The sequence below is a fragment of the Vibrio sp. 99-70-13A1 genome (assembly GCF_013114625.1).
In the GTDB taxonomy this organism is placed as follows: domain Bacteria; phylum Pseudomonadota; class Gammaproteobacteria; order Enterobacterales; family Vibrionaceae; genus Vibrio.
On record NZ_VTXD01000006.1, the window covers coordinates 1 to 57,671 of the forward strand.

Sequence of the window (57,671 nt, forward strand, 5' to 3'; positions counted from 1 at the left end):
ATATTATCTTTTGATTTATCGCTGTGTGAGGAAGTATGAAATTAAAAACGCAAGCTTATCTATTATCCACCGTAATACTCGCGGCACTACTTGTCTTAACCGCTACAGGCCTTTGGACCTTAAGAGTTGCAAGTGACATGGACAATAAAGCCCGTGTAACAGAACTTTTTAAAAGTGCGTATAGCATCTTAACTGAAGTTGAGAAAATGGCTATTGATGGCACGCTAGAAGAAGACCAAGCAAAACAACTGGCGACTCGCCTACTTCGCAACAACATCTACAAAGATAATGAATATGTTTATGTTGCAGATGAAAACATGACATTTGTAGCAACACCACTAGATCCACAGTTACACGGCACAAGCTTTAATGATTTTAAAGATGGCGACGGAAACAGTGTTGGTCAGCTAATCGAAAGAGTACTAGGTAATAGAACGGGTCAAATAGTTGAATACACATGGACTCAAAAGCTACCAGACGGAACCATCGAAGAAAAATTATCAATAGCTGAAAAGACCCCACACTGGGGCTGGGTTGTTGGTACTGGTATTGGCTTTAATGAAGTGAATGCACGTTTTTGGTCTACCGCACAATGGCAGTTGTTTCTCTGCTTAGTGATTGCAGCCGTTATCCTAACCAGCTTAATTGTTTCAATTAAGCGCATGCTTGCTTTATTGGGTGGTGAACCTAAAGATGTACGCGAAGCAGTACAAGCGGTGGCTCAAGGTAAAATACAAACTTCTTTTGATACAGAGGCAGTACCTGGAAGTATCTACCAAGCGGTACAGCAAATGAGTTTGTCACTGGCAGATCTCGTTTCAAACCTAAACACTTCAATGCTTGCACTACGCTCTGAATTACACAGTGTTGAGTCACGTGCCGGTTCTATTGCACAACTGACAGATACTCAGCAGCAATCCACTGAAATGATCGCTACTGCAATGACTGAGATGGCATCTTCTGCCAATAATGTTGCAGACTCTGCTGGTGATACAGCAAGAAACACAGATGAAGCAGATAAGCAAAGCCAACATACTCAGCAGCTAATTCATAACACCGTGGATAATATTCAAGGATTGGCAAGCCAACTCAACACAGCAAGTGATGCAGTTGCTGATTTAGGCAATGATGTAAATAACATCGTGAAAGTGCTTGATGTGATTGGTGACATTGCCGAGCAAACTAACCTACTCGCGCTAAATGCAGCAATTGAAGCAGCCAGAGCGGGTGAGCAAGGCAGAGGCTTTGCTGTTGTAGCTGATGAAGTTCGAAACCTAGCGGGTAGGACTCAAGCAAGCACTAAAGAAATTCAATTGATGATCAATAACCTTCAAGAAGGCTCACGAAACGCAATTCAAACTATGGGTGTATGTGCTGAAACCAGTCAAAGCACAGTGACGGAATCTCAAAACGCTTCAGAAGCTCTCCAACAGATTGTTGTCGCTCTTGAGTCCATTTCTTCAATGAGTCATCAAATCGCGACAGCAGCAGCAGAACAGACGCAAGTAAGTGATGATATTTCGAAACGTATTAATATGATTGAAGAAAGTGGTAACCAATTAAGTGATGTGGTGACAGAAAGCCATAACAGTACTCAAACTCTAGCCTCACTTTCGAATGAGCTTGAAAACTGGGTTAATCGATTTGAAGTGAAGCATTAATGCTCTTGTGATTTAAAATTACATCAATACTGGATTATGCCGACTTAAGTGACCAAGGTCGGCTAACCTACTCCCAACAATCCACCATAAACTAAAAAAGACCTCACCATTTCTGGCGAGGTCTTTTTGTTTATATTCATTTTAGAGCAGGCTCTAATCCATTTGAGGAGAAGACTTTCTTACTAAAAACTAATTATTGAGTACTAATCAAAAAGGCGAATAAACCAATACCAAGTAGTAATCGGTAGATCACAAATGGTGTCATGCCCATACGCGAGATAAGCTTCAAGAAGAAATGGATACAAATATACGCACTAATAAATGAAACGACGATACCCGCCAGAAGCACACCAGCATCTATCACCTCACCACTAGTAACAAGCTTTAAGCCTAAATAGCCACCAGCAAGTGTAATGATTGGAATTGACATCAGGAACGAGAAACGAGCAGCCGCTTCACGAGTAAAGCCAAGGTAAAGAGCCGCAGTAATTGTCGCGCCTGAACGAGACGTACCCGGGATAATCGCCATAGCCTGAGCTAGACCAATAAACAAAGCTTTCTTCCAACCGGCTTGGTATTCATCATCACGTAGTGAAGCGTTCTTATCTACCCACCACAACAACAAACCAAAGACGATGGTCGTCGTTGCAATGACCCATGCACTACGTAAGTAGATCTCAATGATATCTTTCATCAGAAGACCGAAGATACAAGCAGGAATCGTAGCCAGAATAATAAGCCAGGCTAGCTTCGCTTCTTTACTTCTATCGCCTTTAAATATTGAGGCGAAAAACGCACTAAGTAGCGATACCACTTCTTTTCGGAAGTAAATAACAACTGCAGTTAGCGTACCCACATGAACGGCCACATCAAATGCTAAGCCTTGATCTTCCCAACCCAATACCGCAGAAGGCAAGATCAAATGTGCCGAACTCGAGATCGGCAAAAATTCGGTAAAGCCTTGTACCAAAGCCAAAATAAACGCTTCAAAATAACTCATTACTTACCTTTAAATTATAATTTTATGTCTACTACAGATAAGGAATCTAAATGTTCCATTTTCTGCCATATTTCACTGACGGTTCGTCCGTCTTGCGGGATCACTCTCGCAGGACAGAGATCATAAAGTGGTTGTGTTACAAAAGGATATTTAAAAATATCACTTCGAGGTAATTCTGGAGAATGTTTGGAAACCACATCACCAAAGAGCACAATATCAAGATCAAGGGTACGATCTTGTAGCTTATGCGCATTCTCCGACCGACCCCATTTAAACTCTATTTTACGCAGTTCGTGTGAAAATTCAGTCAATGATAGTGAAGTTTCAAGTTCTATAACGAAGTTATAAAACGCATGGCTGTCAAAACCAACTGGCTCGCAGTGGTAAATCACCGAACAGCGAAGGTTTCTTCCAAGGGAGTTTAATTCAGCCCACGCCGCTTTTGCATGCTTATCTCGATCTATGTTGGTTCCGACACCAACATAGGCAAGTGTCACGCCTGACCTCGTTCGATAACCACACCAACGGATTTAGCTTGAGGTACGGCTCCCGGTTTCGCTAAGCGAATTTTGATCCAAGGAACTGAAAATTGCTCCATGATTAATTCAGCAATTTCTTCCGCTACACGCTCAACCAACAGGAATCGTCCATTTTCAATATGATCCAATACCAAAGTACTGACTTTCGAGTAATCAAGGGCATCAACCACGTCATCGCTTTTGCCTGCTGGTCGGTTGTCATGCGCCATTTCAATATCAAGAACAAGCTTTTGCTTAATTTCTTGTTCCCAATCGTAGACACCAATTGTCGTAATTACTTCTAGCTGTTCAATGAAAACTTTATCCAGAGCCATGACTTGTCCTTTTAGAGGTCGGATACCCAAATGAGGGAAAAAAACGTATTATTTACAGGATTAGAGATATGATATCAATTACTCTTGGATAAAGCATTGACTCTTAAATAAAGCGTTACTTTCCAAGTGTTAAAACTTATTACCCTGTTTAAGGACAAACATGACCCCTTTAGCACTCATTATGATTATTGCAGCCTACTTACTGGGTTCAATCTCTAGTGCTGTCTTAATTTGCCGTGTCGTCCGTTTGCCAGACCCTAGAACGGTTGGATCAAATAACCCAGGCGCGACCAATGTGTTACGTATGGGTGGGAAATATGCGGCCGCATCAGTGCTTCTTTGTGACATGCTGAAAGGAACGATCCCAGTTTGGCTAGGGTACTTCCTGAATATTGATGCCGTTATTCTTGGTGTCATTGCCATCGCTTCCTGCTTAGGTCATATGTATCCCCTTTTCTTCCACTTTAAAGGTGGAAAAGGTGTCGCAACGGCCTTGGGTGCCATCGCTCCGATAGGTTTAGATCTAACAGGAATGATCATGGCGACATGGTTAATCATTGCTTTTATATTTCGATATTCTTCTCTCGCTGCAATTGTAACCGTATTACTTGCTCCGTTTTATGCGTGGTTAGTTAAACCACAGTACACCTTGCCAGTCGCTATGCTTTGCTGCTTGATTGTCTTGCGACATCATCAAAACATTCGCCGCTTAATTGATGGAAGCGAACCAAAAATTGGACAAAAAAAATCAGCTTAGTACATGATCATTAGCCTATTAACTTGTTAGAAAAGGTATTTCTACATGAGTTAAATATTGGAGCTAATGAAACAACAGATACTAAACTGATTTTTATTACGCTCAACCACACTAAAATAATCAAGATGATTGGTTGATGCTCTTAATGGTTAACAGTTAATGGCTAGTAGCTAGGTAACCATTCTAACCGTAAACTTTCGCTAAAAAGGTTTCGAGCATATCTGTTACAAATTCTGGTTGTTCTAAGTTGCTGATATGTCCTGCCTTTGGAATTTGCACAAGTTCACTTCCAGTGATGCAATCATGCATTAAGTAAGACTCTAAAACTGGTCTTGGCTTATCTTCTTGTCCAACAGCCACTAAAACAGGTAAAGCAAACTGCTCAACCGTATCAATTAGATCTCGTCGCCCAAAGACCATACGCCCAATTCGTGCAACTTGCTCTGCATGCTCACCCTGTATTTTAGATAGAGTTTGTGCAAAATCATCAACCAGACCAGGGTTACCTGTTTGTGCATCATTAGCAAAAAATAATGGAACAACAGCATCAACAATAGGTTGAGGAACCGATTTAAGTTGTTCAATACCAGCTAACATTTCAAAATATTTAGCATGGGCAACTTCTGGCTCTAGGCCTACAAATGTATCCATCAGCACTAAAGATTTGACGCGAGAAGGCGCTAACGCCGTTAACTCGGTTCCCCACATGCCACCAACAGATAGACCTATAATAGAAAAATCTTGGATCTCTAAATGATCTAATAAAGACAGAATATGCTGGGCATAGTCTTTTAAGTTACGCATAGCTGTAGGGGCTGATTCAGAAGAGCCATGAGACCATAAGTCAGGCACGATACAGCGATAGGATTGACTAAGAGCTTCAATCTGAGGTAGCCACATTTTGCTATCCCAAAGGTAACTATGACCTAAAACTAAAACAGGTCCTTCACCTTGGTCGACATAGGTCATTGTCTGATTGTCTATCGTAAACTTTTCCATTTCTCTTCCTACTTTCTTTACCTAACAAAACGGTCGCTATAAGAGCGACCGTTTAGAAATACATGGACATTAGTGCATCAGTAAATAATGCATCAGCAAATAAAACACCAGTAAAAATTCAAACTGTTATGCCACTGGCTCTAGCTGGTCAATAGGCCAACGAGGTGTAGCGTGGACAGATAAATCTGCCACTTCGCCATTTTTAAGGCGTTGCATTCCTGCATAAGCGATCATCGCACCATTATCGGTACAAAACTCAGTGCGCGGGTAATACACCTCACCACCAATTTTGTTGGCAAGCGCTTCAAGCTCTACACGTAACTGCTTATTTGCACTTACGCCGCCTGCAATCACTATACGTTTCATGCCTGTCTGTGCCAATGCGCGCTTACACTTGATTACCAAGGTGCCACACACAGCTTCTTGGAACGCATAAGCAATGTCAGCACGAGTTTGCTCATCGTCATCATTTGCTCGAATAGTATTTGCAGCGAATGTTTTAAGACCAGAAAAGCTCATGTCTAAACCAGGGCGATCTGTCATTGGACGTGGGAATTTAAAACGACCAGGAGTGCCTTTTTCAGCCAATCGAGACAGCAATGGTCCACCTGGGTAATCTAGCCCCATCAACTTAGCTGTTTTATCAAAGGCTTCACCAGCGGCATCATCAATAGACTCACCTAAAATTTTATACTCACCAATCCCCTTCACTTCTACCATCATGGTGTGACCACCAGAAACCAGCAGAGCAACAAATGGGAATGGTGGTGGGTTATCTTCTAACATCGGAGCAAGCAAGTGACCTTCCATGTGGTGAACAGGCACTGCAGGCACACCCCAAGCGTAAGCAATACTGCGCCCAATCGTTGCACCAACAAGCAATGCACCGACTAAACCAGGTCCAGCAGTGTAAGCCACACCATCAATATCTTTTGACGTCAGATTAGCTTCAGCCAATGCCGCTTTAATCAGTGGGATGGTCTTTTTTACGTGATCACGCGATGCAAGCTCTGGAACCACACCACCATAGTCAGCGTGCAGCTTAACTTGACTGTATAATTGATGAGAAAGCAGCCCCTGCTCATCATCATAAATTGCGATTCCTGTTTCATCACAAGAGGTTTCAATACCAATAATGCGCATAATTTTCTCGGCACGCTTTCGTCTAAAATGGGAAATTAGCGCAATATTACCCTGCCTAAGCTCTTCAAACAAATATTGTACAGACTATAATCGACAAAGTGCTTTACAAAGCCACTGTGATCGGATTAAAATTCCGCACCATTTTTGATCAAGCTGGTTAATGGCCAAACGCGAATAGAGAGTTAGCTCGATGGGTAACTTCTCTGATTTGGTACTGAGTAACCAGCGATAATGAATAACCCCTGAGGTGAAAGGCATATGCCAATAGTTAAAGTACGTGAAAACGAACCGTTCGACGTTGCACTACGTCGTTTCAAGCGCTCTTGTGAAAAAGCAGGTATCCTTTCTGAAGTGCGTCGTCGTGAGCATTACGAAAAGCCAACTACAGTTCGCAAACGCGCTAAAGCAGCAGCTCAAAAGCGTCACGCTAAGAAGCTAGCTCGCGAAAACGCACGTCGCGTTCGTCTGTACTAATAACTTAATCCATAAGGACTGAGTTATGGCTCTTATTGAACAACTCAAAGAAGAGCAAAAATTAGCGATGAAAGCCAAGGACAAACCGCGCCTTGGCACTATCCGCTTAGCTCTTTCAGCAATTAAGCAACGTGAAGTTGACGAACGGATCACTCTGAACGACGACGACATCATTGCTATATTAGTTAAAATGGTTAAGCAACGTCGCGATTCTGTTGCTCAATATGAATCAGCAAATCGTCAAGATCTTGCTGACGTGGAAAAAGCAGAAATTACTGTACTTGAAGGCTTTATGCCTCAACCGTTAACAGAAGAAGAAGTTATTGCACTACTTGATAGCGCAATCGCGGAAGCTCAACCTACGGGCATGCAAGACATGGGTAAAGTAATGGCTATCTTGAAACCACAAATTCAAGGGCGTGCAGATATGGGTAAAGTTAGTGGTTTAGTTCGTTCTAAACTCGCTTAATCCCAAATCAAATTGCAACAAGCCGTGCAATCCTTTGGAAAGCACGGCTTGTTTGTATCTATAGCCTATTCAATTATCACTAATACCTAACTATTATCTACTCCTCTAGTTAGTGCTTTTTTCTAAGGTTTTATGGCAGGACACATCCCGCGTAGTTTCATCGATGATCTCCTAGCGCGTCTCGACATTGTCGATATTGTGGACGCACGCGTGAAACTTAAGAAAAAAGGCAAAAACTATGGTGCTTGTTGTCCATTCCACAACGAGAAGACCCCTTCTTTCAGCGTAAGCCAAGAAAAACAGTTTTATCACTGCTTTGGTTGTGGCGTGCATGGCAATGCTATCGACTTCATTATGGAGTTCGAACGTCTCGACTTTGTTGAAGCTATAGAAGAACTAGCGTCATATCTCGGATTAGAAGTCCCTCGCGAACAGCGTAGCGGCGCTATCACAACAGCACCCCGAGCTAATTCAGAACAAAAGCGTAACCTCTATGATTTAATGGAGGGGATTAGCCAATTTTATCGTTCTCAACTAAAATTATCGGCTAACAAACCAGCAATTGAGTATCTCAAGAACCGAGGTTTATCAGGCGAGATTGTCCAGAAGTTTGGTATAGGCTATGTCGCTGATGAATGGGACTTAGTTCGAAAGAACTTTGGTCAGCAGAAAGATGCTCAAGACATGCTCGTCACTGGCGGCATGTTAATTGAAAACGATAAAGGCAACCGATACGACCGCTTTCGTGGTCGGGTTATGTTTCCAATTCGAGACCGACGTGGCCGCGCTATTGGCTTTGGTGGGCGAGTATTGGGTGATGGTACACCTAAATACCTTAACTCACCTGAAACTCCGATCTTTCATAAAGGTAAAGAGCTATACGGGCTTTATGAAGTCCTACAAGCATATCGTGAACCGCCTCAAATATTAGTCGTTGAAGGCTATATGGATGTAGTCGCTCTGGCTCAATATGGTGTAGATTACTCGGTCGCATCATTAGGTACATCAACTACTGGCGACCATGTTCAAATGCTATTTCGCCAAACAAATACCGTAGTGAGTTGCTACGATGGTGACCGAGCAGGTAAAGAAGCCGCATGGCGCGCATTAGAAAATTCATTGGAATACCTGAAGACAGGTAATACTTTGAAATTTTTGTTCTTACCTGATGGCGAAGACCCAGATAGTTATATCAGAGAAAATGGGAAAGAAGCGTTTGAGCATTTAGTTCAGAATGCAACTCCTCTTTCTACCTACTTATTTGATAACTTGATTGAACTGCATCAGCTTAATCTAGGGACAAATGAAGGGAAGTCTGCACTGCGCGCTCATGCCAGTGCCATGATAAATAAAATTCCAGACAGTTATTTCCAAGAATTATTAGAGAAATTACTGGATGAAAGAACTGGTTTTGATAACCAATTAAGAAGAACAAGAAACCACAACCAAGGTAATAAACCTCAACCTCATAAAGAGTTGAAGCGAACACCAATGCGAGAGGTTATTGCTTTGCTTATTCAAAATCCGAGCTATGCTGATATGGTACCGGATTTATCAAGTGTGAAAGAGCTTGCTCTCCCAGGGTTAAGTTTATTAACAGAAGTACTTGATAAGTGCCGTTCGAATCCCCATATCAACACGGGTCAATTATTAGAACATTGGCGCGATAGTAAAAATGAGACACTTCTGTCTCGTCTTGCGAGTTGGGAGATCCCCCTCGATGAAGACAATCAAGAAGATATATTTTTAGACTCATTGGACAATATACTTGCCCAGTGCGTGGAAAAACAAATTGAAAATCTACAAGCTAAAGCAAGAAGCATCGGTTTATCAGCCGAAGAAAAAAGGGAGCTGCTAGCACTTATGCTAGATTTAAAAGCGTAACCCTACTTGGCTAGTCAGAAATCAATCAATTTGTTAGAATTTACGGTTTGCATCAAAAATGCAACGTCCTTCACCAGACCTGAAGTTGGATATCATCTATGGATCAAAATCCGCAGTCACAGCTAAAATTACTTGTTATTAAAGGCAAGGAACAAGGCTATCTGACCTACGCCGAAGTAAACGACCACCTACCTGCAGAAATTGTTGATTCTGAGCAGGTAGAAGACATTATTCAGATGATCAACGACATGGGTATTAAGGTAGTTGAAACTGCTCCTGATGCTGATGATCTTGCTCTAAATGATGACGATACCAATATAGATGAAGATGCAGCTGAAGCTGCTGCTGCCGCTCTATCAAGCGTAGAAAGCGAAATTGGTCGTACAACAGATCCCGTCCGCATGTACATGCGTGAAATGGGTACTGTTGAGCTACTAACTCGTGAAGGCGAAATCGATATCGCTAAGCGTATCGAAGATGGTATTAACCAAGTTCAACTTTCAGTTGCTGAATACCCTGGCACTATTCCATATATCTTGGAACAGTTCGACAAGGTTCAAGCTGAAGAGCTACGCTTAACGGATCTAATCAATGGCTTCGTTGACCCTGATGATGACGGCACAGCCGCGCCAACAGCGACTCACATCGGTTCTGAACTTGCTGAAACTGATCTAAAAGATGAAGACGGCGAAAATAAAGAAGGCGAAGACGACGAAGACGAGGAAGAAGAAGACACAGGCATCGACCCTGAGCTTGCTCTTGAGAAGTTTACTGCTTTACGCACTAGCTACCAAAATCGTCAACTTGCAATCAATGAATATGGTCTTGACAGTCCGAAGGCAGTACTTGCAACAACAATGATGCAAGATGTTTTCAAAGAGTTCCGTCTAACGCCGAAGCAATTTGATTACCTGGTAAAACAACTTCGAACTTCAATGGATCGTGTACGTACTCAAGAACGCCTAATCATGCGTCAAACTGTTGAGTACGGCAAAATGCCGAAGAAATCTTTCATTGCACTATTTACTGGTAACGAATCTAGTGAAGCATGGTTAGATGAAGTATTAGCTTCTGACAAACCATACGCAGAAAAAATCAGACGCAATGAGCATGACATCCGTCGCTCTATTCAAAAACTAGACATTATTGAACGTGAAACATCTTTAACAGTTCAAAGCATTAAAGATATCAGCCGTCGTATGTCTATCGGTGAAGCGAAAGCTCGCCGTGCGAAAAAAGAGATGGTTGAAGCAAACTTACGTCTAGTAATCTCGATTGCTAAGAAGTACACAAACCGTGGTCTACAATTCCTGGATCTAATCCAAGAAGGTAACATCGGTCTGATGAAAGCCGTAGATAAGTTTGAATACCGTCGTGGTTACAAGTTCTCTACTTACGCTACTTGGTGGATCCGTCAAGCTATCACTCGTTCAATTGCCGACCAAGCTCGTACTATCCGTATTCCGGTTCATATGATCGAAACGATCAACAAACTAAACCGTATCTCTCGTCAAATGCTACAAGAGATGGGTCGTGAGCCTCTTCCGGAAGAGCTTGCAGAACGCATGCAAATGCCTGAAGACAAGATTCGTAAAGTACTGAAAATCGCTAAAGAGCCAATCTCAATGGAAACACCTATCGGTGACGACGAAGATTCGCACCTAGGTGACTTCATTGAAGATACAACTCTAGAGCTTCCACTAGACTCTGCGACAGCAACAAGTCTACGTGGCGCGACTAAAGATGTACTAGCAGGTCTAACACCTCGTGAAGCAAAAGTACTGCGTATGCGTTTTGGTATCGATATGAACACAGACCACACTCTAGAAGAGGTTGGTAAACAGTTCGACGTTACTCGTGAACGTATCCGTCAGATTGAAGCAAAAGCACTTCGTAAGCTTCGTCACCCAAGCCGTTCAGAAACTCTGCGCAGCTTCTTAGACGAGTAATTACAGATTAAAGTGTGATTAACTTTTAATCAGAAAATATAAAAGGTGAGCACTAGCTCACCTTTTTTGTATCCCACTGATTTAAGTGGTTAATATATAATCGCAATCCGTACAATTTGTCTCTATAACCGCTATATCGAAGCTAGACACAGTAAAAAGCATCCCCTATAATCTATCCCCTATCGGCCCCTTAGCTCAGTGGTTAGAGCGCACGACTCATAATCGTTCGGTCCCCAGTTCAAATCTGGGAGGGGCCACCAAATTAAAAAAGCCAGAACAGTTTACGCTGCTCTGGCTTTTTGCTTTCTAGGCACTTTATATCTTCCAGCCGACATTTACGTACTGGTCGCTGCATAACTAGACTATAAATAAAAAACGAGAGCACTAGGCTCTCGTTTATTCCAGTCAGCAACAAAGCAAAGATGGTATCGACTTTATTAGTAGTTGATTACCCGCATCTATAAAGTTAGCAGCTTTAGGCTTTATTCAAATTGAATCTTCCATAAGCTGCGACCAATAAATTATTTAACACCACAAATAAATGTAATATTACATTGCCAAATCAATAGCCAACCTCTCATTACTACTGAATATTATTCGACTGTAACGGCCTTCGCTAAGTTACGAGGCTGATCGACATCAGTACCTTTAATCAAAGCAACATGGTAAGACAATAATTGCATTGGTACTGTGTAGTAGATTGGCGCTGTAATTTCGCTTACATGTGGCATTTTGATGATTTTCATATTTTCATCACCTTCAAAGCCTGCATCTGCATCTGCAAATACATACAGTAAACCACCACGAGCACGAACTTCTTCTACGTTCGATTTCAGCTTCTCTAAAAGATCATTGCTAGGAGCAACGACGACTACAGGCATATCAGCATCAATAAGTGCTAATGGGCCGTGCTTCAGCTCGCCAGCAGCGTATGCTTCAGCATGAATGTATGAGATCTCTTTAAGTTTTAGAGATGCTTCCATTGCAATTGGGTAGAACTCGCCACGACCTAAGAATAGTGTGTGATGCTTGTCTGCAAAGTCAGGTGCTAATGCTTCAATCTCTTTGTCTAGAGTAAGCGCTTGTTCAATATGAGCAGGAAGTTCATGCAGTGCTTTTACGATCTCAGCTTCTTTCTCTTCATTGATACGACCTTGTAGACGGCCAATTGAAGTTACCATCATTAGCATCGCAGCTAATTGAGTCGTAAATGCTTTCGTTGATGCCACACCAATTTCAGTTCCAGCACGAGTCATGAAAGCAAAATCAGATTCGCGAACAAGAGAAGAGCCCGCAACATTACAGATTGTCATTGCTGACATGTAGCCTTTCTCTTTTGCAAGACGAAGTGCAGCCAATGTATCAGCAGTTTCACCAGACTGTGAAAGAGTAACAAGCAAGCTATTTGGACGTACAACGAAATCACGGTAGCGGAACTCAGATGCGATTTCCACATCACAACTCACACCTGCTAGTGACTCAAACCAGTAGCGCGCAGCCATACCAGAGTTGTAAGAAGTACCACAAGCAATAATCTGAACATGTTCAACTTTACTTAAGATCTCTTCAGCTCTAACGCCAATAGCACTTGTGATAACAGAGGTATCTGAAATACGACCTTCCATTGTGTTAATCAAAGCTGTTGGTTGCTCAAAAATTTCTTTTTGCATGAAGTGACGGTACTCACCTTTGTCACCAGCGTCATGCTCTGCATTAGATTCAGTAATTTCACGCTCAACCTGCTCACCACTTTCATCAAAAACAGTGACTTCACGACGAGTAATTTCAGCTACATCACCTTCTTCAAGGTACATGAAACGACGAGTCACGCTTAATAGTGCAAGTTGATCTGATGCAAGGAAGTTTTCACCCACACCAAAACCAATAACAATTGGGCTACCAGAGCGAGCTACAACAATGCGGCTTGGATCTTTACGATCAACCGCAACTGTGCCGTATGCACCTTCTAGCTGTTTAGCTGTCTTTTGAAGTGCTTCAATAAGAGAAGCTGAAGTACGCAATTCCCACTCAACTAGGTGAGCAATCACTTCAGTATCAGTTTGAGAAGTAAACTCGTAACCACGACCTTGTAATAAAGTACGCAGCTCTTCATGGTTTTCAATGATGCCATTATGAACGACAGCTACATCACCAGACGTGTGTGGGTGAGCATTCGCTTCAGATGGCTCACCATGAGTAGCCCAACGAGTGTGAGCGATACCAGTACCACCAACAACATCTTGAGAATTTACTGCATCAGCAAGTTCTTGAACTTTACCTAAACGGCGAACTCGAGTCAGGTTACTTTCAGAATCAACAACTGCTACGCCTGCCGAATCATACCCGCGGTATTCTAAACGGCGTAAGCCTTCTACTAAAATTTCAGCGACATCACGTTGTGCTACAGCACCTACTATTCCACACATGGTTATACTCCATTAATTTTGGTTATTCCTACAGCAGCAAGCAAAAGCCAATCTATAAAGATTAAATGTAGGACGTTAAATTGATATTTTTATTAAATTTGATTTAAACCGGCTTGGTTAAGATCACTCGAACTTGATGCGACTCAATGGTCGCTTTAGCTTCTTGGGCTAATTCTGCGTCTGTAATCAATACATCTATGTGTTGCCAAGCCAATTCTAGATTAGGTATTTTTCTTCCAACTTTCTCGGACTCCACCATGACGATAACTTCACGAGAAACTTCAGCCATAACTTTACTAAGACCAACTAATTCATTGAACGTGGTTGTTCCTCGTTCCAAATCAATACCGTCAGCACCGATAAAAAGTTGATCAAAATCGTAAGCCCGTAACACAGACTCAGCGACTTGGCCCTGAAATGATTCAGAATGGGTATCCCATGTTCCACCTGTCATTAATAAAGTGGGTTCACTTTCCAATTCATTTAAAGCGCTAGCGACATGTAATGAGTTAGTCATGACAACTAAGCCACGCTTACCATTTAATTGCTGAATTAGTGCTCCTGTCGTACTACCACTATCAATAACAATACGATTATGGTCACGAATCAGCTCAGCAGCGGCACTTGCAAGAGAAATCTTTCGATTCGAAACCTTGTGACTCATTTCATCACTTGCGACTTCCTTTGGTAATGCAATCGCTCCGCCATAACGGCGTAAAAGCTGACCATTTTTCTCAAGAGACGCGAGATCCTTTCTAATTGTGACTTCAGAGGTTTCAAACTTAGCGGATAATTCATCAACACTAACCTCGCCTTTTTCATTTACGAGGCTAGAAATCGTATGTCTTCTAAGCTGAGTGTTTCGTTTCGACATTTAAAAAAGACCAAATTGTTTCGATTTGAAACTTATTATAGTTACATCGAAACTATTTAGTCTATTTATTTCGATCTAAAAAATTAATCTTTTGACATAAAACCTTGTCCTAAGACAATTGTTAAGCAGTGATATTGAGTTGATTCGGTGGTAGAATCCGCACCCGAAAAGAAAAAAAATTACAGAACTGACCGTTATTTTTCTGCAACTTTCACCTGTTATGTTGGTGTAAGTCACAGAAACCCGATGCTGAATCAAAACAGTTTGGTCATAAAATGACTAAACTTGATGAAAGACTTACAACTCTGAAGGGTAATTGCGACACTCATAATCTTATCAACAGGCACAAAATGTTGGAGTTATTTAGTGAGCACCTTTAGACAATAGATAAATTTCAAATTGTAACAATACTTACCGGAGAGTACCTTCCATGAAAAAGACCAAAATCGTATGTACGATTGGCCCTAAAACTGAATCTGTAGAGAAGCTAACTGAACTAGTTGATGCTGGCATGAACGTTATGCGTCTAAACTTCTCTCACGGTGATTTCGCAGAGCACGGCACACGTATCGCGAACTTCCGTAAAGTAATGGAAAACAAAGGTGAGCAACTTGCTATCCTTCTAGATACTAAAGGTCCAGAAATTCGTACTATCAAATTAGAAGATGGTAACGACGTAGATCTAGTAGCTGGTCAAGAGTTCACTTTCACAACTGACTCAACAGTTGTTGGTAACAAAGACGTAGTAGCAGTAACTTACCTAGGTTTTGCAAAAGACCTTACAGCAGGTAACACAATTCTTGTTGATGACGGCCTAATCGAAATGGAAGTTATCGCAACAACAGAAACTGAAGTTAAGTGTAAAGTTCTTAACAACGGTGCTCTAGGCGAAAACAAAGGTGTTAACCTTCCTGGCGTTTCTGTTCAACTTCCTGCTCTTTCTGAGAAAGACAAAGCTGACCTTAAGTTTGGTTGTGAGCAAGGCGTAGATTTCGTTGCAGCTTCTTTCATCCGTAAAGAAGACGATGTTAAAGAAATCCGTGAGCTTCTAAACGCTAACGGCGGCGAAAACATCCACATCATTTCTAAGATTGAAAACCAAGAAGGTGTTGATAACTTCGATTCAATCCTTGAAGCTTCTGACGGCATCATGGTTGCTCGTGGTGACCTAGGTGTTGAAATCCCAGCTGAAGAAGTAATCTTCGCTCAGAAAATGATGATCGAGAAGTGTAACCGTGCACGTAAGATGGTTATCACTGCAACTCAAATGCTTGACTCTATGATCAGCAACCCACGTCCAACTCGCGCAGAAGCGGGTGACGTTGCGAACGCAATCATGGATGGTACTGATGCAGTAATGCTTTCTGGCGAAACTGCTAAAGGTAAGTACCCAGTTGAAGCTGTTACTATCATGGCTCAAATTGCTAACCGTACTGATGGCGCTCTTAAAGCAGAACTTGGTTCTCGCCTAGACAGCCCTCGCCTACGTATCACTGAAGCAGTATGTAAAGGTGCTGTAGACACAGCAGAGAAGCTAGCTGCTCCTCTAATCGTTGTTGCTACTGAAGGCGGTAAGTCTGCACGTTCAGTACGTAAGTACTTCCCAACTGCAAACATTCTGGCTCTTACTACAAACCAGAAGACAGCTGCTCAGCTAGTTCTAACTAAAGGTGTTACACCAGTAGTTGTTGAATCTATCGCAAGCACTGATGCTTTCTACATTGATGGTAAAGAAATTGCTCTACAATCTGGTCTTGGTAAAAAAGGCGATATCGTAGTAATGGTTTCTGGTGCTCTAGTTGCTTCTTGCACTAACACTGCATCTGTACAAGTTCTATAAAAAGTAAATAACTTTACATAGAATATAAAAAGAGGGCTTATGCCCTCTTTTTTTATGAATCAAATCTTGCCTAATTTTTCAGTACGCTGTATTATCACACCAGAATCACGTACTGTTATTTTCCTATTCTACTCATGACAAATCAGAAAATTGACAGACAAAAATCCAAGAAAGATTGAGAGTGTGTAATGTCTAGTCCAACTCTAACTGACAAAGTAGCAAAGATGATTCGCCAAGATATTTTGAACGGCGATCTACGTCCCGGTCAAAAGCTTGTTGTTGCAGAATTAAAAGAAAAATATTGCGTTGGTGCTTCACCAATACGTGAAGCTTTAGTTCAATTGTCTTGGAGCAAGTACGTTAAGCTAGAGCCACAAAAAGGTTGCTGGGTTGCTCCTGTATCAAAGGAAGAATTGAACGACTTGTACGAAAGCCTACGTGTTGTATCTTCCGTTTTATTGAAAAAAGCTATTGCTGCTGGCGATGAAAGCTGGGAATTGGAAGTACTAACGTCTTACCACAAGCTTTCACGTATTCAGAACGTTGTTGAAGAATTCGATAGTGCGGAATGGGAAGAGCGTCATCAACAGTTCCATGTTGCGCTTCTTGAGGGTGCTGACTCTAAGAACATGTTTGAGTTCTTTAGCGACTTAATTAATCAGGTTAAGCGATACCGCTTCCTAGCATTAACTGAAAACTCAGTCTCCGATGACTTGTTTAACATCGATGAGCATGAAATGATCATGAAACTAGTACTAGCAAAAAACTCAGAACAAGCTGCGGAGTTACTGGATAGCCACCTTCATGGCTCAATGAAGCGTATTGAGCAAGTGATTGAAGCTGCTTAACAAATAAATTGATATAAAAACGGAGCTATTCAGCTCCGTTTTTTTACCACCCAAAAAACTCTTTGTGGTGAGTATTGAGCAGTAATACCATCAATAAAAAGTACAATGCACTTAACTTAAAGCCAAGTATCGCCAGTGTACCTATTGTGATTCTCACTAAGCAATCGACATACATACCAAGCCTCTCAAAACCAGATAGTATGATCCCCAAATCTATTCACCTTAAACAATCCCAATAAGCAATAAGCAATAAGCAATAATTCAAATTATCTAATGTTACTCATGGCTTATTAGAATTGATTAATCATGTACTGATTAACGCTATTCCGTACAAGTAAAACTATCCATCAACGACAACAACAGAATAAAAGCTCAGGATCTTTCCCATAATTCAGTTTAGTGAAGCATTAGACTTTAGTCTAATGCTCATAAATTAATGACGGGAGGAATTACAGAGTGAAGCTGTTATCAGAGGTCATTACGGAAAGCTTGAGGGCAAACAATCAACAATCATAGGGAGGTTTAAATAGAACTGGAGGAAATGATAACTGTGTAGCGTAAAACTAAGCGATATCGTCTTGGCTGCCACACAAAGAAACTTGGTTTCGACCTGAAGATTTGGATTCATACAAAGCAATATCCGCACACTTATACGAACGAGTACTGTTATTCGTTAAATCAGTAAAGCCAATACTGATTGTCACTTTCGTTCCATCGGTTTGCTCAACTTGTTCTCTCAAACGATTAAGTACCAACTGTGCCTCAGCTAACGATGTATGAGGCATGAGCAAAGCAAACTCCTCACCTCCAACTCGAGCAACAAAGTCAGTAGTGCGCAGGCTTGTCACTAACAATTGTGCGACGGCTTGAATCACTCTATCGCCTTCATCGTGCCCTAGCTCATCATTAATACGCTTAAAGTGGTCGATATCAACAAGAGCTAAGCAAGTGGTTGCTTCATTTGGGTAGCGTTCACATAAACGAGCGTGGTATTCAAGTTGCTCTTCGAACTTTCTCCTGTTCCACAACTGGCTAAGAGAATCACGTTCACTTAGGACTCGTAGCCTATCTTCTAGCTCTTTACGGTCTGATATATCGACTAACGAGGTGATAAAATAGCTTGCCTTATTTGACGCATTTTTGATGACATGTACACGCATAATCGCAGTAAAAGGAAAGCGTAATTTTGTTTTACACGTCACCTCACCTTCCCAAACGTCATCTTCAGCTAAATGCGTCCAAATACGTTTGACGGCTCCGATATCGTCGGTATTTTCGAATAAAATCTTCAGAGCATTCTTACCTTCAAGAGAGGCACTACCGTACCCAGTCATACTCTCAAATTCATTATTCACCATGAGCGTTCGATGGGATTTATCTGAAATCATCACAGCAGACATACCATTCAATGCTGCTCTCGCCAGCTTACTTTCAATATTTCTGCGGCGATAGTGAACAACGAGAAAAGCCACAGGTATAGCAAAAATCAACATTGCAAAAAGTACAATAACTTGCTCTTTAGCTAAGTCATCCAAATCTCTTTCTGCTTTTTGCAAAAGTTGTGTTTCATTTAGTTGAACTACTAAAAATAGCTTTTGCTTTGCCGCTAAACTCACCTTATTGAAAGCAAACAAATTATTATCTTCAAAGACATAACCGGTTTGTTCTTCTGAAATATGTTCCCATAATTTAGGCGCAATATTTTTAAGGTTGAATGCTTTTCGCTCTGGGATAGAGTCACCAAATAGCTTACTACTATTGTGGCTGGCAATGTAATAGCCCGATTCATTAACCACTTCGGCTCTTACATCATGATCTGGAGAGAAATTTAGTCTTGAAGCTAGATTCCAAACATCGATATTAATCACAAGGTAACCCACGACCTGACCTTTAGCGGATACGGGGGTAATAATTCTTAAAACGGGTTTATAAGGATAAACAAGTTCACCATGGTCGGTTTCAAGCTCAATCCCCCAAGCGCTAATTTCTTCATCGCGTAAGGTTTTCGCATAACTGAAGTAGCTTTTTTGAGACTTATCTTGCAGACGCTCAGACACCGTTACAATTCCATCAGAGAAGGAATAATTCATTCGTACCTGTTCAATACCGTTCAAATCCAGCAAGTGAATTTGGGTATACCACTTTTGGTTACTTAAAACCGATTCCCATACTTCCTCTAATACTTTCTTATTTTGAATAGACGGAGAAGTAGAAAACTCGATCAAACGCTGGCTATGGCTAAGCAATTCCATGACTGAAATAAGTTGATCTCGCCAAACGCTATATTCACGCTCGGTATACACTAATTGATGTAGGGCTTGTTTTGCGGTGTTGTTGAAGCTTTGATGTTTAACATTCTGATAGCGTTGTAAGTAATACAAGCCAGCAGCAGAGCAAAAAGTGATGCTGATGATAAGAAGTGTAAACACTAATTTTTTGTTTCTCATCTTTTCTCACTGCTCTATGAATTGGGGAAAGGAGTATACCACCGTAAAGTTTGAACAAAATAAAAGCCGCTAGAAAAAAGCGGCTTTATTATCAATTTTATAAATAGTTAATACTAATTAGGTATTTAACCTTTCAGTGATCTTTCGCCTCGAGCAATACCCACTACACCACTTCTAGCAACTTCTATTACATCGGTCACTTCAGAAAGCGCTTGAATGAATGCATCCAACTTTTCACTCGTACCAGCCATTTGCACCGTATATTGAGAAGCAGTGACATCTACGATCTGCCCTCGGAAAATGTCAGCGGTACGCTTAACTTCAGCACGAGCAAAACCACTGGCTTTGACTTTTACCATCATAAGCTCACGTTCGATATGCTCAAATTCCGAGACTTCTTGTACTTTGAGTACATCAATTAACTTGTGCAGTTGCTTTTGAATCTGCTCTAGCTGCATCTCATTTGAATTCGTCGTTACGTTCAAACGTGACAATGTTGGATCATCCGTTGGCGATACGTTCAAAGATTCAATGTTATAGCCACGCTGAGAAAACAAGCCAACCACGCGAGAAAGTGCACCAGGTTGGTTTTCCATTAGTAGTGAAATAATGTGTCTCATATTATGTTCTCTCCGTCTTGCTTAACCACATATTGTCCATACCCTCGCCTTTGATTTGCATTGGGTAAACGTGCTCGGTGTCATCCACGCTAATATCGACAAACACTAAACGATCTTTCATTGATAGTGCTTTTTCTAAACCTGCCTCTAACTCATCAGGAGAAGAAATACGCATACCGACATGACCATACGCTTCTGCGATTGCAGCAAAATCTGGAACTGAGTCCATATATGAATTTGAGTGGCGACCTTGATAAACAATGTCTTGCCACTGCTTCACCATTCCTAAGAATCGATTGTTTAGGTTGATGATCTTAACTGGAATATTGTATTGAAGAGCCGTTGAAAGCTCTTGGATATTCATTTGAATACTGCCATCACCCGTTACAACCACTACTTCTTCTTCTGGTTTAGCGAACTTAACGCCCATACCAGCAGGCAGACCAAAGCCCATAGTGCCAAGACCACCCGAGTTGATCCAACGGCGTGGTTTATTAAATGGATAGTACAGAGCAGCAAACATTTGATGCTGACCTACGTCAGAAGCAACATATGCATCGCCATTGGTTACTTTATGGAGTGTCTCAATAACTTGTTGTGGCTTAATACGTTCTGATGATTTCTCGTATGCAAGGCAATCACGATCTTGCCACTGCTTAATTTCACTCCACCAGCTTTCGATTGCTTGTTCGTCGTTCGTTCCACCTTGCTCAATCAACAAGTTGACCATGCTCTCTAGCACTTTCTCTGCTGAACCTACAATTGGTAGATCGACTTTTACATTTTTAGAGATCGATGAAGGATCGATATCAATATGCATGATTTTCGCATCAGGGCAGTACTTTTCTAGATTATTGGTCGTACGGTCATCAAAACGAACCCCAATACCAAAAATTAAGTCTGCGTTGTGCATTGCCATATTGGCTTCATACAAGCCATGCATCCCCAACATACCCAGAGAGTTCTTATGAGTACCCGGAAATGCTCCAAGCCCCATAAGGGTGCTCACAACAGGTAAGTTCAACGTTTCTGCTAGTTTAAGCAATTGCTTATCAGCTTCAGAGATAACAGCTCCACCACCCACATAAAGCACTGGCTTTTTCGCTTCTAAAAGCGCTTTTAGTGCTTTTTTAATCTGACCTTTATGACCAGTCAGTGTTGGGTTATACGAACGCATTTTGATGGTTTCTGGGTATTCATATGGAAGTTTAATCTGCGGATTTAGAATATCTTTAGGCAGATCAATAACCACAGGGCCAGGGCGTCCGGTAGTGGATATATAAAAAGCTTTTTTAACGACTTCAGGAATGTCTTCTGCTTTCTTAACTAGGAAGCTGTGTTTAACAATCGGGCGGGATACACCTACGATGTCACACTCTTGGAAAGCATCATTACCAATCAAGTTATTTGGTACGTTACCAGAAATAACAATCATTGGAATTGAGTCCATATAAGCGGTCGCAATACCAGTTACGGTATTCGTCGCGCCAGGACCAGAACATACCAATACGACACCAGGCTTACCCGTTGAACGGGTGTAACCATCCGCCATATGGGTTGCAGCTTGCTCGTGTCGTACTAATACGTGTTTAATTTCGGCCGTTTTGGCGTGCAGGGCATCATAGATATCAAGCACAGAGCCACCTGGGTAACCAAAGATTTGTTCTACACCCTCTTCAATAAGAGACTGCACAACCATCTCTGCGCCAGATAACATTTCAGGTTTTGTTGTCATATTGCTCTCCTTACCAGTTTCCATTATTGCCTGTTGAGCAGATTGGGCTGGTTTTGCATAGTCTAGGTCTTATTCGTAGCCTAATTCGAAATACTTCCACTTTTTCGGCTATGGCTGCTCTTTGTGGTAACAAAAGTCAGCGGTACGAAACAACTGTAACTTTTTATTATCATGTGGTCTAACCCTGATTAATCTTTTATCTCACCAATCGGCTACCAAAACCCACAAACCCGCAATATAAGGCTAACCTTAACCACCTAACTGACATTAAAATCCAGAACCATCTAGTAAAAAAGAATAAAATATCCAACACAGTGACCTGTTTTTATTTTTTACCCCTATTTTATCTGTGCGCTTTCGCACATTTACTTAACGTCCAGATACAAAAAATCCCCCGATAAACGCACTCACGTTCACTGGAGGATTTTTATACATCTCAAAAATTAACTTAAGAGAAATTACTTCTCTTTCGACTTTTCAGTGTACATTTCTTCGATTTCGTCCTGATACTTGTCATGAATGACCTTACGACGCAATTTCTGGGTTGGCGTTAATTCACCATCATCCATAGAGAACGCTTTAGGTAACAGCTTGAATCTTTTGACTTGTTCAAACTTAGCTAACTCATTTTGTAAGCCATTCACACGCTTTTCTAGCATCTCAACAATTTGGTGATGCTTGATAAGCTCAACGCGGTCGTGATACTTAATATTCAGTTCTTTGGCATACTCTTCTAGCGAGTCATAACAAGGCACAATCAATGCTGAAACAAACTTGCGAGTGTCAGCAATCACCGCGATCTGTTCAATAAAGTGATCTTTACCAATCGCACCTTCAATAACTTGAGGTGCAATGTATTTACCACCAGACGTCTTCATCAATTCTTTAATACGGTCTGTAATGAATAGATTACCATTTTCATCAAATTGCCCGGCATCGCCCGTTTTTAAGAAGCCTTGTTCATCAAATGTTTTTTCTGTTTCTTCTGGCATTTTGTAATAGCCACGCATCACCATTGGACCGCGAACTAAAATCTCGTTTTTGTCACCAATTTTCACTTCAGCGCCAGGCATTGCCATGCCGATAGAGTCAGGGTTAAAGCAGCGATCATCCCAGCATGAAACCGTTGCCGTGGTTTCTGTCATACCGTAACCAAGCTTTACATTGATTCCAATTGCATGGAAAAAACGTCCGATCGTCTCATCAAGCTTTGCACCACCACATGGCATAAAGTTGATGTTGCCACCAAGTAATGCACGCAGTTTAGACAGAACAAGTTTATCCGCTAGTGCATGACTCTTACTAAGCATGAACGACGGTGTACGACCTTCTTGGTGACAAACTGACAGCTTTGCCCCCATGTTTACCGCCCAAGTGAACATCACTTTACGGATGAAAGGCGCTTTAGATACTTTTTCGTGAATAGCTGAGAAGATTTTCTCGTAGAAGCGAGGAACTGCGCTCATCACAGTAGGCTTAACATCGCTCAATGCATCACGTACTTGCATGGTGTCTTGCAGGTAGCAATTTGTTGCACCTTTATATAAGACATAAAACGTCCATGCGCGTTCGAATACGTGAGAAAGCGGAAGGAAACATAGAGAGACATCATCTTGGCTTAAGCTCAGGCGCTCATCATGACCTGCGAGCTGAGAACCAATATTCGTGTAGTCCAGCATGACGCCTTTTGGTTGACCTGTGGTACCTGATGTATAAATCAGCGTCAGTAAATCATCCATTTGTGCATCGGCTAAACGAGAATCTAATTCAGCTTGCTGTGCTTCAACACCGCGTGCCATGAATTCAGCCCAAGACAGAGCAAAATCATGCCCTTGAGTGTCGATTCCTTCTGACATAACAACGACAGTTTCAAGCTGCTCACATTCTTCAAAAATATCCACGGCGGCATCAAATTGAGCTTGCTCGCCAACGAACAGAACCTTTACGTCTGCATTTTGAATGATGTAAGACGACTGAGCAGCCGTATTAGTTGGATAGATCGGTACGGTAACAAGACGAGCTTGTAATGATGCAAAGTCAGCGATTGTCCACTGAGGCATGTTATTTGAAAAGATACCGATCTTATCTTGGATTCTCAGTCCTTGAGCCAGTAACGCTAATGATAGCGTATCGATTTGTTCACCAAACTGCTGCCAGCTAATGCCTTCCCACACGTTGTTTACTTTATGTTTTAAAGCAGTGCGGCTGCCACCTTGGGCAATTTGGTCACGAAGTCTTTTTACGATATGAAAATCTAAATTGGCCATGTCTTTACCTTTGGCTTACACCTGTAAGCTATTTTGAGCGCACAAGTGTACCTTTGATCATAGAAAAGGCAACTGATGAAGCTCAAAGTTATAAGTAATAGTATGCTCAACTTTAACTCAATGATGCATTTATCACTTAACAAACAAAAAAGCCCCAAGCTAAACATTAACTTGAGGCTTTAATATCAATAAGATAGCGGCTTAATTAAGCGCTACTACCTCACCGCAAATCATCATCAATTGATCTCGTAACCAAATGTGACCTTTATCTTTTTCACTTGATTCGTGCCAGCTTAAGTAACCTGAAATCGCAGCGTTATCGAATGGGAAATCAATCACTTGTAGTTGATCTTTATTCGCAGCATTTTCAACCATCCAGCGTGGAGCAATAGTCACAAGTTCAGATTGACCAACCACATACAGTACATTGCTTAAGCTTGTACCTTCGTAGTATGCCAAGCAGTCAAGATCACGATACGCTTGTTCAGAGAAACTGCGCTGACCATGAATGCGAGAAAGTTTTGCATGCTTTTCATCTAGCAATTCAGTCTTTGTCACTTCACCGTTGATACGTGGGTGAGATTTAGCAACAACAACCACTAATTCGTCTTGGAAAATTTCAGTGCTAGAGAAGCCTTGCTCATCAAATCGAGCATAATCGATCACAAAATCGATCTCTTGGTAACGCATACGCTCAGATAATTGACGATCAAATTCAGCATCCATATGCAATTGAACGTTTGGAGCTTGAGTACTGATAGACGACATAATCTTAGGTGCAAAACGCATATCGCATGGGCTACAAATAGCGAGCTTAAACATGCGTGAAGATGTCTCTGGAGAGAAAACAGAGCTTGGTAGTTCATTACGAACTAGCTGAAGCGCTTGACGAATTGGACCAAATAATTGACGAGCTCGCTGAGTCGGTTGAATACCACGACCCTGACGCATAAACAGTTCGTCATTAAACATCACTTTAAGACGCGCAACAGCGTTACTTACTGCTGGTTGAGACATTCCTAAATTGTGAGCTGCACGTGTGATGTTTTGTTCCTGCATTACTGCATCAAAAACAGTTAAAAGGTTTAAATCTACTCCACGTAATGTGCTTTCCATTCTATAGCTAGCAATAGCACTCATTGCATCTTTTTTCTCTAACATTCAGGTTGCCTCTTGTCATATTCGACAGCGTTAAATTTGTAATGGTATGGGAATAGATAACCACTGATTCTTATATTTGTCAGGCCGATATTTCTCGGCTGACTTCTACTATTAACCAATACTTCGCAGGTCGCCAACAAGATTGATAAAGAATAATGTAATTTTACCTCACCTATTAATTAGTTATTAAATTTCAATAATTTATACAATCATAAAAAAATATAAAATTGTTCAATTTTGGTTTTAAATATCCTTTGAGCTAAGACTTAGAACATTGGTTACAATTGTTACAAGTCATTGAGGCTGTGTATTAATGAGTAACCCCATTCAAAAACCTCAGCTATGAATCAATTTATTGATGCATAGCTAGGGAAATCAACCTTATCCCAGAGTTGCTTTCTCAGAGCATCTTGATTCGTCCAATTACCCGCTAAGACCCATTCCACAATCGCACTGGCAACGTCTGGGTAAGTGACTATTTCCGCTTGTTCTTCATTAAGCCAGCTACGTAAAATAGCAGGGTCTAAAAAACTCATAGTTTGAGCTAGACCTAAAGCTTCCAAAGTAGCAGCATTACTACGCTGTTCAAATTGCCCATCGAGAGGCTTCAAGAGTAACTTCTTTCCAAGAGTCAATGCCTCGGAAGGTAATTCAAAACCACCATTGGCCACGACTCCTGAGCACTGTTTTAAGTCCACTTGAAAATGATTAAAGCTTAAAGGTTTGAATACGACATTCTCGATTGTATTTTGCTCGATAATTTCTGGATGATAGCAAACAAATTGGTGTGAGATGAATTTCATCAATAATTCAGAAATTGCCTCTACACCTTCAAATGGTAGATAAACCAAAGTGAAATTTTGCTGATCTTGCCCTTCCGTTTTTTTACTCACTTCAGAACAAGTATGGACAATTGGAGGGAGAATCGGCTGTTCAAAGTGATACCAGTGCAAACCAATGTAATGCTCTGTTGGAGCAAAGTGCTGTATAACCGAATGCTCTATCCAATTCCCACCAGCTTTGGGGACATCAAATCGAAAAGCATTTTGATGGCTGATCCCAATGCAGGGCACTTTTTGTTTTCGTGCTGCCCAAGCGGTCACCGGTTCAAAGTCATTCAACACTAAATCATATTGCGTTAAATCGAGCTGCTTAATCTCTTTCACAAGTCGCCAGATACTATTTTTCATGAAGCTCTTTGAATACTTCACTTGGCCTTGTTCGCTATAAAACGTAAGCCCACTTCTTGTTTGGTAATCACCAAAATCTTCCATTGAAAAATACTTATTGGCATCTCGGCCTGAAAACAAGAAATCCACATCAATGTTTTGCTTACGAAATGCGATTGCCATTGCACGAGCGCGGGCTATGTGCCCATTTCCGGTTCCTTGTACACCATAGAGAATTTTCATTTTTAACGTCGACCACTCTTCTTGTTATCAATTTAGGCTATATAAGCTATTGCGACATAAGCTCTTGCTATATAAACCTGTCATATAAAAATCTAGTTATAGAACACTGTTTATCGCCAAGTTGGCGCACGCGATGCCTAAAGCGGCACCAATTAACACATCAGTAAGGAAATGCACCCCGAGTAAGATACGAGAAGTCCCAATTGCAAATGCCCAAACCAAGCAAGCCGGATATAAGCTTGGATAAAAGTGACCGATAACCGTTGCCATTAAAAATGCAGCAGCTGAGTGACCTGAAGGTAAGCTGTATTTATCTGATGGGACGATATGAGATTGGAGTAGTTCTGAAAACTCTGCGGGGCGACGGCGTTTAAGTGTATTTTTAGCTAGCCAATAAATCGGAAGTTCAATGGCAAAAGCGGTTAAGCCGACCATTAGAAAATCCTTTCCATATTGGCTATCAACGAATAAAGCCAACACTCCAAATAATAGATATAAATGCCCATCACCAGTATGTGAAATGGCTTTACTGACCATTGCACTCTGGTTGCAGTAGCGACTTCTTAAACAAAACAATGAAAATGCCACATCCCAGCGGACGATAGGCTCGATAGTACGCATGCGATCTTCCTTAGCCGTTTTTGATTCCATTAACGCTAAAGTTAGGCTCAATAAATGACAGTTGAGTGACGATTTTGCGGATAAAAAATGAACATTACTCAAATTTTGAAAGGGGTGATTTAAAAGCGATAAAACAAAAAAAGCGACTCTAGGTCGCTTTTTGTTATTAGTGATTAGCTATGAGTGAAAAGTGGCTAAGCTTCTAGTGGTTCATGCTTTTTGACCATTCCGAAATCCGCCAAAATGGCGTAGGCGGCAGGGATCATAAATAGCACAAGTAATGTTGAGGCAAAAATACCAAACACAATGGATATAACCAAAGGCTGAATAACCTGAGCTTGTAAACTTGTCTCCGTCAGCAGCGGTAATAAACCCGCAGCCGTGGTCATGGATGTCAAAAATACTGCACGAAAACGCTCACGGCTCGCCTTCACTACCGAGTCATGCACGCTGTCCCCTTCATCCACATGGTGCCTGATATATTGCACGAGCAAGATTGAGTCATTCACCACTATCCCTGCTAAAGAAACAAAACCCATCATGCTCGGCATGCTAAGTGAGTGCCCTAACAACCAGTGCCCAATAACCACACCAATAAACGCAAGTGGAATGGCAAGCATTACCACCACAGGCTCTAGGTAACTTCTAAACTGATAACTAAGAATGGCAAAAACACCAAACAGCCCGAGTAAGAAGCCTTTCCCCATTGAAGCACCTGTTTTAGCGGCATCCTTAGCTTCACCTTCAAAATCAAAACGTAGCCCAGGGTATTTAGTCGTAAGCTTACTTGCTTCTTCTCTTTGGAATTGAAGTAAAATGGCTGACGAGCTGGCTTTCTTGTTATCAATATCACCAAAAACACTGACCGTTCTTAACCCATCAATACGTTGAATTCGAACGTAGTTTCTTTGGAAATCTAGAGTCGCCAAAGTGGCTAGTGGGATCTGGCTACCATCACTGGTAATAATCGGGAAGTTAGCAAGTTGCTGTAAGTCACCGGCTTGAGCTTTATCCAAACGTACTTCAATAGAGATATTTTCAACGCCCAACTGGATTTCGTCTGCGGTTTGTCCAAAGAATGCAGCACGCAGCTGTGATGCGATCATTTGTCCATTTACGCCATAAGTTTCTGCGCCATCACGTAATTTAACCAACACCTCTTCTTTACCCATGCGCATGTCATCAAGCACACCATGGACACCATCAAAGCGGTTCAGGTAGTTTTGAATATCAATAGAAGCTGACTTCAATTCATCTAAGTCATCATGCTTCACTCTGATCTCAATCGCGCGACCACCAGGTCCCATCGTTGGCTGCTTAAATACAAGGGAGATTGGGTCCGCAAGATCGCCTATGTCTTCTCGCCAAGCATCAATAAAATCATCGATGACAGTGTTACGACTTTCTGACCCTCGTAAGTCGAGTCGCACTGTTGCAAGGTGAGGTCCTGACTCATTGGCATCCGCATTAGCATTGAATTGGCTTGTGATATGTTCAACTAATGTGTTGCCCTCCTCTACTTGCTCACTCCACTCTTCATTTAATCGCTGCGCTGATGTGACAATTCTATCCACTACCTTTTCGGTTTGTGCGAGTGACGAACCAGGAGGAAGAATAATACGAGCTTCTGCAATATCCCCATCAAGTTCAGGGAAAGGTTGGAATTTAACTAAGCCACCAACAATTAATGAAATGGATATCAGTAAAAGTGCTAGCACACCTCCCATAAAGGCATAACGGTACGCTACCACTTTTTCAACCGCATTCATCAATGTTGTATTTCTGAAGTTTTCAAACTTCTCAAGTAATACCACTTTAAAGCGTAACGCTGGTTTTTCTTTTTTCTCTTTATGCAAAGAGTGAGAAAGGTGATTTGGCAGAATTAAAAATGCTTCAACTAGGCTCAGTGACAGCACCAAAATCAGAACCTGTGGTACCGCTTTAAGTACTGCCCCCATTTCCCCGTCAAGAAACAGTAAACTACCGAAAATACAGACGGTTGTTAAAAATGAAGACAATACGCCCGGGAAGACTTTTTTCACGCCGTTATAAACCGCGTCATCGACTTTCTGCCCTCTGTCTAGGTGAGAAGCTATCGACTCTGCAATTACGATGGCGTCATCCATCATGATCCCGATCGCCATTAATAGACCGACAAGAGACATGATATTGATGGATAAACCTAGGTTAGCCATTAAAAATAAGCCACCTAAGAAAGCAACAGGAAGACCCGCTGCAACCCAAAATGAATAACGTAAACTGAAGAACAACCACATGGTCGCAAACACAAGAACAATACCTTGCCAGCCATTACTGACCATCATGGTCAACCTGTCCCAAAGCACTGATGACAAGTCATTGGTCATCTGTAATGTCACGCCGTCAGGAGCTACGGCACGTTGATCGTCTACAAACTGAGTCACGCGTTCTTTTATACGCAGCGCATCATCTTCTTTGTTTTTACTAATTTTAAGCAGTGCTGACGGTTTACCATCAAACAAGACTTTTTGTTCATCAAGCTCAAACCTATCAGTGATCGTCGCTATGTCTCGTAAGCGAATCACAGATCCATTTGCAGCAGAGCCCACTACAATATTTTCAAGCTCTACAGGGGTCACTCTTCTTTCATCAAAACGAATTAGGAAGTGTTTATCTGGCGTTTCAATATTACCACTCGGTAATTTAATATTTTGTCTGCCAATTTGATCGGCAATATCACCGACCGTTAGCCCAAGCTGCCTGATCGCTTGCCCATCTAATTCCACGCGATACTGGTGATCAGAAAATCCACTGACTTCAACCAGTGAAACCTCATAATCTAACTTCATGATCCGCTTAAGATCTTCCGCATAAGCTTTCAAATCCGGCCAAGAAGTATTTGCCGTGATGGCAACATCAACAACAGGCTCATTCCAGTCTAGCTCTTGGACAATAGGAGACTCGATTTCAGAAGGAAAATCATTAATGGAATTGATCTGTGTTTGAACATCCACCAGCATTCGACCAATATCTGCTTTTTCATTGAGCTTTAAAATCAGCCGTGCACTACCTTCAATGGCCTCACATTGCGTCTCTTCTATGTTAGATAAACCATCTACTGCGTCTTCCATACGAATACATAAGCTTTCTTCTACTTCCTGAGGAGAAGCTCCGGGATACACGACCCCAGCCATAATGTAAGGAGGATCATAAGCAGGGAAGGTTTCTCGTTTGATCGTGGATAATGAGCTTATCCCCATTATCAATAAACCCAGCATCAATAAATTGGCTGCGGTTGGATGACGAGAGAAAAACTTAATCATAGTGAGCTTTCCTCTGCATCATTAAGGGTAGACTCACGCAATAGCATTCCATCAATTGCAGGCAGAATATCATTTAAGATCAGCTTATCGCCTTGCTCAAAATCTCCTTCAACTACAACGGTATTATCTCGACGGTAAATCACAGATACCGGCTGCATTTTCAACCGGCTGTCTTGACCAAACATATACACAGTATCACCATGTAATGCTCGCTCAGGGATCACCCAACTCGGGTTGGCGACACCTTCAATTTCAGCCCTCACAAACATGCCATTTACTAAAGGGGGCACGCTGCTTGGCTTAAGTTGTGTGTAATCTTGTTGGATCTCTAAAATCACACCCGCTGTTGCTTGGCTTTCATCAACCGTTTCGCTGATCCTCGCCACTTTGGCGTCCCACTGTGCATGCAAGTTACCGCTGCTTAATTCAATAATGGCGGAAATTGGTGAAGTATCGGGATTTGGAATACCGGATTCATCTCGGCTAAAATCGCTCAAACTCGATGCCAACACTTGCATGTCATGGATCGATAACTGTGCTTCCACTTCCATGACATCAATACCATGGGCAATCACCATGGTTTGCTGCAAATTCACGACTTGGTTTTGTTCAATATCGACCTGAGCAATGCGCATTGCCTTAAGCAAGGTCACGCTGGTTTTATCAAGTGATCGCTGAGCTTCTTGTACTTTAGAGACATTGACCTTAACAACCGCTTCTGCAACGCGTTTTTCATCTGGCATCAAAGCAATTTGGTTTTCGACATCAAGAACTAACTTGCGTTGAGACAAAGCACTTTGCTCTTGGAGATCAACATCTGATTGCGAGGTGAGACCTTTCTTGCGAAGATCTTGCTTTCTTTGGAGCTCTTTATTGCTGATCACTAACCGATTTTTTTCGATCTTCAACGTCTGTTTTAAATTACTTTCTTCAAGGGTTAATTTCGCCAACGATGTTTGGCTGGATTTGAGATCCGCTTGAGCTTGAATCAACTTCAATTCGTAATCTAAAGGATCAATTCTAAGCACCTCAGTACCGGCAGGGATCACCTGACCTTTTTCAAGGTTAGGATGGCGATAGACAATCTTCCCTGTTACTTCAGCAATGGCTTTCCACTCCACTTTCGGTGTGACCTTTCCAAAACCCACCGCCAATGGCGCCATTGGCTGTTTTTCCAAAATAACAGTATCAACTAACCTAGCTCGATCTCCCGCAGGTTTGGTTGGTAAGTCAGGTCGTAAATTGGATGCAATAAAAAGGGTCACGACACCTACCGCAAGCGCAGGAAAAAACAGGAGTTTACGATTTATTTTCATTGTTATAGTCCTTTAATAACTACGCAGTAGGTTTTTCAGATACAGAAGGTAAAGATGCCAAAAGTGGCGACGTGTCAGAATAAGACGATGATTCAGTATTAATAAACCCTGAAGTCATCAATTGAATATTGTGTTCGATTAAGCGATTCAAAAAGGCATCATTAAGTTCGACACCATGCAAAGCAAGCAATGGCGGAGGCGCTATAAAAGGAAACACCATTAAGCTGACAAAAGAAATTCTGCACAGTTTTGGATCCATTCCTTCCTTTAAGACACCACTTTCCACCAACTTGCCAAATATGGCATCTTGGCAAGGTTTAGTCACATCAAGGAAGACTTTCTCTAGTAACCCTCTTTGCATGTCTGAAGGCGGCATATTCATCACTTGTGCGATCAAGCGAGGGAACCTAGGGGTTTTGACCATTTCTTTATAGTAAGTTCTCATTAAACCGATGAAGTTTTCTTGATTGCTGTTTTGCACCAGCTTATCCATCTGCACTTTCATCGGTTCGAGTGTTTCTCGCACCATGCTTTCAAATAGACCAGCTTTATTGCCAAAGTAATAACGGATCATCGCAATATTGACCCCAGCTCGCTCGGCGATTAGGCGAGTTGATACTTTGTCATATGAGTGGATAACAAATAAGTCTCGTGCACTACTAATCAGTAACTCCCGAGCTTCAGTTTTATGATGTGGTCGACCGGCTTTTCTGGTTGTCATATCCATTACCATCAGTTTGGCATTAATTAATCACTGATTAATTCTAGACTATAGAGTCTAAATGGTAAGCGGAATAATTAACCAAAAGTTAATCAATTGATTAATTAATCAAATCTTAAATAAAAACATCATGTCGATTGTTAACAATAAAAAAGATCGACACAAAACTTTAACCCATCTATACCCATCAACATAACGTCAACATCTACATAAAACATACAGCTCGGAATATATAACCATAAAACATTAAAAAATAAGAACAAACCAAATGAATCATTACCTCGATGATGCTTTTATTGGATTTTCCCGTTTGACGACTAGAATAAATTGCGGTAAATATGGTGTTAACAGTTTATTTACGGATATTTGTGTAATGCCTTTTTCTTTTACTCTACTGCTGAAACTTCTCCTTATCGTGAACCAATCGCGTGGGTAAGTTGTGGGTGAAGATACACACAAATATGAAACCCGCGCTAAGCGGGTTTTTTTGTAACTAACGACACTTAAAGAACATCATTCTTAATAACAATCTGGATAGCAATCGATTTAATATCGAAATAAGGAAGCACCCATGAACGATCAAGTGATAATTTTTGATACGACCTTACGTGATGGTGAGCAAGCATTGGCTGCAAGCCTAACGGTAAAAGAGAAGTTACAAATTGCATATGCGCTTGAGCGACTGGGTGTAGATGTTATTGAAGCTGGATTCCCTGTTTCTTCTCCAGGTGATTTTGAATCCGTTCAAACTATTGCGCGTAACATTAAAGGTAGCCGTATTTGTGCACTTTCTCGCGCAGTAGCAAAAGACATTGACGCAGCAGCCGAAGCATTAAAAGTTGCAGAGCAGTTCCGTATCCACACTTTCATTTCAACTTCAACGGTTCACGTTCAAGATAAACTGCGCCGTAGCTACGACGATGTTGTAGAGATGGCAGTAAAAGCCGTTAAACACGCTCGTAACTACACTGATGACGTTGAGTTCTCTTGTGAAGATGCAGGGCGTACGCCTATCGACAACTTATGTCGAATGGTTGAAGCCGCGATCAACGCAGGTGCGAAAACCATCAATATTCCAGATACTGTGGGCTACACCGTACCTAACGAGTTTGGTGGCATTATTCAAACGCTTTTCAACCGTGTTCCAAACATCGATCAAGCGATCATTTCTGTCCACTGTCACGATGACCTTGGCATGTCCGTTGCCAACTCTATCGCAGCGGTTCAAGCCGGAGCGCGCCAAGTGGAAGGCACAATCAATGGTATCGGTGAGCGTGCAGGTAACTGTTCTCTAGAAGAAATTGCGATGATCATCAAGACACGCCAAGAGCTACTAGGCGTAACGACTGGTTTGAAATACGACGAAATTCACCGTACAAGTAAGTTAGTGAGCCAACTTTGTCATATGCCAATCCAAGACAACAAAGCAATTGTCGGTGCTAATGCATTTAGCCACTCTTCAGGCATCCACCAAGACGGTATGCTAAAGAATAAAAACACATACGAAATCATGACTCCTGAGTCTATTGGTCTTAAGAATAAAGCATTGAACTTAACCAGCCGTTCTGGACGTGCTGCTGTGAAGAGCCATATGGATACAATGGGCTACAAAGAAACTGAGTACAACCTAAATTCACTATATGATGACTTTGTAAAACTAGCGGACCGTAAAGGACAAGTCTTTGACTACGACTTAGAAGCTCTAATGTACTTCTCTAACCTTCGTGATGAAGATGACTTTTATAAACTTAACTACCTAAGCGTGCAATCTGGTAGTGTTATGTCTACAACGAGTGTCAAGCTTCAATGTGGTGATGAAGAGAAGTGCGAAGCGGCTGTGGGTAATGGTCCCGTTGATGCACTTTATCAATGTATCTACCGCGTAACCGGCTATGAAATTGTATTAGATAAGTTTGACCTAACAGCAAAAGGCGAAGGTGAAGATGGCTTAGGTCAAGCCGATATCATCGCTAACTACAAAGGTCGTAAATACCACGGAACGGGCATTTCTACGGATATCGTTGAAGCGTCAGGTGAAGCTCTATTACATGTGATTAATAGCATTCATCGTGCTGACCAAATTGCGGAAATGAAACAAAATAAAGCCGCAGCTGAATAAAAACACCAAATAACAGACACCTTAGTGTCAACCTCAATTCAGCGACATAAACGCTGTAATCAGAAGGGTTATTTGGCACTAAGGACAAAGAATAAAGTGAGCACACCAAGCTCAATATTAGAATTAAAGGATTAACATGACTGTAAAATCATACAAAATTGCCGTTTTACCGGGTGATGGCATCGGCCCAGAAGTAATGCAGCAAGCGAACAAAGTACTAAACGCAATTGAAAAGAAGCACGCGATCAGCTTCTCTCGTGAAGAGTATGATGTCGGTGGTATTGCTATTGATAACCACGGCTGTCCACTTCCAGAAGCAACAGTTACAGGCTGTGAAGAATCCGACGCCGTATTGTTCGGCTCTGTTGGTGGTCCTAAATGGGAACACCTTCCACCTAATGATCAACCTGAGCGTGGCGCCCTACTTCCACTTCGTAAACACTTCCAACTATTTTGTAACCTGCGCCCTGCGCAAATCCATGCTGGCTTAGAAGGTTTCTCTCCTTTACGTGCTGATATTTCAGGTCGTGGATTCGATATCGTTGTGGTTCGCGAACTGACAGGTGGCATTTACTTCGGCCAACCTAAAGGTCGTGAAGGTGAAGGTCCTAATGAAAAAGCATTCGACACTGAGGTTTACCACCGCTACGAGATCGAACGTATTGCAAAGATTGCTTTTGAATCTGCACGTCTACGTAACAAAAACGTTTACTCAATCGACAAAGCAAACGTACTACAAAGCTCTATCTTATGGCGTGAAGTAGTTGAAGAAATCGCAAAAGATTACCCAGATGTAAAACTGAGCCATATGTACATTGATAACGCAACGATGCAGCTTATCAAAGATCCTTCTCAGTTTGATGTGATGCTTTGTTCAAACATCTTCGGTGACATCATCTCTGATGAATGCGCAATGATCACAGGCTCTATGGGCATGCTTCCTTCTGCTAGCCTGAACGAAAGTAACTTCGGTCTATACGAACCAGCAGGCGGTAGTGCTCCTGATATCGCAGGTAAGAACATCGCGAACCCTGTTGCTCAGATCCTTTCTGCTGCACTAATGCTACGTTACAGCCTAGGCGAAGAAGCGGCAGCACAAGATATTGAAACAGCAGTATCTAAAGCACTTTCTGCAGGCGAGCTAACAGCAGACCTTGCGGGCGATAACCAAGCGCTTACAACTTCAGAAATGGGCGATAAGATCGCAGAGTACATTTTAGCTTCATAAGTTAGATGTTCTGATTAGAAGCAAATACATAAGAATAATATCAAGCCAAGTCAGCCTAAACGGATTACTTGGTTTGAAAAAAACACTGGGACGGATGCTCCCAAGGAAGAAAAGCTATGTCGACAAACCAGCAAGCAAAAACCTTATACGAAAAAGTTTATGACGCTCACGTTGCAGTAGCAGCGAAAGGCGAAACTCCAATTCTTTATATCGATCGCCACCTAGTCCACGAAGTAACATCGCCACAAGCTTTTGATGGTCTGCGTGAAAAAGGTCGTAAAGTTCGCCAAGTGAACAAAACTTTCGCCACAATGGACCACAACGTTTCCACTCTAACGAAAGACATCAACGCTTCTGGTGAGATGGCTCGTATCCAAATGGAAACGCTATCGAAAAACTGTGAAGAGTTTGGTGTGACGCTTTACGACCTAAACCACAAATACCAAGGTATTGTTCACGTCATGGGACCGGAACTAGGCATTACTCTTCCGGGTATGACGATTGTATGTGGTGACTCGCATACCGCTACTCACGGTGCATTTGGTTCACTGGCATTTGGTATCGGAACTTCAGAAGTTGAGCACGTTCTTGCTACTCAAACGTTAAAACAAGATCGCGCTAAAACGATGAAAATTGAAGTAAAAGGCAAAGTAGCGCAGGGCATTACAGCAAAAGATATAGTGCTAGCGATCATTGGTAAGACAACGGCAGCTGGTGGTACAGGCTACGTAGTTGAATTCTGTGGTGAGGCAATTACAGACCTTACGATGGAAGGTCGAATGACAGTATGTAACATGGCAATCGAACTGGGTGCTAAAGCAGGCCTAATCGCTCCAGATGAAACCACTTACGAATACATCAAAGGTCGTAAATTCTCTCCAGAAGGCGAAGAATTAGAAGCGGCAATTGAATACTGGAACACATTGAAAACCGATGCTGATGCAGAGTTCGATGCTGTTGTAACGCTAGAAGCAGCAGGCATCAAACCACAAGTCACTTGGGGTACTAACCCAGGTCAGGTTATCTCTGTAGATACACCAATCCCTGCACCAGAAAGCTTTGCAGACCCAGTTGAAAAAGCATCAGCAGAAAAAGCTCTGGCTTACATGGGGCTTGAAGCGGGCAAGTCATTATCTGACTACAACGTTGATAAAGTGTTCGTTGGTTCTTGTACGAACTCTCGTATCGAAGACATGCGTGCAGCTGCAGCGATTGCAAAAGGTCGCCAAGTAGCGAAACACGTTCAAGCACTTATCGTTCCTGGTTCTGAGCAAGTGAAAGCACAAGCAGAAACAGAAGGCTTAGATAAGATCTTTATCGAAGCAGGCTTCGAGTGGCGCTTACCAGGCTGCTCTATGTGTCTTGCAATGAACAATGACCGTCTTGGTCCACAAGAACGCTGTGCTTCTACATCAAACCGTAACTTTGAAGGTCGCCAAGGCCGTGATGGTCGTACGCACCTAGTTAGCCCAGCAATGGCAGCCGCCGCCGCTATCGCTGGTCACTTTGTCGATATTCGTGAATTTTAATTAGAGGATTTAACATGTCAGGTTTTCAACAACACACCGGATTAGTCGTTCCTCTAGATACGGCCAACATCGATACAGATGCGATAATTCCAAAGCAGTTTCTACAAAAAGTGAACCGCATTGGTTTTGGTAAGCACTTATTCCACGACTGGCGCTTCCTAGATGATGCTGGTCAGCAAGCAAACCCTGAGTTTGTTATGAACGAGCCTCGCTACCAAGGCGCTTCGATTCTACTGGCTCGTGAAAACTTTGGTTGTGGTTCATCTCGTGAACACGCCCCTTGGGCACTTGCCGATTACGGCATCCAAGTGATGATAGCTCCAAGCTTTGCCGATATTTTCTACGGTAACTCGATCAATAACCAGATGGTGCCGGTTCGTCTTACAGAGCAGGAAGTCGATGAGCTATTCCAGTTCGTTGAAGCGAATGAAGGCGCTGAAATTACCGTTGATTTAGAAGCACTGAAAGTATCTGCGAACGGTAAACAGTACTCATTTGAAATTGATGATTTCCGCCGTCATTGCCTGCTCAACGGGTTAGACAATATTGGTCTAACCTTACAGCATGAAGAAAAGATCTCAGCATTCGAAGAAAAGATCCCAAGTTTCTTAGCTTAATAGCTTAATAGCTTAATAGCTTTTGAAGCATATTGGCTTTGAGGCTTAAAGGTTCTTAAACTTTAATGAGTACACAGAATAAAGATTGGCTATTTGCCAATCTTTTCTTTTATCTGAAAGAAAATAAAGGAATGGCAGGTCGTATTATCTACTGCATTGAATACCTGCAGTGCTAAGATCCATTAATCAGATTGTCTCAATGAATCATTCCAAGAATCATAGAACAAACGTCAACTGGAGATAAACATGAAATATGTACTGCTAATGATAAGTATGCTGTTTTCTACATTAAGTTGGTCAGCACCTAAATCAGAGTTATGGGTTTATTGGAACCAGAGTAATGAACAAAACCAAGCCTCAATCTCACACCACGCCTGGCAAGATTTCCTTGATAGTTATTTGGTAAAAGAAGGTGAGAATACTTTAGTTAGTTATCACTCAGTCAGTGACTTAAACAAGGCTCAATTAAATACTTACATAAAGCAGTTAGAGCAGGTAAACCCGCTTGACTACTCTAAGAATGAACAATATGCCTATTGGGTTAATTTATATAACGCGGTAACGGTTGATCTTATCTTAGAGGCTTACCCAATTAAATCGATCACTAAATTGGGGGGGATATTCAGCTTTGGTCCTTGGGGGGATGACGTAGTTAAAGTGAATGGCAAAGACCTAACTTTAAATGACATCGAACATAGAATTTTGCGCCCTATCTGGCAAGATGCAAGAACCCACTACGCCGTAAATTGTGCGAGCCTAGGTTGCCCTAACCTACAGCAAGCCGCTTTTACAGCATCCAACACCGATGCATTATTAGAACAAGCGGCTACGCAATTTATATCGAGTAAAAAAGGGGTTCATCAACAAGGTGACCAGTTAATTCTTTCCTCTATTTATGAATGGTTTAGCGAAGATTTCGGTAATAAGCAATCACTAACTAAACATTTAGAGAAATATCAAAATCAGCCGATTAACCTTAACCAAAAAGTGTCCTACGAATACGATTGGTCGCTTAACGAAAGTAAATAGCTTTGGGTACCCTTTAACTTTAGATATCCCTCTACAGTTATATCTAAAGTTATAGATAGCCTTTATTTAATGACAAAAAAGGAGACTCTCGTCTCCTTTTTTCATCAGTTGTCGCTTAACTCACTCATTGACTAAAAGCTCGATCCTGGCTCTTGTAAAAACTCAATCTCTTCAGCTGTTGATTTTCGTCCTAGAATCTCATTACGGTGTGGATAACGACCAAAGCGCTCGATAATCACTTTATGCTTATGTTCAAAGTCTATATTACCTTCAAGTCCATTTTTCTCGAACAGCTCCACGGCTTGCTCATGAACCACTAAAGACTCACTGTGCATATACGGCATGTATAAAAAACTGCGCTGAGATGGAGTCAGCAATTGATCAAACCCACCAGCAACCGCTTCTTGAGCAAGAGCAAGCGCCATTGAATCAGCAGCAAATGCACCAGCAGTATTTCGCCCAATATTTCTTGAAAATTGATCAAGTACGATAATTTCAGCCAGACGCCCTTCAGCTGAAGTGCGCCATTCAAATAATTCACTTTGAATGGCGGCTTGGTACACCTGACCAAATCGACTTTCAATCAAATTGTCGATTTCCTGCCCGCCAACAAACCAATCTTTTGGGGTTAACTCTTCAAACCAAAAATCAATGACTTCTTGATAATCCATTACCATTACTCCTTTTTGGCTCTAACATACAAAGCCAGTGCGTAATTCGATACTAGCGTTACTTAAAACCTTTCTCTTTTTTGATTAGATCATAAGCATTTTGAATTTCTTGTGACTTTTCTTTTGCTACGTTCATCATCTCAGGAGGTAAACCTTTCGCCATCAATTTATCTGGGTGATGTTCGTTCATTAGCTTACGGTAAGCACGTTTCACCGCTTTTCCATCTGAACTCTCTGGTAAGTCTAATACTTTAAATGCATCAGCAAGGTGATCTCGTTGTGCGGCTTGATGCCAGCCAGAGGATTGACCTGTTCCTTGTTGCCCACCAAAGCTCCCTCCTTGCTGTTGAAAACGAAAAGCCGCTTCTTGCATTTGTAAACGGCGCTCTAATTGCTCAGAAGAGAAACCTAACCCTTTAGCAATTTTGTGCAAAACTTCTCTTTCACTTGGGTGCAAGTCACCATCAGCAAAGGCTGCCGATACTTGTAGCTCTAAGAAAAATTGAAGTAAATCAAACCGACCACCTGAAGATATTTTTACTCGCTCTAAAAAATCATTAAGCGGAAAGCCGCTTTCTTTGCCTTCTCGAAACGCATCTTGCGCAGCTTTACGTTGTTCTCCGTGTAGATTCATCCGTTCCATCATTGTGGAAGCTAGTTGAATCTCTTCACGTGTGACTTGCCCTTTCGCCTTTGCTACATGCCCCATGACAGCGAATGCCGCTTTAAAAAATTCATTCTGTTTTTCAGCTTGGTTCGGTCCTCGACCAAAACCAGATGAGTTAAAACCAGATTGATTTAAGCGACGAGCTTTATCGAATTGGTGCCCTAAAAAAAGACCGAAGATCAGACCTAAAGGGCCTCCAAACAAAAAGCCAAAGAAGGCTCCTAAGATTTTGCCAAATATCTGCATTATGTGTTCTCTATCAATGAATTTTTTTCGAGTAACGCGGTCTTATAGTGCCTGATGCCATTATTTCCTTTATCATAAGGAAAGCGCTTTATTCAGTGGATTGATATTAAATCAGCCCTTCTTTTTGTGACATAGGATCGTTCACTTCATGCAATGTTTCTCCCGCACTCTGTTAGCTGCTTCTATTAGCACCGCATTATTTGTGCCGACAACTCAAGCTGAAACAACCAAAGACAGTGTGCAGGAAATGCCCTCTGCAGATCAATGCTTGATCACACCTTCGGATAATTCAGACCTTCAATTACCCGCACAAGTTGAAGCCGATCGACTTGAAGCGATTAACGGTCAAAAAGCCAGTTACTCTGGAGACGTAAAAGTCACGCAAGGAAACAAAATTATTCTTGCCGATAAAGTCACTCTACATCAGCAAGAAAATATTGTCGTTGCTGAGGGTGATGTTACTTTCAATGATGGCCAAGTTAAAGCTACATCCAGCAAAGTGACCAATAATCTAACAACAAATGAATTTGAGTTAGAAGATACACAATATGAGTTTTTATGTGAACAAGGTCGTGGCGAAGCCGTTTATGTAACAAAAACAGGCAAAGCTATCTATGAAATGAAAGATGGCTCCATTACTTCTTGTCCTGAAGGTGATAATTCATGGCGACTCAAAGCATCTAGCATTGAATTAGACCAAAACGAAGAACAAGCGACGCTGGTTAACCCTCGTTTCGAAATACAAAGTGTGCCAGTTTTCTACCTTCCTTACATGACTGTCCCTGTTGGTGATACCCGTAAAACAGGTTTCCTATACCCTACTGTTTCTTATGGTTCCAGTGACGGTTTTGAAGCCGAGATTCCATTTTATTGGAACATTGCACCCAATTACGATCTTGAAGCTACATTAAAACAGATGCAGGAAAGGGGAACCCAGCTTAATTCCGAATTCCGTTATCTCACTCATTTTGGGGAAGGCAGCATAAAGTCGGAATATCTTTATGATGACCAAAAGTACCCAGATAGAGGTAACCGCTGGGGTGGACAACTGACCTTTGATGGCATCTATCAAGAATCTTGGAAGTTCAATATAGATTACTCTGAAGTCAGTGATGTGGATTACTTTACTGATGTCGATTCTTCGCTTGGTAATCGTGAAGATGGGCAACTGTTGCAAACCGGTGAAGTTGCTTACCGTACCCAAAATTGGGACACCTCCCTCGCAGTTCGTGATTTCCAAGTTTTAACGGAAGAAGGTAACCAGCCATATAGGTTGATGCCACAGCTCAAATTTAACTATTACGCCCCTATAGTGTGGGATGTCGTCGAAATAGACATGAAGTCTCACTTATCACGTTTCGAAACCGATGCAACAGGAAAACCTTCTGCAACGAGAGTGCATGTAGAACCAGGTGTGAAAATTCCACTAAGTACAACTTGGGGCTCTTGGACAACAGAGGCTCGAGTTTTGGGTACCTACTACCAACAAGATCTTAATGGTGTAGATACAACCACAGGTTCTGATTATGAAGGGCTTGAAGAAAACGTTTCTCGCATCATTCCTGAATTCAGAAGTCATGCAGGGCTTGTTTTAGAACGTGATACTACGGTTCTAAATGGTTACACCCAAACACTAGAACCTCAAGTTCAGTACCTTTTTGTACCAGAAGAAAATCAGAATGATATTGGCTACTACGATACCACCTTACTCCAAACCGATTACTATGGGCTTTTCCGTAGTCGAAAATACAGTGGTGTAGACCGAATAGCAGCAGCAAATCAGCTCAGCTACGGTGCCTCTTCTCGATTTTTTGATGACGCCTATAAAGAACGTTTGAATGTCTCATTCGGTCAGATTTTCTTTATTGATAAAGATACAAAATCTCCAGATGCCACCAGTACTGAAGAATCAAAATCAAACTATTCATCTTGGGCTGTAGAAGTAGATTTCAATTATGACGATTACTTCTTCTATCATGGTGGCGTTCAATACGACATTGACTCAGGGTCGATGCAGCTTGCAAATAGCACCTTTGAATACAAGCTAGACAAAGGTTTTGTGCAAACGAACTATCGCTACGTAACGAAAGAATATATTGATGATAACGTCGGTGAAAGCATTCCTGACATTAACTCAATTACTCGAGATGGCATTTCACAAGCTGGTATTGTGAGTGGTTACCAACTCAATAGAAACTGGTACGCCAGTGCTCAGTACTACCATGATATGAATGAAGATATTGCAATTGAGTGGCTAGCTAACCTGCGTTACAGCTCTGATTGTTGGTATGTAGGAATGACATACAGCAACGAGCTGAGAAGTTGGTCTGGTGATACTGGTTATGCAAATCCAGATTCAAATCCTGAGTATGAAAATAACTTCAGTATTAATTTTGGTATTGTCGGTTTTGGCACCAATATTGGCTCAGGTTCTACAGAAAAGGGTTATGACAGCTCAGGTAACTCTCTTGAGTATGGTCGCCCATTTTTCTTAAATAACTAATTTTTCTTTATTGATGTTGAATCAATAAGTTTCAAAGGACTACAAATGAAATTGTGGAAACAAACCCTACTTGCTATTGCAACTGCATGTAGCTTTTCAGCCGTTCACGCAGCACCAGTTGAATTAGATAAAGTAAAAGTCATTGTGAATGAAGGTGTCATATTACAAAGTGATATTGATACATCATTAAAAACACTTCGCGCTAATGCAAAGAAAAGTAGCCAAGCTCTGCCATCTGAAGATGTACTGATTGAACAAGTCCTTGAGAAGCTGATCATTGATACCATTCAAAACCAAGAAGCCGAGCGTATTGGAGTTCGAATAGATGATACTCGCTTGAACCAATCTATCGCTGATATTGCAAAAGAGAACAATCAAACGATTGATGAACTCACGGCTTCTGTCGCATCTGAAGGGTTAACTTACACTGCTTTCCGAGAGCAAGTACGTAAAGAAATTGCAGCAAATGAAGCTAGAAATGCTCTTGTTCGTCGACGTATCAATATCCTACCAGCAGAAGTCGATAACCTTGCAGACATCCTTGCTCAAGAAACGAATGCTACCGTCCAGTATCAAATTGGTCATATTCAACTAAGATTTAATGATGACCAAACGAAAGAAGAGCTTGAAACTCAAGCTAATGAACTTGTTGAAAAACTAAATTCAGGTGAAGACTTCAGCACAATGGCATACACCTATTCTAAAGGTCCAAAAGCGCTGCAAGGCGGGGATTGGGGCTGGATGAGAAAAGAAGAGATGCCAACAATATTTGCTGACCAAATCAAAATGCAAAACAAAGGCAGTGTCATTGGTCCGTTTAGAAGTGGTGTCGGTTTCCACATTCTTAAAATTGAAGATATCAAAGGCTTAGAAACCGTAGCGGTTACCGAGGTCAATGCTCGTCATATCCTTCTTAAACCAACAGTTATCCTTAGTGATGACGGTGCAAAACAGCAATTAACTGAGTTTGTTCAAAGAATTAATGCCGGTGAGATTACCTTCGGAGAACTGGCGCAGCAATACAGCCAAGATCCAGGCTCAGCAGTTCAAGATGGTGAACTAGGTTACCAAACACCAGATTTATATGTTCCCGAGTTTAAGCACCAAGTAGAGACCATCGCTAAAGGTCAAATCAGTGAACCTTTTAAAACGGTACACGGCTGGCATATTGTCGAAGTCTTAGACCGTCGTGAAGTCGATAGAACGGATTCAGCATTAAAGAATAAAGCATACCGAATTCTATTTAACCGTAAATTCAACGAAGAAGCGGGCGCATGGCTCCAAGAACTACGAGCAAGTGCTTTTGTAGAAGTGGTTCAGGAAGACCAAGATGACAACTAAACCGAACTCTGAAATCAAGCGTATCGTCGTTACGGCTGGTGAACCTGCGGGGATAGGTCCGGATCTGACCCTTTCCCTTTCTCAAGAGAATTGGGAGCATCAAATTGTTGTCTGCGCAGATAAACACATGCTTGCAGAAAGAGCCTCACTTCTTGGTATTGATGTCGATCTCATTGATTACGATGCCAAAAAACCAGCTTCGGCTCAACGCTCAGGAACATTAGTTGTTAAGCACATTCCATTAGCCGTGCCAGCTCTTGCTGGTGAGCTCAATGAAGCGAATGGTCATTATGTATTAAATACTTTAGAAACCGCCGCAATTGGCTGTATGAATAATGAATTTGATGCTATTGTCACCGGCCCTGTTCATAAGGGTGTAATTAACCGTGCTGGCGTTGCATTTAGCGGCCACACTGAGTTCTTTGCAGAAAAGTCCAATACTCCACTCGTGGTGATGATGTTGGCAACTGAAGGGCTGCGTGTTGCACTTGTAACAACACACATCCCTCTAGCTTATGTATCTCAAGCTGTAACCGAAGAAAGACTAGAAGAAATCATCAGAATTCTTCACAAAGATTTAGTCGATAAATTCGCAATTGAGAAACCGACCATTTATGTCTGTGGGTTAAACCCACATGCAGGTGAAGATGGCTGTTTAGGTCGTGAAGAAATAGAAACCATCACACCAACGCTAGAAAAAATTCGTCAACAAGAAGGTATAAACCTGATTGGTCCATTGCCAGCAGATACCATCTTTAATGAAAAATATTTGCAAGATGCAGATGCTGTTTTAGGTATGTATCACGACCAAGTACTCCCTGTATTAAAATACAAAGGTTTTGGTCGCTCAGTGAACATCACACTTGGTTTGCCGTTTATTCGAACATCTGTCGATCACGGTACAGCCTTAGACTTGGCAGGAAAAGGTCAAGCCGATACAGGGAGCTTTAGAACAGCGCTCACGCACGCCATTGAATTAGTAGAGAAAAAACAATGAGAAATGATGTCCACTTAGGGCACAAAGCGCGTAAACGTTTTGGTCAAAACTTTTTAAACGATCCATACATTATTGATGGCATCGTATCTGGAATCAACCCACTTCCAGGTCAAAACCTAGTTGAGATCGGCCCTGGTTTGGGCGCAATTACTGAACCAGTTGGAAAGCTGGTCGATAAGCTAACAGTAATTGAATTAGATAGAGATCTAGCAGAACGTCTACGAAATCATCCAGATCTTGCAGAAAAGCTAACCATTCATGAAGGCGATGCTATGCGTTTCGACTTTAATGAATTAGTGAAGCCAAATAATAAACTGCGTATCTTTGGTAACTTGCCATACAACATTTCAACGCCGTTAATGTTCCACCTTTTTGAATTCCATAAAGACATTTCTGATATGCACTTTATGCTTCAAAAAGAAGTGGTGAACAGACTAGCGGCTGGTCCTGGCAGTAAAACTTATGGTCGTTTAACTGTGATGGCACAATATTACTGCAAAGTAACGCCTGTACTTGAAGTACCACCAACAGCGTTTGTTCCGCCACCAAAAGTAGATTCAGCAGTAGTTCGCCTTCAACCATACGAAGTGCTTCCTTACCCTGCGAAGAACTTGAAATGGCTTGATCGTGTTTGTCGTGAAGGTTTCAACCAACGACGTAAAACAGTACGTAACTGTTATAAAACTCTGCTGAGTAAAGAGATTCTAGAAGAGCTTGGAGTGAATCCAGGTATGCGCCCTGAGAATCTGACTCTAGAACAATTTGTTGATATGGCAAACTGGCTAGAAGACAATCACAGCGCTGAAAAGCAATAATGAAAAGGCTCCTACACTTCGGTGAGGAGCCTATTTTTTAGTTGAGGGATCAAGGAGCAAATATGGATATCTCTACGCCCTGCATCAAATGCCAAGTGCACACTAAATACATAAAAGAACAATCACAACCAGATAAAAGCCGCTATGTTTTTGCCTACATCATTACAATCAAAAATCTAAGTAAAAGCACAGTTCAATTAATGACTCGTCGATGGCTAATCACCGACTCCAATGGTAAGCAATTAACTATCGAAGGTGATGGCGTGGTGGGGCAACAACCTATCATTGAGCCTAATGATGAATACACTTACACCAGTGGAACCGTGATTGAAACGCCTGTAGGTGTTATGCAAGGGCACTATGTAATGGCAGATCAAGATGGAAACGACTTTTTCGCGGAAGTGGATCCTTTTAGGTTAGCGATCCCTAACATTCTTAATTAACAAGAGAGCCTTCGTGTCTAACTATATTGTTGGTGATATCCAAGGTTGTTTCGATGAGCTGCAACTTTTATTAAACAAGATTAATTTTGACCGTAAAGTCGATACTTTATGGGTGGCCGGAGATCTTGTCGCAAGAGGACCCAAGTCTCTAGAAACTCTACGTTTTATTAAGTCTCTAGGGCAATCAGCAAAAGTCGTCTTAGGTAATCACGATTTACACCTTCTTGCAGTATCTCTAGAGCTGTTTCCAGCAAAAGCAAAAGATAAAACGCTCCCTATTTTGGAAGCGCCTGATAAATTAGAACTTCTGGAATGGCTTCGACACCAACCCTTAATGCAAGAGCATAACGAATTTGTTATGAGCCATGCGGGCATTTCACCGCAGTGGAATTTACCTCAAGCTCGCTCAGCAAATGAAGAAGTCACCTCTGTATTACAATCTGAAAATTGGCGTTGGTTGATAGAAAACATGTACAGTAATGAGCCAGACTATTGGGACATCGACCATACTGGAATAGATCGCTATCGCTATATTATCAACAGCTTTACTCGCATGCGCTTTTGCTCCCATGACGCCCGTTTAGACATGGCATGCAAACTACCACCAAAAGAAGTCACTGATGGCTCTTATATCCCATGGTTCGAATTACCAAGCAGGATCAAATTAGAAAAAACCGTATTATTTGGTCACTGGGCTGCACTTGAAGGGTATTCAGGAAAAGAAGTCATTGGGCTAGATACTGGATGTGTTTGGGGCGGTGAATTAACAGCACTAAGGTGGGAAGATAAGAAGTTCTTCACGCAGAAAGCGATATAGGTCTAAACCTTATTTGTATAGCTTGCTTTACACCAGTAAAGCAAGCTATTAGAAAACTATAAACGCTCTAAAATAGTAAATTCCATATCGTAAGCATTCTTCTCATCAGCTCGATAAGCTTCACTTGTAACCTTATTCCAGCCCTCTCCCCAATCAGGAAACTGAGTATCACCCTCAACAGAAAGATCTATATGCGTTAAATACAGCTTATTCGCCAGAGGTAAACAGCTCGAATAAATCGCCCCCCCGCCAATAATCATCACTTCATCAACATTATTAACGGCTTCAAGTGCTGCTTCAATTGAAGTCACGGTTGTCACACCTTCAATAAATAATGATGAATCACGACTAATCACGATATTTAAGCGACCAGGTAAAGGACGACCAATAGACTCATAAGTCTTACGTCCCATCACTACAGGTTTTCCCATAGTAGAACGCTTAAACCAAGCAAAATCCGCAGGTAAGTGCCAAGGCATTTGATTGTCTTTACCAATTACACGGTTATCTGCCATAGCAGCAATCATACTTATGATCATGTGAGTGTCAGTCCTATTTAATTACGATTAAAGAAATTCATACATGCCCAAAATTGTTGATTAAACAATGGGTCTGCGACGATAGAATAACAGCCCAGGCATAGCTAATCCAATCGCAAGACCTGCAATAATAAACATCGCTTTAAGGAAATTTTCCATCAACATTGCCACCAATTCAGGTGTATAACCTAAGTTATTAATCTCAACCATCGCGATCATTGCTTTAAACGCGAATACTCCGGGGACCATAGGAATCAAAGCAGCGACGGTAAACACCTTCGGGTGAGCTAACAGTTTACGAGACCACACCACACCAATCATGCCCACAAGAGTTGCCGCAAAAAAAGTGGCCCACTCGATAGGGACACCAAACTCCATCATCAGATATCGACTGCCGTGACCAATAGCACCACCCAAGGCACAATAAATCAGCGCACGTTGTGGGACGTTAAAAACCAATGCAAACCCGACAGCAGGAATGGATGCGAAGAACATATCATTCAATAAACCAAGTAACAGATCGAATGTCATCATTGCCCCACCCACCCAAACACACCTGAGATATTCATTGCCGCTACAATGCCTAAGCTCGTCGCAAGAGTCAGTAGACTCGCCATCGTAAAACGTGCAATTCCCATATTAATATGCCCTTTCAACATATCAGCAACAGAATTAATTAAAGGGAAGCCAGGGACAAGCATAAGAACAGAAGAAGCCATAACTATCGTGGGCTGATCTCCAATCTGATGAAGTACAGCCTGAGCTGAAATGACAGTCGTCACAAATGCTGTGACAGCAAAATTCATGAATGGATTGAAATGGCGATGACCAATTTCTTGTCTAACAATCATTCCACATGCAGAAGCCAAGAACGTCATCATGAATACATGCCAATCACCACCAGCAAGGCGGCTAAATGAAGCACATGAAAGACCGATCATGACTACAACAATCCATCGGTTATAACGAGCAGGGCTAATTGCATCAAGTTTTTCTTGAGCTAGAGATCTATCCAAGATCCCTTTTTCCAGCATGATACAAATACGCTGAATTTGCGTAATAACAGACATATTAATACCGCGGTCTGCACAACTTCTCGTGGTCGTTATGCAATGATCATCCATAACGGTTGTCACAACGAGTGCATTAGCAGATAACGCTACCTCAACTTCCTTCACGCCACTCGCTAACCCAATACGGCGCATTATATCCCCAACGAGTGTACTCTCTGCTCCATGAGCCAGAAGCATTTGTCCTGATTGAGCGACTAATCGAGAAATCGCCCTTTGTTTAGATTCCATGATTTCCTTCCCATAGGCTAATAAATTTCAGAGATCGATTTTGCACGAAAACCAATCGCTTCAACATGATTTAGATACAAAAAAACCGCAATTTACATTGCGGCTTTCTTTAATTAACTAATGATTAGTCACGAACATAGATAACATGACCGTCATCTTCTTCGTCGTCCCAATCATCCCAGTCGTCGTCATCTTCAGTAACAACATTTTTACCACTCATTGCATCTTTATGGTAGTCGTCCCACATGAAGTTAACTTTTTCTTCTTCTACAAATTCTTCCACTTCACGCGGTAAGTGATCCATGAAGTCAGCAAGCTTCAAGCAAAGCTCTTTCGTACCACGTTTATTCACTGCTGAAATCTTGTAGTGTTCACCTTCCCAACCTAAAGCATCTAAGATCTCTTGGATCTTTTCATCTGCATCTTCTTCAGGCATTAGATCAACTTTATTGAAGATCAACCAGCGAGGTTTTTGTGCCACTTTTTCACTGTATTGCTCAAGTTCATCCATGATCGTTAGTGCATTTTGAATCGGGTCTGACTCATCGATCGGCATAATGTCAATCATATGAAGAAGAACACGACAACGCTCTAAGTGCTTAAGGAATCGAATACCAAGACCAGCACCATCTGCAGCACCTTCGATCAGACCAGGAATGTCCGCCACTACGAAACTTTTCTCTGGGACAACACTTACCACACCTAAACTAGGGATTAAGGTAGTAAATGGGTAGTCCGCTACTTTTGGTTTCGCTGCAGATACAGAACGAATAAACGTTGATTTACCCGCATTTGGCAAGCCAAGCATACCAACATCAGCAAGCAGAAGTAGCTCTAGGCGTAATTCACGAACTTCACCTTTAGTACCCATTGTCTTTTGACGTGGAGCTCGGTTTACTGAAGATTTGAAACGAGTGTTACCTAACCCGTGCCAACCACCTTTAGCAACCATGATAGTTTTGCCGTGTTCTGCAACTTCAGCAACAATCTCATTAGTGTGAATATCTACAGCTCGAGTACCAACTGGCACTTTCAGCGTAATATCTTTACCACGCTTACCAGTACAGTTACCACCACGCCCATTCTCACCACGCTCAGCGTCATAAAAACGTTGGAAACGATAATCGATTAGTGTGTTTAAGTTCTCGTCAGCTTGAAGGTAAACATCACCGCCATCACCGCCATCACCACCATCAGGACCGCCTTTAGCAACGAACTTCTCGCGCCAAAAACTAACTGTACCATTACCGCCATCACCGGCTTCTACTTTTACTACCGCTTCATCAACGAATTTCATTTTTTACTCCGCACTGTGCGTTGCGATATCAATCGCGAGGGACTGATATAAATTCTAGCAGATCCGTATTTAGATCGATCACCTAAGATCTTCGACCAACCTGCAATAAGGAACAAATAAGAAGCCACTCTTTACTTCATCAAACAAAACTTAACTTTATAGCTATAGTTCATGTTCAAGCTCTAAGCTCTAAGCTCTAAGCTCTAAGCAAAAAGTATCTGCTTTTTTATTCCCGCTATAAATAAAAAACCCCGCCGAATCGGCAGGGCTTTTGAATTCAGCTTAAAAGCTACTGTAATTATAATCTAATTAAAGATTAGATTACTCAGCTTCAATGCTTACGAATTTACGGTTTTTAGGACCTTTTACTGCAAATTTCACTTTACCTTCAGTAAGAGCGAAAAGAGTATGGTCTTTACCGATGCCAACGTTTGTGCCAGCGTGGAACTTAGTACCACGTTGACGAACGATGATGTTACCTGCAAGAACAGATTCACCACCAAAACGCTTAACACCAAGACGTTTGCTTTCTGAATCGCGGCCGTTATTAGTAGAACCGCCAGCTTTTTTATGTGCCATTGTTAAACTCTCCTAATACTTAAGCGTTAATGCCAGTGATTTTCACTTCTGTGAACCACTGACGGTGACCAGCTTGCTTACGAGAGTGCTTACGACGACGGAACTTAACGATTTTTACTTTATCGCCACGACCGTGTTGTACTACTTCCGCAGTAACTTTACCACCTTCAACAAGAGGTGCACCAACAGCGATTTCTTCGCCGTTAGCAACAAGAAGAACTTTATCAAATTCTACAGTTGCACCAGTTTCAACGTCTAATTTCTCTAAACGAAGAGTTTGACCTTCGCTTACACGGTGTTGTTTACCACCAGATTGGAAAACAGCGTACATATTTTACTCCGCTTTTTCCGCACAGCCTATGGTTGTTAATTGTACAACTCGGGTGTGCGCTAAACTAATCAATAGGGCGCAGATTCTACTGGAACCATGACGCTATGACAAGCCATATTTTTAAAATATTGGCGAAAACATGTTCGCCAAAGAAAAGTGCCGCAATCATGCCCTTAAGTGATGTATTAATCAACGTTTTTTAGTGTATCATTCGTTAATTAAATATAATGAATAAGCCTTACAGGTTCTAACCTCAGCCGGATGAATAATGGATTTTAAAGCTATCCAAGCGCTTACTGCCGATGATATGGCAAAAGTAGATAAAACAATTCAAGCTCAACTTAATTCTGACGTAAGTTTAATCAATCAGCTCGGTTTTTATATCGTAAGTGGCGGTGGTAAACGCCTACGCCCATTGCTTGCAATCTTGTCAGCTCGTGCTCTTGGTTACCAAGGAGAAGCACACACGACCTCAGCCGCGTTTATTGAATTTATTCATACTGCCACATTACTTCATGATGATGTGGTTGATGAATCTGACATGCGTCGCGGTAAAGCCACTGCTAATGCAGCCTTTGGCAATGCAGCCAGTGTTTTAGTTGGTGACTTCATTTATACGCGCTCATTCCAAATGATGACAAAGCTAGGATCTTTAAAGATCCTTGATCTCATGAGTGAAGCGGTAAATGTAATTGCTGAGGGTGAGGTTCAGCAGTTGATGAACTGTAATAACCCAGATGTAACCGAAGAAAGCTACATGCAAGTTATCTATTCTAAAACCGCTAGACTGTTTGAAGCTGCGACTCAGATTGGTGCGATTCTTACTGAATCTTCCCCTGAGATTGAAACTGCAATGCAGAATTACGGAAAATACCTTGGTACTGCATTCCAGCTGATTGACGATGTGATGGACTACACTGCTGATGGTAAAGAGATGGGGAAAAATGTTGGGGATGACCTTGCTGAAGGCAAACCAACACTGCCACTTTTATATGCGATGCATAATGGCACCCCAGAGCAATCTAGCATGATTCGTGAAGCTATCGAGAAAGCGAATGGTATGGATAAACTGACTGAAATTCTCGCGGCTATGGATGCGACAGGGTCTCTAGAGTACACAACTCAAAAAGCGTATGAAGAAGCAGATAAAGCTATACAAGAGCTTTCTGTACTTCCTGAATCTGAATATAAAGAAGCTTTGGTTACCCTAGCCCACCTTGCAGTGAAACGCTCTAAATAAAGCAGACTAACTTCTTAGATGGCGCTGAATTACGTTCCTATATAAAGCTGCATTACGTTTCTGCTTTATATAGGACTAATAATTTATATAGTAATCACAAATTGCTTAACCATAAACATTAAAAAAGCCGCTCAATGAGCGGCTTTTTGTTTATTCGATGAAGCTTAAAACGGCTTAGTCTTACTTATTTAGCAAACTCAACACCGATTTCAATATCGCCATTTAATGTTTCAAGCATGCTATCAAGTGATGACTTCTCGAAATCGCTCAGTTCACCGTAGCTAAGAATAGCTTCTGCGCCATCTTTACCTAGTTTCACTGGTTGTGCGAAGAAAGGAGCATGTTCACCTGCACCTTCTACATATGCACATTCAATTACGTTTTCTTCACCTTGCAGTGCTTTCACTAATGCAAGACCAAAACGACAAGCAGCCTGACCCATTGATAATGTTGCACTACCGCCACCAGCTTTTGCTTCAACGACTTCAGTACCAGCGTTTTGAATACGCTTAGTTAATGCTGCAACTTCTTCAGCTGTAAACTCTACGCCTTCAACTTGAGATAGAAGAGGAAGAATTGTCACACCAGAGTGACCACCGATAACAGGTACACGGATATCGCTTGGATCTTTATCTTTCAATTCAGCAACGAACGTTTCTGAACGGATAACATCAAGAGTGGTAATACCGAATAAACGACGCTTATCGTAAACACCAGCTTTCTTTAAAACTTCAGCAGCAATTGGAACCGTTGTATTTACTGGGTTAGTAATGATACCAACGCAAGCTGTAGGACAAGTAACAGCAATCTTTTCAGCTAAAGACTTTACGATACCTGCATTGACGTTGAAAAGATCGGCACGATCCATTCCTGGCTTACGAGCAACACCAGCAGAGATAAGCACAACATCAGCACCTTCTAGCGCTGGAGTTGGATCTTCACCTGCATAACCTTTGATCGAAACAGGTGTTGGGATATGACTAAGATCAGCAGCAACACCCGGTGTAACAGGTGCAATATCGTATAAAGCTAAATCAGAACCGGCAGGGAGGCGGTTTTTAAGTAGTAGGGCTAGGGCTTGACCGATGCCACCAGCGGCACCAATAACAGCTACTTTCATTGTTATTCTCCTTGAGAACTTATCTCTTATAAGATTTTTGTAGGGTATAAAATGAGCTAATTAAGTTAGAAAACTATAGTAATCACAAAATGATTACAATCAATTAACGCTATCTTTGCGACCTCGCGCAAGTCAATAAAACCGTGCTACACAGAGCATCTGCATTATGAGAATAATCACCTGAAATAACAAAAGAAATATGCTCTAACAGCACGATTGACCATTAGTTTTTTACAGTGACACAACTAACAATTTGATATGTAAACTTGGCGGAAACTGCATATGTATGCGAAAATATGCACAATATTTATGTTAACGAATAAGAAGCCACCATGCGCAATACAGAAAAACAAGACACTTTAGTTCGCGCTTTTAAATCTTTACTAAAAGAAGAGCGTTTTGGCTCTCAAGGTGAAATCGTCGATGCTCTTAAGCTAGAAGGCTTTGAAAGCATCAACCAATCAAAAGTATCGCGCATGCTTACCAAATTTGGGGCAGTTCGAACTCGTAATGCAAAAATGGAAATGGTGTATTGCTTACCAGCAGAGCTTGGTGTCCCTACTGTTTCAAGTTCTTTACGTGAATTAGTTCTCGATATTGACCATAATGCCGCTTTAGTTGTTATCCATACCGGCCCTGGTGCTGCACAATTAATTGCTCGCTTACTGGACTCTTTAGGGAAGTCAGAAGGAATCCTTGGTGTAGTCGCTGGTGACGATACTATCTTCATCACTCCTACTTTAGCCGTGACAACGAAGCAACTATTTGATTCGGTATGCGAGCTATTTGAATACGCAGGCTAACACGTAGTGAACAGTCACTAAGTTCATAACTTCACACCTCTATTTACTATTTTAATGGATCACGGCCACTCATTATCACCGTGATCCAAATCACATCCTAGACTATTCAAAAATACCCACCAAAAACAAACTAACCTACTGATTTAAAAATACATAATGATAAAATCCGTATAATATTCATGCAGCATCCCTTAGACTTTTCCGCTATATGTTTTAACAATTGAGTAATTTTGTGCCATTTTTTTGATACTATTCAGCCACTTTTTCAACAGATGGATTGAAAAAGGTGCCGTTTCCAAATAGGAAACTCCAGAAGTAACTACACTTACTACTTCAGGGTTAATAATGAATAAAGGAAGGGAAATTCATGGCATTTACCAAACTTATTAAAGTTGGCGCAATTGCAGCTGCTGTAATGGGCGCTGGCGCGGTTAACGCTCAAGAGTTCATCACTATCGGTACAGGTTCAGTAACAGGTGTTTACTACCCTACTGGTGGTGCTATTTGTAAGCTTGTGAATAAAGGTCGTAAAGATCACAACATTCGTTGTTCTGTTGAGTCTACTGGCGGTTCTATTTACAACGTAAATACAATGCGCGCAGGTGAATTAGACTTTGGTGTTGTTCAATCAGACTGGCAATATCACGGCTATAACGGCACAAGTAAGTTCGCAGAACAAGGCGAGTACAAAAAACTTCGCGCAATGTTCTCTCTACATACAGAACCATTCAACATTATTGCTCGTACTGACTCTGGTATTAACAATGTTGCTGACCTTGCAGGTAAGCGTGTAAACATTGGTAACCCAGGCTCTGGTGACCGTGCAACTATGGGTGTTGTAATGGACGCTATGGGTTGGACGAATGACAGCTTCAAACTAGCTTCTGAACTGAAAGGTTCTGAGCGTTCACAAGCTCTTTGTGATAACAAGATTGATGCATTCATCTACATGGTTGGTCACCCGAACGGATCAATCAAAGAAGCAACAACATCATGTGACGCTAAGCTAGTTTCAGCTACTGGTCCTAAGATTGATGAAATCGTTGCTGAAAACCCTTACTACGCATACAGCTCAGTACCTGCTGGCATGTACCGTGGTACAGAAAACGACGTAAACAGCTTTGGTGTAGCCGCAACTATGGTTACAACAACAGATGTTTCAGATGAGACAGCATACAACGTAGCAAAAGCAGTTTTCGAAAACTTCTCTACGTTCAAGCGTCTACATCCAGCATTTGCTAACCTGAATAAAGAAGATATGGTGAAAGCTGGTCTTTCAATCCCTCTTCACCCAGGCGCAGTAAAATACTACAAAGAAGTAGGTCTTCTAAAGTAATAACGCTTTAGCCTACCGAACCAATAAGGGTGATTAACATCCTTATTGGTTTTTCACGTTTTATAATACAAAAAGTAACCAGCGTGAAAAGAAAACAATCTTTAAGTTAATCCATTTTGGATAACTTACCTTCGTTTCAAGCCTAAGATAAATCAAAACCAGAACACATTTTCCCATCTATTTACTACACTAATAGATGTTTGAGAGGTTCTGCTGTTTTGTTTATAGGTGAGACCATCAATAATAAGGATAAAGTACATGACGCAGACAACTTCACCGTCTTCAGATGTGCAAGAAATGGTGGCACAGTCCGACACTGGTGCACGTAGCCCAAGCGGCTTACAAGGTCGTATTCTATGGTTTGTGCCTTTATGTTGGTCATTATTCCAACTTTGGTATGCATCACCGCTACCGTTTATATTCGACTTTGCTATTTTAAATGACACTGAAGCTCGTTCAATCCATTTAACTTTTGCTATTTTCCTAGCATTTACTGCTTATCCGGCGCTAAAAAGCTCCCCGCGAGATCATATCCCTGCGATAGATTGGATATTGGCTCTAGCCGGCAGCTTCTCCGCAGCGTATATCTATATTTTTTACACAGAGCTTGCCAATCGTTCTGGCGCTCCAACCACTTTTGATATTGTTGCCGCAGTAACAGGTATGGTGCTTCTTTTAGAAGCAACTCGTCGCGCGTTAGGTCCTCCGCTAATGGTGGTGGCTGCCGTATTCTTGTTATATACATTTGGCGGTCCTCACATGCCAGATGTCATTGCTCATAAAGGCGCAAGCTTAAACAAAGCAATGTCTCATCTATGGCTGACAACTGAAGGTGTATTTGGTGTTGCTTTAGGCGTATCTACCTCTTTCGTATTCTTGTTTGTACTCTTTGGTGCCATGCTAGAACGAGCTGGTGCTGGCGCATACTTCATTAAAGTTGCGTTCTCTCTACTTGGACACATGAAAGGCGGCCCTGCAAAAGCAGCGGTTGTGGCTTCTGGTCTTTCTGGTTTAGTTTCTGGTTCATCGATTGCTAACGTAGTAACAACCGGTACTTTTACCATTCCACTCATGAAACGTGTGGGTTTTTCAGGTGAAAAAGCGGGCGCAGTAGAAGTTGCCGCTTCTACTAACGGTCAATTAACACCACCAATCATGGGTGCAGCTGCATTCTTAATGGTCGAATACGTAGGTATCTCATACGTTGAAGTTATTAAAGCCGCTCTACTTCCTGCCTTAATTTCTTATATCGCTCTAATTTACATTGTTCACTTAGAAGCATGTAAAGCAGGCATGACAGGGCTTCCTCGTCGCCGTACACCAA

General features: G+C 41.7%; 50 protein-coding genes and 1 tRNA gene (1 of these 51 running past the window's edge). 24 read left to right on the forward strand and 27 right to left on the reverse strand.

Annotated elements, in window-relative coordinates; all coding sequences use genetic code 11:
• Positions 1 to 35: 35 nt before the first annotated feature.
• Entirely contained in the window at positions 36 to 1,661 is a 1,626-nt protein-coding gene (locus F0226_RS06280; protein ID WP_171734854.1) for a methyl-accepting chemotaxis protein, read from the forward strand.
• Positions 1,662 to 1,854: 193 nt separating this feature from the next.
• On the opposite strand, the gene F0226_RS06285 is transcribed toward F0226_RS06280, so the two are convergent.
• From F0226_RS06285 to folB, 3 genes are read right to left on the reverse strand one after another with little or no spacing between them, the layout of a single operon-like run.
• A complete protein-coding gene (locus tag F0226_RS06285; protein ID WP_137374458.1) occupies positions 1,855 to 2,661 on the reverse strand; it encodes an undecaprenyl-diphosphate phosphatase in 807 nt (268 codons plus the stop codon).
• Positions 2,662 to 2,675: 14 nt separating this feature from the next.
• Complete coding sequence (gene folK, locus F0226_RS06290; protein WP_171734855.1) at positions 2,676 to 3,158, reverse strand: 2-amino-4-hydroxy-6-hydroxymethyldihydropteridine diphosphokinase; 483 nt, start codon at positions 3,156 to 3,158, stop codon at positions 2,676 to 2,678.
• The gene (gene folB / locus F0226_RS06295) at positions 3,155 to 3,514 is read right to left on the reverse strand and encodes a dihydroneopterin aldolase (RefSeq protein ID WP_171734856.1); all 360 of its coding nucleotides are present in this window, start codon (positions 3,512 to 3,514) and stop codon (positions 3,155 to 3,157) included. Before folB ends, folK begins: the two co-directional genes overlap by 4 nt.
• Positions 3,515 to 3,674: 160 nt before the next feature.
• Here folB and plsY point away from each other — a divergent pair, with 160 nt between their 5' ends.
• A complete protein-coding gene (plsY, locus tag F0226_RS06300) occupies positions 3,675 to 4,271 on the forward strand; it encodes a glycerol-3-phosphate 1-O-acyltransferase PlsY (protein WP_171734857.1) in 597 nt (198 codons plus the stop codon).
• 183 nt (positions 4,272 to 4,454) lie between these two features.
• Here the strand turns inward: plsY and F0226_RS06305 are convergent, their stop codons facing one another.
• The gene (locus F0226_RS06305) at positions 4,455 to 5,270 is read right to left on the reverse strand and encodes an alpha/beta fold hydrolase (RefSeq protein ID WP_171734858.1); all 816 of its coding nucleotides are present in this window, start codon (positions 5,268 to 5,270) and stop codon (positions 4,455 to 4,457) included.
• 126 nt (positions 5,271 to 5,396) lie between these two features.
• Positions 5,397 to 6,413, reverse strand: a complete 1,017-nt coding sequence (gene tsaD / locus F0226_RS06310) for a tRNA (adenosine(37)-N6)-threonylcarbamoyltransferase complex transferase subunit TsaD (RefSeq protein ID WP_137374453.1) — start codon at positions 6,411 to 6,413, stop codon at positions 5,397 to 5,399.
• 258 nt (positions 6,414 to 6,671) lie between these two features.
• Between tsaD and rpsU the strand changes: the two genes are divergently transcribed.
• From rpsU to F0226_RS06335, 5 genes are all read left to right on the forward strand, one after another.
• Positions 6,672 to 6,887, forward strand: coding sequence for a 30S ribosomal protein S21 (gene rpsU / locus F0226_RS06315; protein WP_004396009.1), 216 nt, complete (start codon positions 6,672 to 6,674; stop codon positions 6,885 to 6,887).
• Between the two features lie 25 nt (positions 6,888 to 6,912).
• On the forward strand, positions 6,913 to 7,356 hold the full coding sequence (locus F0226_RS06320; RefSeq protein WP_171734859.1) for a GatB/YqeY domain-containing protein: 444 nt from the start codon (positions 6,913 to 6,915) through the stop codon (positions 7,354 to 7,356).
• Between the two features lie 132 nt (positions 7,357 to 7,488).
• Entirely contained in the window at positions 7,489 to 9,240 is a 1,752-nt protein-coding gene (dnaG, locus tag F0226_RS06325) for a DNA primase (RefSeq protein ID WP_171734860.1), read from the forward strand.
• A 98-nt stretch (positions 9,241 to 9,338) separates the two neighbouring features.
• A complete protein-coding gene (gene rpoD / locus F0226_RS06330) occupies positions 9,339 to 11,189 on the forward strand; it encodes an RNA polymerase sigma factor RpoD (protein WP_171734861.1) in 1,851 nt (616 codons plus the stop codon).
• A 184-nt stretch (positions 11,190 to 11,373) separates the two neighbouring features.
• Positions 11,374 to 11,449, forward strand: a tRNA-Ile gene (locus F0226_RS06335).
• Positions 11,450 to 11,782: 333 nt separating this feature from the next.
• Here the strand turns inward: F0226_RS06335 and glmS are convergent.
• Both glmS and F0226_RS06345 read right to left on the reverse strand, forming a co-directional pair.
• Entirely contained in the window at positions 11,783 to 13,615 is a 1,833-nt protein-coding gene (gene glmS, locus F0226_RS06340; RefSeq protein WP_171734862.1) for a glutamine--fructose-6-phosphate transaminase (isomerizing), read from the reverse strand.
• A 103-nt stretch (positions 13,616 to 13,718) separates the two neighbouring features.
• Positions 13,719 to 14,489: a DeoR family transcriptional regulator gene (locus F0226_RS06345; protein ID WP_171734863.1), complete on the reverse strand. Its 771-nt coding sequence runs from the start codon at positions 14,487 to 14,489 to the stop codon at positions 13,719 to 13,721.
• 430 nt (positions 14,490 to 14,919) lie between these two features.
• Between F0226_RS06345 and pykF the strand changes: the two genes are divergently transcribed.
• Together pykF and F0226_RS06355 are read left to right on the forward strand one after the other, a co-directional pair.
• Positions 14,920 to 16,329, forward strand: coding sequence for a pyruvate kinase PykF (gene pykF / locus F0226_RS06350; RefSeq protein ID WP_171734864.1), 1,410 nt, complete (start codon positions 14,920 to 14,922; stop codon positions 16,327 to 16,329).
• Positions 16,330 to 16,517: 188 nt separating this feature from the next.
• Complete coding sequence (locus F0226_RS06355) at positions 16,518 to 17,177, forward strand: FCD domain-containing protein (protein WP_171734865.1); 660 nt, start codon at positions 16,518 to 16,520, stop codon at positions 17,175 to 17,177.
• A 43-nt stretch (positions 17,178 to 17,220) separates the two neighbouring features.
• Here F0226_RS06355 and F0226_RS06360 read toward each other — a convergent pair whose 3' ends face one another.
• The 11 genes from F0226_RS06360 to F0226_RS06410 form a co-directional block, all read right to left on the reverse strand.
• The gene (locus tag F0226_RS06360; protein WP_171734853.1) at positions 17,221 to 17,388 is read right to left on the reverse strand and encodes a hypothetical protein; all 168 of its coding nucleotides are present in this window, start codon (positions 17,386 to 17,388) and stop codon (positions 17,221 to 17,223) included.
• Between the two features lie 352 nt (positions 17,389 to 17,740).
• Entirely contained in the window at positions 17,741 to 19,624 is a 1,884-nt protein-coding gene (locus tag F0226_RS06365; RefSeq protein ID WP_171734866.1) for a diguanylate cyclase, read from the reverse strand.
• A gap of 125 nt (positions 19,625 to 19,749) precedes the next feature.
• On the reverse strand, positions 19,750 to 20,244 hold the full coding sequence (gene ilvN, locus F0226_RS06370; RefSeq protein ID WP_171734867.1) for an acetolactate synthase small subunit: 495 nt from the start codon (positions 20,242 to 20,244) through the stop codon (positions 19,750 to 19,752).
• Between the two features lies 1 nt (position 20,245).
• The gene (locus F0226_RS06375) at positions 20,246 to 21,979 is read right to left on the reverse strand and encodes an acetolactate synthase 3 large subunit (protein WP_171734869.1); all 1,734 of its coding nucleotides are present in this window, start codon (positions 21,977 to 21,979) and stop codon (positions 20,246 to 20,248) included.
• Between the two features lie 458 nt (positions 21,980 to 22,437).
• The gene (locus F0226_RS06380; protein ID WP_171734870.1) at positions 22,438 to 24,246 is read right to left on the reverse strand and encodes a long-chain fatty acid--CoA ligase; all 1,809 of its coding nucleotides are present in this window, start codon (positions 24,244 to 24,246) and stop codon (positions 22,438 to 22,440) included.
• A 201-nt stretch (positions 24,247 to 24,447) separates the two neighbouring features.
• Entirely contained in the window at positions 24,448 to 25,407 is a 960-nt protein-coding gene (leuO, locus tag F0226_RS06385; RefSeq protein WP_171734871.1) for a transcriptional regulator LeuO, read from the reverse strand.
• 347 nt (positions 25,408 to 25,754) lie between these two features.
• On the reverse strand, positions 25,755 to 26,819 hold the full coding sequence (locus F0226_RS06390; RefSeq protein ID WP_171734872.1) for an MJ1255/VC2487 family glycosyltransferase: 1,065 nt from the start codon (positions 26,817 to 26,819) through the stop codon (positions 25,755 to 25,757).
• A 96-nt stretch (positions 26,820 to 26,915) separates the two neighbouring features.
• Positions 26,916 to 27,440, reverse strand: a complete 525-nt coding sequence (locus tag F0226_RS06395) for a phosphatase PAP2 family protein (RefSeq protein ID WP_171734873.1) — start codon at positions 27,438 to 27,440, stop codon at positions 26,916 to 26,918.
• A gap of 194 nt (positions 27,441 to 27,634) precedes the next feature.
• Positions 27,635 to 30,742, reverse strand: a complete 3,108-nt coding sequence (locus tag F0226_RS06400; RefSeq protein WP_171734874.1) for an efflux RND transporter permease subunit — start codon at positions 30,740 to 30,742, stop codon at positions 27,635 to 27,637.
• Entirely contained in the window at positions 30,739 to 32,058 is a 1,320-nt protein-coding gene (locus F0226_RS06405) for an HlyD family secretion protein (protein ID WP_171734875.1), read from the reverse strand. The genes F0226_RS06400 and F0226_RS06405 overlap by 4 nt, the downstream gene beginning before the upstream one ends.
• Before the next feature lie 19 nt (positions 32,059 to 32,077).
• A complete protein-coding gene (locus tag F0226_RS06410; protein WP_171734876.1) occupies positions 32,078 to 32,779 on the reverse strand; it encodes a TetR/AcrR family transcriptional regulator in 702 nt (233 codons plus the stop codon).
• 571 nt (positions 32,780 to 33,350) lie between these two features.
• Between F0226_RS06410 and leuA the strand changes: the two genes are divergently transcribed.
• The 5 genes from leuA to F0226_RS06435 all read left to right on the forward strand — a co-directional run bounded on the left by leuA (position 33,351) and on the right by F0226_RS06435 (position 39,301).
• The gene (gene leuA / locus F0226_RS06415; RefSeq protein WP_171734877.1) at positions 33,351 to 34,898 is read left to right on the forward strand and encodes a 2-isopropylmalate synthase; all 1,548 of its coding nucleotides are present in this window, start codon (positions 33,351 to 33,353) and stop codon (positions 34,896 to 34,898) included.
• Between the two features lie 136 nt (positions 34,899 to 35,034).
• Positions 35,035 to 36,126: a 3-isopropylmalate dehydrogenase gene (gene leuB / locus F0226_RS06420; protein WP_171734878.1), complete on the forward strand. Its 1,092-nt coding sequence runs from the start codon at positions 35,035 to 35,037 to the stop codon at positions 36,124 to 36,126.
• A gap of 116 nt (positions 36,127 to 36,242) precedes the next feature.
• On the forward strand, positions 36,243 to 37,655 hold the full coding sequence (gene leuC, locus F0226_RS06425; RefSeq protein ID WP_171734879.1) for a 3-isopropylmalate dehydratase large subunit: 1,413 nt from the start codon (positions 36,243 to 36,245) through the stop codon (positions 37,653 to 37,655).
• A 14-nt stretch (positions 37,656 to 37,669) separates the two neighbouring features.
• Positions 37,670 to 38,272 carry a 3-isopropylmalate dehydratase small subunit gene (leuD, locus tag F0226_RS06430; RefSeq protein WP_171734880.1) on the forward strand — a complete coding sequence of 201 codons (603 nt, stop codon included), beginning with the start codon at positions 37,670 to 37,672 and terminating at the stop codon, positions 38,270 to 38,272.
• A gap of 246 nt (positions 38,273 to 38,518) precedes the next feature.
• Positions 38,519 to 39,301, forward strand: a complete 783-nt coding sequence (locus F0226_RS06435) for a DUF547 domain-containing protein (protein ID WP_171734881.1) — start codon at positions 38,519 to 38,521, stop codon at positions 39,299 to 39,301.
• Between the two features lie 131 nt (positions 39,302 to 39,432).
• Here the strand turns inward: F0226_RS06435 and F0226_RS06440 are convergent, their stop codons facing one another.
• On the reverse strand, positions 39,433 to 39,978 hold the full coding sequence (locus F0226_RS06440) for a DUF924 family protein (protein WP_171734882.1): 546 nt from the start codon (positions 39,976 to 39,978) through the stop codon (positions 39,433 to 39,435).
• A 52-nt stretch (positions 39,979 to 40,030) separates the two neighbouring features.
• Positions 40,031 to 40,885 (reverse strand): co-chaperone DjlA, encoded by an 855-nt coding sequence (gene djlA / locus F0226_RS06445; protein ID WP_171734883.1) that lies wholly within the window; start codon positions 40,883 to 40,885, stop codon positions 40,031 to 40,033.
• 148 nt (positions 40,886 to 41,033) lie between these two features.
• On the opposite strand from djlA, the gene lptD reads away from it, so the two are divergent.
• The 6 genes from lptD (at position 41,034) to F0226_RS06475 (ending at position 47,801) form a co-directional block, all read left to right on the forward strand.
• On the forward strand, positions 41,034 to 43,388 hold the full coding sequence (gene lptD / locus F0226_RS06450) for an LPS assembly protein LptD (protein WP_171734884.1): 2,355 nt from the start codon (positions 41,034 to 41,036) through the stop codon (positions 43,386 to 43,388).
• A 45-nt stretch (positions 43,389 to 43,433) separates the two neighbouring features.
• Entirely contained in the window at positions 43,434 to 44,729 is a 1,296-nt protein-coding gene (gene surA, locus F0226_RS06455; protein WP_171734885.1) for a peptidylprolyl isomerase SurA, read from the forward strand.
• Positions 44,719 to 45,726 carry a 4-hydroxythreonine-4-phosphate dehydrogenase PdxA gene (gene pdxA / locus F0226_RS06460; protein ID WP_137374427.1) on the forward strand — a complete coding sequence of 336 codons (1,008 nt, stop codon included), beginning with the start codon at positions 44,719 to 44,721 and terminating at the stop codon, positions 45,724 to 45,726. The genes surA and pdxA overlap by 11 nt, the downstream gene beginning before the upstream one ends.
• Positions 45,723 to 46,541, forward strand: coding sequence for a 16S rRNA (adenine(1518)-N(6)/adenine(1519)-N(6))-dimethyltransferase RsmA (rsmA, locus tag F0226_RS06465; protein WP_137374426.1), 819 nt, complete (start codon positions 45,723 to 45,725; stop codon positions 46,539 to 46,541). The genes pdxA and rsmA overlap by 4 nt, the downstream gene beginning before the upstream one ends.
• 62 nt (positions 46,542 to 46,603) lie before the next feature.
• Positions 46,604 to 46,984: a Co2+/Mg2+ efflux protein ApaG gene (gene apaG / locus F0226_RS06470; protein WP_137374425.1), complete on the forward strand. Its 381-nt coding sequence runs from the start codon at positions 46,604 to 46,606 to the stop codon at positions 46,982 to 46,984.
• 13 nt (positions 46,985 to 46,997) lie between these two features.
• Entirely contained in the window at positions 46,998 to 47,801 is an 804-nt protein-coding gene (locus tag F0226_RS06475; RefSeq protein WP_171734886.1) for a symmetrical bis(5'-nucleosyl)-tetraphosphatase, read from the forward strand.
• Between the two features lie 56 nt (positions 47,802 to 47,857).
• On the opposite strand, the gene folA is transcribed toward F0226_RS06475, so the two are convergent.
• From folA to rplU, 6 genes are all read right to left on the reverse strand, one after another.
• Positions 47,858 to 48,340, reverse strand: coding sequence for a type 3 dihydrofolate reductase (gene folA / locus F0226_RS06480; protein ID WP_171734887.1), 483 nt, complete (start codon positions 48,338 to 48,340; stop codon positions 47,858 to 47,860).
• Positions 48,341 to 48,400: 60 nt separating this feature from the next.
• Entirely contained in the window at positions 48,401 to 48,874 is a 474-nt protein-coding gene (locus F0226_RS06485; RefSeq protein ID WP_137374422.1) for a threonine/serine exporter family protein, read from the reverse strand.
• On the reverse strand, positions 48,871 to 49,641 hold the full coding sequence (locus F0226_RS06490) for a threonine/serine exporter family protein (RefSeq protein ID WP_171734888.1): 771 nt from the start codon (positions 49,639 to 49,641) through the stop codon (positions 48,871 to 48,873). Before F0226_RS06490 ends, F0226_RS06485 begins: the two co-directional genes overlap by 4 nt.
• 124 nt (positions 49,642 to 49,765) lie before the next feature.
• A complete protein-coding gene (gene cgtA, locus F0226_RS06495; protein WP_137374420.1) occupies positions 49,766 to 50,938 on the reverse strand; it encodes an Obg family GTPase CgtA in 1,173 nt (390 codons plus the stop codon).
• Between the two features lie 321 nt (positions 50,939 to 51,259).
• Complete coding sequence (rpmA, locus tag F0226_RS06500) at positions 51,260 to 51,517, reverse strand: 50S ribosomal protein L27 (RefSeq protein WP_004735905.1); 258 nt, start codon at positions 51,515 to 51,517, stop codon at positions 51,260 to 51,262.
• Positions 51,518 to 51,536: 19 nt separating this feature from the next.
• The gene (rplU, locus tag F0226_RS06505) at positions 51,537 to 51,848 is read right to left on the reverse strand and encodes a 50S ribosomal protein L21 (RefSeq protein ID WP_004740823.1); all 312 of its coding nucleotides are present in this window, start codon (positions 51,846 to 51,848) and stop codon (positions 51,537 to 51,539) included.
• 268 nt (positions 51,849 to 52,116) lie between these two features.
• On the opposite strand from rplU, the gene ispB reads away from it, so the two are divergent.
• The gene (gene ispB / locus F0226_RS06510) at positions 52,117 to 53,088 is read left to right on the forward strand and encodes an octaprenyl diphosphate synthase (RefSeq protein WP_137374419.1); all 972 of its coding nucleotides are present in this window, start codon (positions 52,117 to 52,119) and stop codon (positions 53,086 to 53,088) included.
• Between the two features lie 184 nt (positions 53,089 to 53,272).
• On the opposite strand, the gene mdh is transcribed toward ispB, so the two are convergent.
• Positions 53,273 to 54,208 (reverse strand): malate dehydrogenase, encoded by a 936-nt coding sequence (gene mdh / locus F0226_RS06515; RefSeq protein WP_171734889.1) that lies wholly within the window; start codon positions 54,206 to 54,208, stop codon positions 53,273 to 53,275.
• A 332-nt stretch (positions 54,209 to 54,540) separates the two neighbouring features.
• Here mdh and argR point away from each other — a divergent pair, with 332 nt between their 5' ends.
• From argR to F0226_RS06530, 3 genes are all read left to right on the forward strand, one after another.
• Positions 54,541 to 55,011, forward strand: a complete 471-nt coding sequence (gene argR, locus F0226_RS06520; RefSeq protein WP_137374417.1) for a transcriptional regulator ArgR — start codon at positions 54,541 to 54,543, stop codon at positions 55,009 to 55,011.
• Positions 55,012 to 55,378: 367 nt separating this feature from the next.
• Positions 55,379 to 56,347 carry a TAXI family TRAP transporter solute-binding subunit gene (locus F0226_RS06525; protein WP_171734890.1) on the forward strand — a complete coding sequence of 323 codons (969 nt, stop codon included), beginning with the start codon at positions 55,379 to 55,381 and terminating at the stop codon, positions 56,345 to 56,347.
• Between the two features lie 258 nt (positions 56,348 to 56,605).
• Positions 56,606 to 57,671 carry the start of a TRAP transporter permease gene (locus tag F0226_RS06530; RefSeq protein ID WP_171734891.1) on the forward strand. The gene runs 1,514 nt beyond the window's last position, so 1,066 of the gene's 2,580 nt are visible here — the first part of the coding sequence; its start codon is at positions 56,606 to 56,608; its stop codon lies beyond the right edge, outside the window.

Coding starts and splice junctions, on each gene's coding strand:
- F0226_RS06280 (WP_171734854.1), top strand. CDS start 36: ATGAAATTAAAAACGCAAGCTTATCTATTATCCACCGTAATACTCGCG.
- F0226_RS06285 (WP_137374458.1), bottom strand. CDS start 2,661: ATGAGTTATTTTGAAGCGTTTATTTTGGCTTTGGTACAAGGCTTTACC.
- folB (WP_171734856.1), bottom strand. CDS start 3,514: ATGGCTCTGGATAAAGTTTTCATTGAACAGCTAGAAGTAATTACGACA.
- plsY (WP_171734857.1), top strand. CDS start 3,675: ATGACCCCTTTAGCACTCATTATGATTATTGCAGCCTACTTACTGGGT.
- F0226_RS06305 (WP_171734858.1), bottom strand. CDS start 5,270: ATGGAAAAGTTTACGATAGACAATCAGACAATGACCTATGTCGACCAA.
- tsaD (WP_137374453.1), bottom strand. CDS start 6,413: ATGCGCATTATTGGTATTGAAACCTCTTGTGATGAAACAGGAATCGCA.
- rpsU (WP_004396009.1), top strand. CDS start 6,672: ATGCCAATAGTTAAAGTACGTGAAAACGAACCGTTCGACGTTGCACTA.
- F0226_RS06320 (WP_171734859.1), top strand. CDS start 6,913: ATGGCTCTTATTGAACAACTCAAAGAAGAGCAAAAATTAGCGATGAAA.
- dnaG (WP_171734860.1), top strand. CDS start 7,489: ATGGCAGGACACATCCCGCGTAGTTTCATCGATGATCTCCTAGCGCGT.
- rpoD (WP_171734861.1), top strand. CDS start 9,339: ATGGATCAAAATCCGCAGTCACAGCTAAAATTACTTGTTATTAAAGGC.
- glmS (WP_171734862.1), bottom strand. CDS start 13,615: ATGTGTGGAATAGTAGGTGCTGTAGCACAACGTGATGTCGCTGAAATT.
- F0226_RS06345 (WP_171734863.1), bottom strand. CDS start 14,489: ATGTCGAAACGAAACACTCAGCTTAGAAGACATACGATTTCTAGCCTC.
- pykF (WP_171734864.1), top strand. CDS start 14,920: ATGAAAAAGACCAAAATCGTATGTACGATTGGCCCTAAAACTGAATCT.
- F0226_RS06355 (WP_171734865.1), top strand. CDS start 16,518: ATGTCTAGTCCAACTCTAACTGACAAAGTAGCAAAGATGATTCGCCAA.
- F0226_RS06365 (WP_171734866.1), bottom strand. CDS start 19,624: ATGAGAAACAAAAAATTAGTGTTTACACTTCTTATCATCAGCATCACT.
- ilvN (WP_171734867.1), bottom strand. CDS start 20,244: ATGAGACACATTATTTCACTACTAATGGAAAACCAACCTGGTGCACTT.
- F0226_RS06375 (WP_171734869.1), bottom strand. CDS start 21,979: ATGACAACAAAACCTGAAATGTTATCTGGCGCAGAGATGGTTGTGCAG.
- F0226_RS06380 (WP_171734870.1), bottom strand. CDS start 24,246: ATGGCCAATTTAGATTTTCATATCGTAAAAAGACTTCGTGACCAAATT.
- leuO (WP_171734871.1), bottom strand. CDS start 25,407: ATGTTAGAGAAAAAAGATGCAATGAGTGCTATTGCTAGCTATAGAATG.
- F0226_RS06390 (WP_171734872.1), bottom strand. CDS start 26,819: ATGAAAATTCTCTATGGTGTACAAGGAACCGGAAATGGGCACATAGCC.
- F0226_RS06395 (WP_171734873.1), bottom strand. CDS start 27,440: ATGCGTACTATCGAGCCTATCGTCCGCTGGGATGTGGCATTTTCATTG.
- F0226_RS06400 (WP_171734874.1), bottom strand. CDS start 30,742: ATGATTAAGTTTTTCTCTCGTCATCCAACCGCAGCCAATTTATTGATG.
- F0226_RS06405 (WP_171734875.1), bottom strand. CDS start 32,058: ATGAAAATAAATCGTAAACTCCTGTTTTTTCCTGCGCTTGCGGTAGGT.
- F0226_RS06410 (WP_171734876.1), bottom strand. CDS start 32,779: ATGACAACCAGAAAAGCCGGTCGACCACATCATAAAACTGAAGCTCGG.
- leuA (WP_171734877.1), top strand. CDS start 33,351: ATGAACGATCAAGTGATAATTTTTGATACGACCTTACGTGATGGTGAG.
- leuB (WP_171734878.1), top strand. CDS start 35,035: ATGACTGTAAAATCATACAAAATTGCCGTTTTACCGGGTGATGGCATC.
- leuC (WP_171734879.1), top strand. CDS start 36,243: ATGTCGACAAACCAGCAAGCAAAAACCTTATACGAAAAAGTTTATGAC.
- leuD (WP_171734880.1), top strand. CDS start 37,670: ATGTCAGGTTTTCAACAACACACCGGATTAGTCGTTCCTCTAGATACG.
- F0226_RS06435 (WP_171734881.1), top strand. CDS start 38,519: ATGAAATATGTACTGCTAATGATAAGTATGCTGTTTTCTACATTAAGT.
- F0226_RS06440 (WP_171734882.1), bottom strand. CDS start 39,978: ATGGTAATGGATTATCAAGAAGTCATTGATTTTTGGTTTGAAGAGTTA.
- djlA (WP_171734883.1), bottom strand. CDS start 40,885: ATGCAGATATTTGGCAAAATCTTAGGAGCCTTCTTTGGCTTTTTGTTT.
- lptD (WP_171734884.1), top strand. CDS start 41,034: ATGCAATGTTTCTCCCGCACTCTGTTAGCTGCTTCTATTAGCACCGCA.
- surA (WP_171734885.1), top strand. CDS start 43,434: ATGAAATTGTGGAAACAAACCCTACTTGCTATTGCAACTGCATGTAGC.
- pdxA (WP_137374427.1), top strand. CDS start 44,719: ATGACAACTAAACCGAACTCTGAAATCAAGCGTATCGTCGTTACGGCT.
- rsmA (WP_137374426.1), top strand. CDS start 45,723: ATGAGAAATGATGTCCACTTAGGGCACAAAGCGCGTAAACGTTTTGGT.
- apaG (WP_137374425.1), top strand. CDS start 46,604: ATGGATATCTCTACGCCCTGCATCAAATGCCAAGTGCACACTAAATAC.
- folA (WP_171734887.1), bottom strand. CDS start 48,340: ATGATCATAAGTATGATTGCTGCTATGGCAGATAACCGTGTAATTGGT.
- F0226_RS06485 (WP_137374422.1), bottom strand. CDS start 48,874: ATGATGACATTCGATCTGTTACTTGGTTTATTGAATGATATGTTCTTC.
- F0226_RS06490 (WP_171734888.1), bottom strand. CDS start 49,641: ATGGAATCTAAACAAAGGGCGATTTCTCGATTAGTCGCTCAATCAGGA.
- cgtA (WP_137374420.1), bottom strand. CDS start 50,938: ATGAAATTCGTTGATGAAGCGGTAGTAAAAGTAGAAGCCGGTGATGGC.
- rpmA (WP_004735905.1), bottom strand. CDS start 51,517: ATGGCACATAAAAAAGCTGGCGGTTCTACTAATAACGGCCGCGATTCA.
- rplU (WP_004740823.1), bottom strand. CDS start 51,848: ATGTACGCTGTTTTCCAATCTGGTGGTAAACAACACCGTGTAAGCGAA.
- ispB (WP_137374419.1), top strand. CDS start 52,117: ATGGATTTTAAAGCTATCCAAGCGCTTACTGCCGATGATATGGCAAAA.
- mdh (WP_171734889.1), bottom strand. CDS start 54,208: ATGAAAGTAGCTGTTATTGGTGCCGCTGGTGGCATCGGTCAAGCCCTA.
- argR (WP_137374417.1), top strand. CDS start 54,541: ATGCGCAATACAGAAAAACAAGACACTTTAGTTCGCGCTTTTAAATCT.
- F0226_RS06525 (WP_171734890.1), top strand. CDS start 55,379: ATGGCATTTACCAAACTTATTAAAGTTGGCGCAATTGCAGCTGCTGTA.